This window comes from Ramlibacter sp. AN1133, from assembly GCF_037890035.1.
In the GTDB taxonomy this organism is placed as follows: Bacteria; Pseudomonadota; Gammaproteobacteria; order Burkholderiales; family Burkholderiaceae_C; genus Ramlibacter.
In genome coordinates this window covers 112,306-169,976 of sequence record NZ_JBBKTQ010000009.1, presented here as the reverse complement: position 1 = coordinate 169,976, position 57,671 = coordinate 112,306, and the positions used below count along the sequence as shown (strand labels likewise).

48 protein-coding genes (2 of these 48 only partly in view) are annotated in these 57,671 nt (G+C 67.2%); 21 read left to right on the top strand and 27 right to left on the bottom strand.

Going from position 1 to position 57,671, the window contains the following annotated elements; all coding sequences use genetic code 11:
- Both WG923_RS14815 and WG923_RS14810 read right to left on the bottom strand, forming a co-directional pair.
- Positions 1-939 carry the 5' portion of a hypothetical protein gene (locus WG923_RS14815; protein ID WP_340351758.1) on the bottom strand. Its footprint begins 27 nt before the window's first position, so the window shows 939 of its 966 coding nt (coding positions 1-939); it begins with the start codon at positions 937-939; the stop codon falls past the left edge of the window.
- Positions 940-943: 4 nt separating this feature from the next.
- A complete protein-coding gene (locus WG923_RS14810; protein ID WP_340351757.1) occupies positions 944-1,297 on the bottom strand; it encodes a nicotinamide mononucleotide transporter in 354 nt (117 codons plus the stop codon).
- Positions 1,298-1,466: 169 nt separating this feature from the next.
- On the opposite strand from WG923_RS14810, the gene WG923_RS14805 reads away from it, so the two are divergent.
- Positions 1,467-1,994, top strand: coding sequence for an HAD domain-containing protein (locus tag WG923_RS14805; protein ID WP_340351756.1), 528 nt, complete (start codon positions 1,467-1,469; stop codon positions 1,992-1,994).
- Between the two features lie 435 nt (positions 1,995-2,429).
- Here the strand turns inward: WG923_RS14805 and WG923_RS14800 are convergent, their stop codons facing one another.
- Genes WG923_RS14800 through WG923_RS14790 form a run of 3 tightly spaced genes read right to left on the bottom strand, consistent with a single transcriptional unit; the run spans position 2,430 to position 4,200 of the window.
- Positions 2,430-3,140 (bottom strand): hypothetical protein, encoded by a 711-nt coding sequence (locus WG923_RS14800; protein ID WP_340351755.1) that lies wholly within the window; start codon positions 3,138-3,140, stop codon positions 2,430-2,432.
- A 20-nt stretch (positions 3,141-3,160) separates the two neighbouring features.
- A complete protein-coding gene (locus WG923_RS14795) occupies positions 3,161-3,592 on the bottom strand; it encodes a polymer-forming cytoskeletal protein (RefSeq protein ID WP_340351754.1) in 432 nt (143 codons plus the stop codon).
- Complete coding sequence (locus WG923_RS14790; RefSeq protein WP_340351753.1) at positions 3,589-4,200, bottom strand: hypothetical protein; 612 nt, start codon at positions 4,198-4,200, stop codon at positions 3,589-3,591. Before WG923_RS14790 ends, WG923_RS14795 begins: the two co-directional genes overlap by 4 nt.
- Positions 4,201-4,303: 103 nt before the next feature.
- Here WG923_RS14790 and WG923_RS14785 point away from each other — a divergent pair, with 103 nt between their 5' ends.
- The 3 genes from WG923_RS14785 to WG923_RS14775 are packed head-to-tail and all read left to right on the top strand — an operon-like array spanning position 4,304 to position 5,948.
- Complete coding sequence (locus tag WG923_RS14785; RefSeq protein ID WP_340351752.1) at positions 4,304-4,714, top strand: hypothetical protein; 411 nt, start codon at positions 4,304-4,306, stop codon at positions 4,712-4,714.
- Positions 4,711-5,271: a YcbK family protein gene (locus WG923_RS14780; RefSeq protein WP_340351751.1), complete on the top strand. Its 561-nt coding sequence runs from the start codon at positions 4,711-4,713 to the stop codon at positions 5,269-5,271. The genes WG923_RS14785 and WG923_RS14780 overlap by 4 nt, the downstream gene beginning before the upstream one ends.
- An 8-nt stretch (positions 5,272-5,279) precedes the next feature.
- Complete coding sequence (locus tag WG923_RS14775; RefSeq protein WP_340351750.1) at positions 5,280-5,948, top strand: hypothetical protein; 669 nt, start codon at positions 5,280-5,282, stop codon at positions 5,946-5,948.
- 89 nt (positions 5,949-6,037) lie between these two features.
- On the opposite strand, the gene WG923_RS14770 is transcribed toward WG923_RS14775, so the two are convergent.
- From WG923_RS14770 to WG923_RS14755, 4 genes are read right to left on the bottom strand one after another with little or no spacing between them, the layout of a single operon-like run.
- The gene (locus WG923_RS14770) at positions 6,038-6,385 is read right to left on the bottom strand and encodes a hypothetical protein (RefSeq protein ID WP_340351749.1); all 348 of its coding nucleotides are present in this window, start codon (positions 6,383-6,385) and stop codon (positions 6,038-6,040) included.
- Between the two features lie 13 nt (positions 6,386-6,398).
- A complete protein-coding gene (locus WG923_RS14765; RefSeq protein ID WP_340351748.1) occupies positions 6,399-6,719 on the bottom strand; it encodes a hypothetical protein in 321 nt (106 codons plus the stop codon).
- Between the two features lie 39 nt (positions 6,720-6,758).
- The gene (locus WG923_RS14760) at positions 6,759-7,289 is read right to left on the bottom strand and encodes a hypothetical protein (RefSeq protein WP_340351747.1); all 531 of its coding nucleotides are present in this window, start codon (positions 7,287-7,289) and stop codon (positions 6,759-6,761) included.
- A gap of 22 nt (positions 7,290-7,311) precedes the next feature.
- Positions 7,312-7,935 (bottom strand): hypothetical protein, encoded by a 624-nt coding sequence (locus WG923_RS14755; RefSeq protein WP_340351746.1) that lies wholly within the window; start codon positions 7,933-7,935, stop codon positions 7,312-7,314.
- A 363-nt stretch (positions 7,936-8,298) separates the two neighbouring features.
- On the opposite strand from WG923_RS14755, the gene WG923_RS14750 reads away from it, so the two are divergent.
- Positions 8,299-9,636 (top strand): HAMP domain-containing sensor histidine kinase, encoded by a 1,338-nt coding sequence (locus WG923_RS14750; RefSeq protein WP_340351745.1) that lies wholly within the window; start codon positions 8,299-8,301, stop codon positions 9,634-9,636.
- 200 nt (positions 9,637-9,836) lie between these two features.
- Positions 9,837-10,907: a hypothetical protein gene (locus WG923_RS14745; protein ID WP_340351744.1), complete on the top strand. Its 1,071-nt coding sequence runs from the start codon at positions 9,837-9,839 to the stop codon at positions 10,905-10,907.
- A gap of 200 nt (positions 10,908-11,107) precedes the next feature.
- Here the strand turns inward: WG923_RS14745 and WG923_RS14740 are convergent, their stop codons facing one another.
- The 17 genes from WG923_RS14740 to WG923_RS14660 form a co-directional block, all read right to left on the bottom strand.
- Entirely contained in the window at positions 11,108-11,698 is a 591-nt protein-coding gene (locus tag WG923_RS14740; protein WP_340351743.1) for an alanine-zipper protein, read from the bottom strand.
- A 55-nt stretch (positions 11,699-11,753) separates the two neighbouring features.
- Complete coding sequence (locus tag WG923_RS14735) at positions 11,754-13,427, bottom strand: hypothetical protein (protein WP_340351742.1); 1,674 nt, start codon at positions 13,425-13,427, stop codon at positions 11,754-11,756.
- 159 nt (positions 13,428-13,586) lie between these two features.
- Positions 13,587-14,186, bottom strand: a complete 600-nt coding sequence (locus WG923_RS14730; protein WP_340351741.1) for a type 4 pilus major pilin — start codon at positions 14,184-14,186, stop codon at positions 13,587-13,589.
- Between the two features lie 47 nt (positions 14,187-14,233).
- The gene (locus tag WG923_RS14725) at positions 14,234-15,349 is read right to left on the bottom strand and encodes a hypothetical protein (protein WP_340351740.1); all 1,116 of its coding nucleotides are present in this window, start codon (positions 15,347-15,349) and stop codon (positions 14,234-14,236) included.
- Positions 15,349-17,250: an ATPase, T2SS/T4P/T4SS family gene (locus WG923_RS14720; protein WP_340351739.1), complete on the bottom strand. Its 1,902-nt coding sequence runs from the start codon at positions 17,248-17,250 to the stop codon at positions 15,349-15,351. Before WG923_RS14720 ends, WG923_RS14725 begins: the two co-directional genes overlap by 1 nt.
- Positions 17,251-17,274: 24 nt before the next feature.
- Positions 17,275-17,976 (bottom strand): hypothetical protein, encoded by a 702-nt coding sequence (locus WG923_RS14715; protein ID WP_340351737.1) that lies wholly within the window; start codon positions 17,974-17,976, stop codon positions 17,275-17,277.
- The gene (locus tag WG923_RS14710; RefSeq protein WP_340351736.1) at positions 17,963-19,405 is read right to left on the bottom strand and encodes a hypothetical protein; all 1,443 of its coding nucleotides are present in this window, start codon (positions 19,403-19,405) and stop codon (positions 17,963-17,965) included. Before WG923_RS14710 ends, WG923_RS14715 begins: the two co-directional genes overlap by 14 nt.
- Before the next feature lie 19 nt (positions 19,406-19,424).
- Positions 19,425-21,011 (bottom strand): hypothetical protein, encoded by a 1,587-nt coding sequence (locus WG923_RS14705; RefSeq protein WP_340351735.1) that lies wholly within the window; start codon positions 21,009-21,011, stop codon positions 19,425-19,427.
- A gap of 11 nt (positions 21,012-21,022) precedes the next feature.
- Positions 21,023-21,337, bottom strand: coding sequence for a toxin co-regulated pilus biosynthesis Q family protein (locus WG923_RS14700; protein WP_340351734.1), 315 nt, complete (start codon positions 21,335-21,337; stop codon positions 21,023-21,025).
- A gap of 125 nt (positions 21,338-21,462) precedes the next feature.
- Positions 21,463-21,768, bottom strand: a complete 306-nt coding sequence (gene icmT / locus WG923_RS14695) for an IcmT/TraK family protein (protein WP_340351733.1) — start codon at positions 21,766-21,768, stop codon at positions 21,463-21,465.
- A complete protein-coding gene (locus tag WG923_RS14690; RefSeq protein ID WP_340351732.1) occupies positions 21,758-22,996 on the bottom strand; it encodes a type IV pilus twitching motility protein PilT in 1,239 nt (412 codons plus the stop codon). Before WG923_RS14690 ends, icmT begins: the two co-directional genes overlap by 11 nt.
- 111 nt (positions 22,997-23,107) lie before the next feature.
- Positions 23,108-23,914 (bottom strand): type IV secretory system conjugative DNA transfer family protein, encoded by an 807-nt coding sequence (locus tag WG923_RS14685; protein WP_340351731.1) that lies wholly within the window; start codon positions 23,912-23,914, stop codon positions 23,108-23,110.
- Positions 23,904-24,341, bottom strand: a complete 438-nt coding sequence (locus WG923_RS14680) for a DotD/TraH family lipoprotein (protein ID WP_340351730.1) — start codon at positions 24,339-24,341, stop codon at positions 23,904-23,906. Before WG923_RS14680 ends, WG923_RS14685 begins: the two co-directional genes overlap by 11 nt.
- Positions 24,342-24,538: 197 nt before the next feature.
- A complete protein-coding gene (locus WG923_RS14675; RefSeq protein WP_340351729.1) occupies positions 24,539-24,700 on the bottom strand; it encodes a hypothetical protein in 162 nt (53 codons plus the stop codon).
- A gap of 367 nt (positions 24,701-25,067) precedes the next feature.
- Positions 25,068-25,547 (bottom strand): hypothetical protein, encoded by a 480-nt coding sequence (locus WG923_RS14670; protein ID WP_340351728.1) that lies wholly within the window; start codon positions 25,545-25,547, stop codon positions 25,068-25,070.
- 9 nt (positions 25,548-25,556) lie between these two features.
- Positions 25,557-26,681 (bottom strand): ParB/RepB/Spo0J family partition protein, encoded by a 1,125-nt coding sequence (locus WG923_RS14665; RefSeq protein ID WP_340351727.1) that lies wholly within the window; start codon positions 26,679-26,681, stop codon positions 25,557-25,559.
- Entirely contained in the window at positions 26,678-27,412 is a 735-nt protein-coding gene (locus tag WG923_RS14660; RefSeq protein WP_340351726.1) for a ParA family protein, read from the bottom strand. The genes WG923_RS14665 and WG923_RS14660 overlap by 4 nt, the downstream gene beginning before the upstream one ends.
- Positions 27,413-30,825: 3,413 nt before the next feature.
- Between WG923_RS14660 and WG923_RS14655 the strand changes: the two genes are divergently transcribed.
- On the top strand, positions 30,826-32,127 hold the full coding sequence (locus tag WG923_RS14655; protein ID WP_340351725.1) for a hypothetical protein: 1,302 nt from the start codon (positions 30,826-30,828) through the stop codon (positions 32,125-32,127).
- A 204-nt stretch (positions 32,128-32,331) separates the two neighbouring features.
- Entirely contained in the window at positions 32,332-33,045 is a 714-nt protein-coding gene (locus WG923_RS14650; protein ID WP_340351724.1) for a hypothetical protein, read from the top strand.
- A 191-nt stretch (positions 33,046-33,236) separates the two neighbouring features.
- Here the strand turns inward: WG923_RS14650 and WG923_RS14645 are convergent, their stop codons facing one another.
- Positions 33,237-33,563 carry a hypothetical protein gene (locus tag WG923_RS14645; protein ID WP_340351723.1) on the bottom strand — a complete coding sequence of 109 codons (327 nt, stop codon included), beginning with the start codon at positions 33,561-33,563 and terminating at the stop codon, positions 33,237-33,239.
- A 366-nt stretch (positions 33,564-33,929) separates the two neighbouring features.
- Between WG923_RS14645 and WG923_RS14640 the strand changes: the two genes are divergently transcribed.
- The 13 genes from WG923_RS14640 to WG923_RS14580 form a co-directional block, all read left to right on the top strand.
- A complete protein-coding gene (locus tag WG923_RS14640) occupies positions 33,930-35,432 on the top strand; it encodes a UvrD-helicase domain-containing protein (RefSeq protein WP_340351722.1) in 1,503 nt (500 codons plus the stop codon).
- A gap of 41 nt (positions 35,433-35,473) precedes the next feature.
- Positions 35,474-36,424 (top strand): hypothetical protein, encoded by a 951-nt coding sequence (locus WG923_RS14635; RefSeq protein ID WP_340351721.1) that lies wholly within the window; start codon positions 35,474-35,476, stop codon positions 36,422-36,424.
- Between the two features lie 540 nt (positions 36,425-36,964).
- A complete protein-coding gene (locus WG923_RS14630; RefSeq protein ID WP_340351720.1) occupies positions 36,965-38,773 on the top strand; it encodes a helix-turn-helix domain-containing protein in 1,809 nt (602 codons plus the stop codon).
- A gap of 356 nt (positions 38,774-39,129) precedes the next feature.
- Positions 39,130-39,483, top strand: a complete 354-nt coding sequence (locus tag WG923_RS14625) for a hypothetical protein (RefSeq protein WP_340351719.1) — start codon at positions 39,130-39,132, stop codon at positions 39,481-39,483.
- A 1,186-nt stretch (positions 39,484-40,669) separates the two neighbouring features.
- Positions 40,670-43,171 carry an AAA family ATPase gene (locus WG923_RS14620; RefSeq protein ID WP_340351718.1) on the top strand — a complete coding sequence of 834 codons (2,502 nt, stop codon included), beginning with the start codon at positions 40,670-40,672 and terminating at the stop codon, positions 43,169-43,171.
- Between the two features lie 23 nt (positions 43,172-43,194).
- The gene (locus tag WG923_RS14615; protein ID WP_340351717.1) at positions 43,195-43,650 is read left to right on the top strand and encodes a hypothetical protein; all 456 of its coding nucleotides are present in this window, start codon (positions 43,195-43,197) and stop codon (positions 43,648-43,650) included.
- A 13-nt stretch (positions 43,651-43,663) separates the two neighbouring features.
- Positions 43,664-44,101 (top strand): hypothetical protein, encoded by a 438-nt coding sequence (locus tag WG923_RS14610; protein WP_340351716.1) that lies wholly within the window; start codon positions 43,664-43,666, stop codon positions 44,099-44,101.
- 138 nt (positions 44,102-44,239) lie between these two features.
- On the top strand, positions 44,240-44,587 hold the full coding sequence (locus tag WG923_RS14605; RefSeq protein WP_340351715.1) for a hypothetical protein: 348 nt from the start codon (positions 44,240-44,242) through the stop codon (positions 44,585-44,587).
- Between the two features lie 14 nt (positions 44,588-44,601).
- The gene (locus WG923_RS14600) at positions 44,602-45,663 is read left to right on the top strand and encodes a hypothetical protein (RefSeq protein WP_340351714.1); all 1,062 of its coding nucleotides are present in this window, start codon (positions 44,602-44,604) and stop codon (positions 45,661-45,663) included.
- A 758-nt stretch (positions 45,664-46,421) separates the two neighbouring features.
- Entirely contained in the window at positions 46,422-46,967 is a 546-nt protein-coding gene (locus WG923_RS14595) for a hypothetical protein (RefSeq protein WP_340351713.1), read from the top strand.
- A gap of 35 nt (positions 46,968-47,002) precedes the next feature.
- A complete protein-coding gene (locus tag WG923_RS14590) occupies positions 47,003-47,722 on the top strand; it encodes a hypothetical protein (RefSeq protein WP_340351712.1) in 720 nt (239 codons plus the stop codon).
- Between the two features lie 2 nt (positions 47,723-47,724).
- Positions 47,725-48,273, top strand: a complete 549-nt coding sequence (locus tag WG923_RS14585; protein ID WP_340351711.1) for a hypothetical protein — start codon at positions 47,725-47,727, stop codon at positions 48,271-48,273.
- Positions 48,270-57,671, top strand: the 5' portion of a protein-coding gene (locus WG923_RS14580) for a GNAT family N-acetyltransferase (RefSeq protein WP_340351710.1). The gene runs 1,071 nt beyond the window's last position; only the first 9,402 of its 10,473 coding nucleotides appear in the window; it begins with the start codon at positions 48,270-48,272; the stop codon falls past the right edge of the window. Before WG923_RS14585 ends, WG923_RS14580 begins: the two co-directional genes overlap by 4 nt.

Here is a 57,671-nt window from a genome sequence, read left to right as displayed (position 1 = left end):
ATCGAGTGTGAGGATCAGGTCCTTCAACAGCCGCACCATCTCCACCCGCGCCTGCCGGGAGTTTCCATCCGTGGCGATGCACAGCGCAGGAATTTGCGTTTCCCCTTCGTCGCACATGTCCTGGGGACGCGCGTCCCCAGGCCGCAGGCGGCTGCCCAGGCGCTCCATCTCACGCATCACGGGATCCAGCAGCATGTAGGCGCGCTCGAGCGTCTCGAGATCCTCGAACTGCACCGTCCAGGTCACCCTTCGCTTCGTCGACGACTCCACCACGGTGCAGGTCAGCGGGAAATGCCAGGTGCGCGACCCCTCCCCCGTGAGGGCCAGGCGAAGCGCTGCCTGCACAGGGCCGTCATAGGCCATCCCGAATCTTGTGAGCTGCCGCCGGAAGTCGTCGTAGTCGAATGAGCCCGCTCCAGCGTCGCCCGGCAAGCTGCTGACGAACGCGATGTCCACCTCGTTCGCTACAGCCTCTGCGGTGCTGTCTGCGATCCCCACCACCCTGCCAGACAGGTCCAGGTCGGGTTCACCGCGACCGGCGTTTGCCACCATCCGCGCGCCTGCGGCGGCTTGCTGCAGCACGGCCCGCATCTCGCCGCGGAAGGCCCACGGCACCAGCAACATGCTGAAGCTCTCGTGGTGCAGCAGCCTGGCGTCCGGCAGCCGGATTCCGGTGGCATGCATGATCGAGGAAATCGTCTTGCGCAGCGCGGTGCGATCGGCGGCGCTGCCGCCCATGATGGCACCCATGGCGTAGCGCGTTGAATTGCGCAGCAGCGGCTGCGTGCACGTCTGGCAGCACAGCCCCTCCGCGTACGAGCCTTCGGCGCCGGCGCTCGCCCAGAATGTCTCGCAGCGCGCGGACTGCGGCACGCTGAGCTCGTGATGCGCAGCGGCTTCGCGCAGCTCCACGGCCAGCCGGACTGGGTCCCTCAGCATCGGGTCAGGCTCCAGTGGCGCCCCGTGCAACGGCGGGCAGCGCCGGCTGCGGTCGGGCCCGGGCCTCGCTACGCTCCAGAGCGTCCAGGCGCCCCCAGTGGCGCAGACCTGCGAAGCTCTTGAAGGCGAAGTAGGCATACAGGCAAGCCGAGACCAGGCGGCCGCTGCTGCCGAAGACGAATACGGCCACCACGTTGCCCACCAGCCAGAATCCGAAGCCCGCCTTGTTCCGGCGTGCGATGTATTCCTGGCCGATGATGGACATGAGGACGAAAAGCAGCTCGCCCACATCCACCCAGGTGACCTTCTGGTACCAGGCCAGCGCGTACTGCACCAGGTCTGCTGTGGGGAGGTTCATGGCCGGCCTTTTGCTGAGTTAGTAGAGTTTGCGGCACTATATAGGCGCAATCCGTTATGCCATTCTATGCGCGTCACTCCTCACCGCCAAGCAACCGCTCAGGATGCCTCGCCGCGCCTCACTGCGCCCGTTTGATCCAGCGATTGTCGTGTGCCATCATGGGGCGCAAATGAGATTCAAAGCCGTATTCGCCGACATCGATGGAGTGATGCATCGCCCGCCGAACTCCCGTGGTCCGGACAGCGTCGCCGCGATCGCCCTTGCGTCGGGCACGCAGTTGCGCGAGCAGGGGCTGTTCTGCTGGACCGAACACCTCGAACAGGCCTTGGCCGAAGCCGACGAGGCCACCGGCGACGCGATCGTCCTGGTGATCCACTCCTCCTGGCGCAAGCAGCCCTGGGTCAGCATGCAAATGCTGCGCGAAGCGCTCGGCCCTCTGGGGCACCGCCTCATGGCGATCACCTCACCGGATCTGGAGCGGGAGGCCTCCATAGTGGATCTGGCCGAACGCGCCGGCATCGACGACTTCATCGTGATCGACGACGCGTCCGCGGAGTTTTCGCCGCGGATCAAGAACCTGGTGGTGACGAATCCGCTGCGCGGTGTCAGCGATCCCGGGGTGCTCGCCGCAGTGCGCGACTGGGCCGGCGCAGGCCGCGCTCGCGTCGAGCGAGCACTCAAGGTACCCGTGGCTTAGGCGCCTCTTCTCGATCTCCGCGACCGCTTTGGCAATAGGCTCGCTGCCGATCGCCAGGATGCGCACCATCCCCAACCTGTTGCCCTTGCCGCCGTTGACGGCCGCCAGTATCGTGTCGCCGAGCAGGTCGACATACACCCACGCCTCGAAGTAGCGGTCCCTCGTCTCCCAACGGCGAATCCCTGGCAACATAGCGGTGACCTCCTATATGCCATTTCAGGCATATAGGCACTGTACGCGCATCCAGGAAAAATGGGAACATGCAGATTGTGCCTCTTTGTTGACTCTCTTTATGTCTCTTTCAGACTAAGCGACATCCTAGGTCGACTCTTGTGGAGACCCGACCGAACGGCACCGGAGGTCCGACCTCAGGGCTGCTTGCAGGTTCCGACTGGGGGTCAACTTGTTGGGGTCGACCGTCTGAGCATCGCCGCCCTATTCCTGGAAGAACAGGAGCATCTGCCTCTTGGTCGTGACGACTCGATTGTTTTCGGGGTCCACCTGCAGCAGCTTCTCCCCTGACGGGAACACCTGGCCGACGCGGACCGTTCCTCCATTGAGCAGCACCACGGCGCCCTTCTCGAGCGACTTCACGCCCGCCTTCTGCGCCGGTGCGCCTTCGATGCGCGCCTTCATGGCCAGCACCAGTTCCTCACCTGACACGGCCTCCGTCGGCGCTGGCCGCGTGACCTTCTGTTCGACGGAGGACGGAATCTCCGCCTGGCGCGCGGCCTCCGCCTGGGGCAACTGCGGCTTGGCCGCGATCGTCATCGCAGGAAGTGGCATGGCTGCCGGCGCCGCGGCGGCCGACTTCGTCGAAGTCCTGGCATCAGTCCGCGCCTGCCTGGCGGGCACGGGGGACAAATGCGCCGCCGGCGCTACTGAATGAGTCGCTGACGTCGCAGGGGTCGCCGCCGGGACGCTGGAGGCTACCGGTGGCTGCGGCACGGAAGCGAGCGAGTCATACGAGGCAGGCGAGTGCTGCTGCACCAGGAGCTCAAGCAACTGGATGCGGGTGTTCTTGCGGGCAAGCTCGCGCGCAATCGGCTCGGCGTCCTGCATGAACACGTTGAGCGCAACCAGCGCGCCACCCGCGGCGCCCGTGACCAACGACAGCAGCAGCAGCGCCGCGAGCTGCCAGGACATCCACCCATGAACACGCAGCCTCACTCCAGGCTCCGCATCGTGCCGGCGAACGTCTTGCTGTGGATCGCGAACTGGCGAGAGGTAAGCGTGGCGCGGCCCACTGCGGTGCTTGAGACCGCGATCATCAGCGCACCGCGCAGATCGGAAGGTTCGGAGCTGCCGACAGAGCGCACCGTGCCGCAGACGTAGATCATGGGTGCCTCGGCTTTGCCGCAGAACGAGCTGCCTTGTGCAAAAACGAGCGAGCCCTCGGCGCACCGGATCCGCCCCTTGACACTGCCGTAGATCAGCGCGCCTCCAGGCAGATCCAGATCTCCTGCCAGGGTGGCGCCGACGGGCAGCACGAAACACACATTGTGCTGCTGCAGGTCCACCCGTAACACGTCAGGCGCAAGGTGCGGCGCAGGGGCGGGAACCGAGGAAGCGGGAACACTGGCGAGGATTGCGCTCATGGAGCGGATCTCCGAAGGGCTGGGGGAAGCACCAGGGTGGCGCTGCTGAGGACGGCGATGCGGCGCGCGGGCTGCACCGACAGAAGCACGTCGCCGTTGGGCAACTTGCCGCCGGGCGGCACGGTGACCCGGCCCATCGCCGTCGCGACCACCAAGCCCTGATCCGAAACGTCGACGGCGCTCCACACCGGCAGACTGGGGCTTGCCAGGTCGCTGGAGAGGTGCCGGCTTGCCGTCAGCGCGCCCGCGGCGAAGGCCAGGCCGACCAGCAGCACGGCGGCAATAGCCAGCATGCCGCGGGCTTGCCGCCGATGGACCGCCAGCGACTCCAGCGCCTCCGTGGGCGAATCGGCCACCATCACCTGCGCGATAGCGGGATGCGTCCACGCGGGCAGCGCGGGCTCCTGCGCGAAGCCAGTGAGTTCCACGCAGTCCGTCCCGTGCAAGGCCTTGACCAGTTCCAGGGCGTCGACCACTACGCCGTCCATCTGCCGGAACGTGCCCAGACCCAAGTGCTCCGGCGCGGCCGGCCGGGCCGCGGCCGCCAAGTCACGCAGCTTGTGCGTCGAGTCAGGTGCGGCGTCGGACAGGGGGGGGCTGGCTTGCATTCTTTTATGCTCTGCGCGATGATACAGCTACAAACTGCCACCGGATAGCCTCGTTGCGCAACGGCTGACCGCGCGCAGCGCCGCCGCACCTCGTAGACCACCAGTGAACACCCTTCCGCACCTCACCGCGGCGCCGGCAGTCAAGAGCCCGGCGCACTACTACTTCTGCCCCACATACGCCCGTGGCGAGCCGCGGTTTTTGCTGCTCGTCGGCGCGAGCTGGACGCCGAGGCTGCGTCAGCACCACGGCATCAACGACACCCCCTTCTTCAGCCGGGAGGCCTACCCCGGGGAGCCGGAGCACTACGCGAACAGGCATCCCTGGGGTTGGGTGTTTACCGCGCCTGGGGTCCTGTCGTACGAGCGCGACAGCAAGCGTCTGTCCAGCCAGCAGCTGCAGCAGCTGGCGAGGCTCCTGGAGGAGCAGCTGGCCACCGTACCGTTCGCGCCCGAGGCGGTCCAGGGGCTCGCCACGGCAGCCCGTGAGGCGGTTCGGCCAGCCCTGGCGGCATGACCGACCGACGGCATGTCCTGGTGGCGGGCTTTGCCCTGCTGGCCTCCGGTGTGAGGCGCCCCTCCTGGGCCGCCGGCAGCGCCGGCCGGTTCGCAGACGACTTCTGGAAGCGGCCGCGCCGCATCATGCTGCAGCAGGCCAAGAGCGGCGAGCGCATCGAGTCGACCTACTGGTCCGACGGTGAGCTGCTGATGCCGGAGTACACGCAACTGAGCTACTTCATGCGCGACCGCGTCACCGGCACGGGGGTGTACGTCCACCCCGTGCTGCTGGACATCCTGTACGGGATCAACGGCTGGCTCGCCTACTACGGAGTGCGCTCCCCGGTGATCCTCACCAGCGCCTATCGAGATCCGCGGCGCAACCTCGCCATCGAGGGGTCCGTCCGAAACAGCTTGCACACCCACGGGGATGCAGCAGACATCGTGATCCCGGGCGTCAACGCCCTGCAGGTCGCCCGATTCGGCATGTGGTTGGGCGGAGGCGGCGTCGGCTGGTACCCCGGAAAGCAGTTCACCCACGTCGACCGGGGGCGACTGCGCTCCTGGCGAGGATGACCACACCCATGCGCACCTTCCTCCGAAACAGCTTCTGCGTCCTCTTCCTGCAGCCTGCGGGCTTCATCGACCTGCATCCCAGCACGCTGCGCGTGGAGACCGTGATCGCGCTGCTACTGAACGCCTGGATCTCCATTGCCCTTCCGGTCGAGACCGTGATCGCTTTCTACGTGCTGGGCATCTTCGCCCTATGCGTCGAGCCGGCGTTTATGGCCCGCACCTACGGACACGAAGGAACCTGGCGGGCCGCATTCGCATTTGCCTGGTGCACGGTGGCCGCGGCAGCACTGAGCTCCCTTGCAGACTCATTCCTGGTGAACGCGGCGCTGGTCGTCTACGTCTTCCTGGCCATCAGCATGCATCGCCTGCGCCGCAGGTCTCCATCCGTCGCGCAGCGCCCCACCCCCAATGAAGAATTGACATCAGGGGTGATGTGCCCGAGTGCGAGTCCGTTGCCGGCACACGAAGTCGCCTTCACCGCCCACGGCGAGGTCCTCGTGCTGGAAACTGGCCCGACCATCGGACTTTGGAGAGGGATGCCGATCCCCGACTACCTCGTGGTCGAAGGCAACCGGAAGTGGGTCTTCAGCTCCACTTTTGACTTCAGGCCCGACCACCGCCCGCAGGACAACCAGCTCGTGCTGAGGCCCGGCCTTCTTTACGAAATCGTGCAGTAGTTAGTGGCGAGCGTCCGGGCCATCCGCCCGCAAGGCGGGTCGCGCGGCGACCGAGTGATCGAGCACGCAACCCCGCGCGCCGCCGCAGCTCAGACCGGCTTCGGTAACAGCCCACGCAGTTGGTTCAACCGATCCGGATGGATCCCAGCGCAAGCGGGCTCCTTCAGCGCGGCATCGAGGAGCCGAAGCTGTGCCTCGCGCACCGGCTGCATCACGCTTCCCATTTCGTGCGCTCCGAAGGACTGCAACTGGCCAAGGACGGCGGTGTAGTTCGCGGCGGCGGGCAGCTCCTGCGCGAGCTCCAGCGCAATCAGCACGTCCGTCGCCCCCAGCACGATCGCGGGCGCCAGCGGCTGAGAAAGGTCGACCCCCAGGCTCATCAGGGCCTCGGAAACCACGCGGCGGTCGATCTCGACGTCAGCGAAGGCGCAGCTCATGGGATCCTCCATCTCAGGCCAATGCGCGCTCGCGCACGGGGGAACGCTCCTGCGCCGCTTCCTCGACATCCCCGCCCAGAAGCATGTCGCGAAGCACAGGGTCGATACCGGCCGGGGCAAGGCGCTGCGGGGCGTGGGCGGGATCGATCCTCAGCAACGCGCACACCTGCTCCGCCTCGCGGCCACCCACGGTGAGCACGGTCCCCGAACGGGCCACGGTGAGCGCGCCTGCACCAGCGGCCCAGAACGTGCCGCCTTCGGCGATCAGCCTGGCCGCGAGCGCCGATCGCTCGTCCATCATCAAGAACTTGACGCGAGTGGCAAGCGTCACCATGAAGTAAGTCTCCCGAACCGGAAGTGGCAGCAAACGCAATCAGTAGCCCAGCGCCTTCGCGTTGCGTTGCCGGTACTCCCGCGCGGTCTGCTCCATCCGGTTCGTGATGTCGTTGAGGTTGTTGGCGATGGCGTTGCTCTGCTGCGTCGACCACGCCGCCCGGTTGGCCATATCGCTGTACGTGGCGCGCGGGTCGTAGTTCGGATCCAGGCGGCGGCGCTCGGCCTCGTAAGCCGCGTCGCGTTGCGCCTGGTCGCGCGCCTGTCGCGCGGCCTCTTGCGCACGGCGCTGTTCCTCGGCCGCCTGGTCGATGGGGCGGCCCAATCGGCCTCCCAGCACCTCGCCGATCACGCCAGCGATCCGTGCTGTGGGCGAAAAGACACCGCCGCCGCCCGCGGCGTTGCCCAGGACGGAGCCGATGGTGCGACCGGCGCTTTCGTACTCCGAGCCCCACGCCCGCGCGGCATCGGGCGTGAGCCCCGCGGCCACTCCGATCGCCACGAGCGCGGCGGAACTGGCCAGGCTCTTGCGGATAGAGGTGCGAGCGGCTTGCAGCAAGTTCGAGGTCATGGCTGTTCTCCCGTGAACTGGTTCAGGCGAAAGCAGGCGAACTGGGAAGATGAGGCAGGCGGGTGTTGCGCGCTTCATGGCGCCGGCCCCAGGCGCGAAATCCCAGCGCGCCCTTCGTGCCCATCACCAGCTCGAGGTGATGAATCTGCTCCAGGTCCATCTTCTCGTGCCGATCGAGGTCGCACACCGTCAGGCCCACGGCGTCCACCAGGCTGTGGATTCCGGGCGGGAATTCGCCAGATCGCTCGTAGAAATCCTGCAGGGAGGCGTTGCTGAAGCGGCAAATGCGCCAGGTGGCGGACACCTTCTCCTCGGCGACTTGCGAAGCGGACTCCAGCAGCGGGGCCATGAGCCTGCGCGTAGCGTCCGTCTCCACACGGATCACCAGCGGACCGGCTGCTACCCTGGCGAGCCACGCAGCGACCTCCATGGCCAGCTGGTCGCGTCGGACAAAACGGGTGCGAGGCACGCACCGCAGTTTCAAGCCCGCGCGCTGCTCTCCCGTGAGCGCCGCGCATGCATCCACGACCTCCGCATAGAACCACGGACCCTTCGTCTGCATCAGCGCCACGCTGAGCAGTTCGCCGGCGGCGCCAGGCGCGGTCGTCGCCGCGGCGTAGAAGATGTGATTGGTCACGGAGTTCATGTGCTGGCGAATTTGCTTACCCAGTTTGCACCATTGTATAGATACCGATTCGATTATGAAAATGGGCGATAGGCGAATCCCAGCAGCCTGACGCATCCCTTACTCAAGACGGCATCCTCATTCGAAAGGATGAGGGCGTATGCACATCACAACGCCTCGCGCACCGACCTTGATCTATGTCTGATTCGTGACAAATCCGCCGGCGAGAATTTCAGGCTGCTCTCGAAGTACGCACTGCGCTCCGTGCCACCCAATCTCGCCTCCCACTTTCACGCCCTTCTGTCCATGGCAGAAGACGGAAAGAGTGCCGGTCGTTCGGGCACGCCCCGCGTCTTGGCTCTACGGCGGCTGTTGCAGTGGTTGGTGAACCTCTATCGGCACTTCGAGGCCTACCACACGTATGGGCGCCCCCGCCTCAAGCTGATCGGCGTGGTCGGCGGCCTGACCTACGTGTCCTTCTACTTCCTGCGGTTCGTACGGCCCAATCCCGACCCACTCGACGACTGGCCCACGCGCCTAGTGGCGATCGTGCTCATGGCAGGCCTGGCCCTCCAGGACTACTGGCCCGTGCGCCTGCGTAAGTACTTCCTGCCGTTCGCCTACTTCGCGATCTGCTACTCGCTGCCCTTCTTCTGCACGTTCCAAGCCCTCAAGCGTGGGGGCGGGCTGAGCATGGTGTCCAACCTGTTCATGATGGTCTGCTTCCTGACACTGCTGATGGACTGGCGCAACTTGATCGCCTCCATGCTGGTGGGAATTGGGAGCGCGTTCGTGCTGTTCCGGCTCGCATACCCTGAACTGCCGATTCCCTACAACGTCCTGGACCAGTCGCCCGCGATGGTGGTGATCGCCATCTTCGGCTACATCTTCAAGGTGTCCACCGAGCAGGTGGAGACGGAACGCAAGCTCGCGGCGCGTCAGGCGGAAAATGAGCGCAGGATCGCCGCGTTGCGGGACAGCATGGGCTTCCTGGCTCACGAGCTGAACACGCCGCTGGCCACGGTCCGGCTCAATGTCGCGGGCCTGCAAGCAAGCCTCAAGGGGGCGGAGGCCACCTCGGCTCCGAGCGGATTTGTCATGATGCGCGAGCGGCAACCGCGGGAGTTGGCGAACGTGCTGGAACGCACTGAGCGAGCGGCACTCTTCTGCCAAGCAGTCGTCTCCAGCATCGTCCAGACCGCGCGCGACACCTTCCCGAAGGCCTCCAGCGAGTCCGTCTCCGCAATCGGCATGCTGACCGCACTGCTGCGCGACTACCCCTTCGAGAATGGAGAGTTGCAGTGCGTCTCGGTCTCTCCCAGGGTGAACTTCGTGATCGCAGACGCCAGGCGCGACCTTCTGTTCCTCGTACTGCGCACCATCACCAAGAACGCACTTGCCAGCCTGCACGGGCAGCAGAACCCCCGACTGGAGATCGAAACGGGAGTTCGCCTGACCGAACTGGGCGAACGTGGCTGGATCCGTTTTTCCGACAACGGCCCAGGGATGGCCAAGGACCTGCTTGAGAAGGTTTCTCACGAACCCGTGAACAGCGAGGACGGCGGCTTCGGCATGGGCCTGCTGTTTTGCAGGCGGGTGTTGGAGAGCTTCGGCGCCAGCCTGGACGTCACCTCGGAGATCGATGTTGGTACCAAGGTGGTGCTCGAGTTCACCACAGAGCCCTCCAGTACCTTTGAGAGCTCGCCCACCCCGCTGCGGTGAGCAAGCGATCGCGCCGCCGACTCAATTCGAGTCGACCCAGCTTCCGCCGCCCATTGCGCTGATGCACTGCCGCAGATGGCACAGCGCCAGGTCTGTTTGACGCTGTTGACGGGGGGCATTAACTTGGGTTCAAGGTCATCGGACTTTCCGCGTTGAGCAAGAGGCAAACACGCGGCACATACACAACTTGGAGGGATAGCATGAAGAACCTGGTCCTCACTGCGGCGGCGATTGCGACGGCCCTGATCCTGAGCGCTTGCGGTGGTGGTGGCGGCGGCGGAGACGGATCCGCCACCAGTGGCACGACGGTGGGCGCCGGGACCACGGGCAGCACCACCGGCACCGCCGGCACCACGGGCGGCACGACCGGAGGCACGACCACCCCGGCAGCGACTGATCCCGGCATCGCTGTCGTCGCGTTGGCTGCGCCGAACTACACCGTGGCCGACTGCGCACGCTTCACCAACGATGCGGCCGCCGTTGCGGCGCTGGACCTGTCCAACACCACGATCAAGCAGATCAACGACTACCTGCAGGCAGTCGACGCCGACCACGCCTACAAGGTCTTCATCCGTCGCCCCTACGACTTCGCGAACTGGATCGCCAGCCTCGGCGGCAGCGTCAACTTCCTGAGCCTCGGCATTGCCACCCACGAGACCCTGCACATGACCGATTCCGTGCTGCGGCTGTGCGCGCCGGCGGGATACAAGACGCTGTTCCTGGGCAACATCGTGGACACGGGCCTGCAGGGCGGCGACACCGCCTCCACCAGGATCGTCGACACGATGATCGACACGGCGCTCAAGCCCGAGCCGCGCTTCGCGACGTATATCACCGGCGCGGCCGCCGGCAACGACTTCACCGTGCTGCTGGACGAATTCGCCGCCTACGCCGGCGCGGCGCGCACGACCACGCAAGCGCATGCGCTCGGCAAGCTCGCCCTGCCCTCAGGCAGCCTGGACTCCGACCTGGGAGGCACCGTGAATTTCATGGTGTTCCTGGAGACCTATCTGAAGGCGGCCCGCCTGAACAACGCAGCCACATACGACACGATCCGCACCAGCGCCGCCACCAAGGCAGCGATCCAGACGATCTGGACGGCCGCCGAGAAGGCTCTTGTGGACTCCTACCCGCTGGTGAAGGCCGGTAGCTTGACGGTCAACACTGCGTATTTCAGCGCTGCCTATTCCGGCGCGCTTCTGTCGGAGCTGGATGCGATCGGTATCTCGCACGCCACGACGGCCTCCTGGAGCGGAACCTATCTTCCCTAGGGGAGGGGTCGACGGGATAGGATTCCGAAGGGGGCCAGGTTGGCCCCCTTCTTCATTTGCCTGAACGGCGGATCTCCGGTGAGTAGACTGCACACCGCGCATTCCAAGCCCGCGAGGTTTCGACTGCCATTGCGAACCGGGCACTCCAAAACGAAAAACCCCGCCATGCGAGGCGGGGTCTTTCGGCGGAGTGCAGCGCCTTACCGATAGATCACATTCGAGTAGGTCACGGACCAATCGGTGGGACGACCGTAGTAGTCGAAGCTGCTTGGACACGCGACGTACGTTCCCGGGAACGAACTCGCAGTGATCGGAACGCACATGTTTCCGGGGTAGCCGGCCGCGACCCAGTACGACGACCAGGACATCCGCCAGGACAGGTATCCGTTGCCGTCCAGGTAAGCGTACATGCAACCCGGATCGCCGCAGGCGTACCTGGTCTGGCCCGCAAACGCTTGCGACCACGGCCTGTTCCAGCCCTGATTGGTGTAGGCGCTGTAGCCGTAGTTGTACGCGCTGTTCGCCGTGCTGTTGGCGGAGACCGCCGTGTTGTAGGCGGTATTTGCCGTGCTGTTGGCCGTGACGGCCGTGCTGTACGCCGAGTACGCCGTGTTCGCGACGTTGTTCACGTCCGTCTTCGTCGCGTAACCAGACAGGTCCACCGGAGTGATCCCCACAACGGCGCGAACACCGGAATCGGTCGACCCGGCAGGAGCCGGAATGGACTGCGCTGTTGCGGCGAACGACGCCACGAGAACCGCGACGGCAGCGATGTTGTGCATCAGTTTCATTTCAGGGACTCCCCCTTTGCGAGAAACGCAGGTTGCACCTAGATTCTATTGAGAACTACGCGTAGAAGCAAAAGACGTTGGCCAAGGCACGCGCGTTGGGGCTACCGGTCAGCAGACCGCCGCTACCGTTCCTCAGAAAGACCTGCCAAACGGCGCCGGTGTCGATCGCATAGGCCGCAAAGCCGCCGTCGCTAGACGCGTAAGCCTTGGGTACCAGCTGGATGACCGACGTGGCCGACATCCCTGCCGCCGGCGAACAGACAGGCTTTGAAACCTGGCCGCTGCCGCCCCAGCCGATGTCGGTCACCTCGTAGGACTGCACGAACACCAAGTTGGTGGTCACATCCCGCAATCGCATCCAGCGCGCGCCGCCGCCGGCCGGGTTAGTGCGACAAAGCAAAGCCTCGTTGGCGTTGGCGGTGTCGTACGCGACGTGACCCGACTGCGCGCAGGCCGCACCCGGAGTGGCCGCCTGGAAGAGATCGGAGACTGCCCGCCAGGCGCCGCCCGCGCAAAGCAGCTTTGCGCCGGTGCCGTCGTCCGCCATCGCTCCGTTGGGCCCACAGGCGCCTCCTAGCGCTGCGAACTCCATCAGCGTCCTCCAGGCGGAGCTCCTGCAGGTAACGAGCCCGTTAGGGTTGCCGCGCGCGATAGCGCCCTCGTCGGCGGCCGCACACGCAGCGCCGGCTGCGTAACTTCCCGTAGGGAGGATCCGGTCCGCCACTGCACGCCCTGACGTGCGGACTTCGCCGACCCCGCCGGCGACTCCGACATAGGCATAGTTCCCGTTGGCGCCAGTGAATGCCGCCGGAGCCGTCGAGGCAAGCACACTGCCGCTCACGACCACGTCGGGCGCCCTGGCGCCGCCGGTGTACCCGGCGGGAAGATCATTGGGGTCTGCACAGCCGAACCCCGCGCGTCCTGTTGCGGCGAGGATCCGAGCGCAACCACTCGCGAACGAGGCCGCCCCCGTTACGGTCAGGTTGTTCGATACCGTGAGGTCGTTGGCCACTGCGACTGCGCCAGCGAACGCAGACGTACCCGCGACAGAGAACGAGCCCTGGAAGTTGGGGTTGCGAGTGTCAGCCACTTGCAGGAAGCTGGCGTAGATCCCCGCATCCACCACCCCGGAGCCGCACACGATGCCTTCGACAGCTCCCAGTGGGTTGGCCACACTGAGCACCGGGCCGCGGATCGTGCCGCCACCGGTGCCGTAGGCAGCCAGACCGCCCGTGCCTCCGCTCTGCGAACTCATCATGGTCGCGGCTAGGTCGAACCTGATGTCTGCGCCGCCGAGCGTCACCGGAGTAGTGGTGCAGGCGACGGCCGTGACGGTGCAGCCCGCTCCCGGACAGCCGGTGCGGATGATGTTCACCTGAACGGATTGCCGCGTCGGCATCGAATTCGGAGCGACGGGAAACGCGGAGGTCAGGCGGCCCAGCGTGCGCAGTTCGGCCAGGGTGGGGGCCAGAAGCGTCGCAACTCCTGCGACCGGCGTGTTGTTCGAGTAGGCCGTGAAATTCATCATGACCAGGCTCTGGGCCGCAGTGGCCACGGTGGCCAGGTAAGCCGCGGAACCCTGCGCGAGCGTCTCTTCGCTGTCTCGCGCCATGCGCCCGTTGGCGTACACCGCGAGCAGCGCCACCAGACCCAGGTAGATGATCAGTTCGACGATCAGGTATCCGCGCTGCGCTTTGCGGCGGGCGGCTTCGAGGCGCTGGCTAAACATCGATGGCTCCTGGCGGTACGGAATCAGTGGGGGTGCTTGTTCTTCTGAACTGCGATGCCGGCCGCAAACGGCTGGACGAGAGCGATCACTCGGGAGGGGCCGGCACCACCGGCACCGGCCCCGCCAAAAGCCCCCCCCAGCCGGACGGGGCGCCCCCACTTAACGGAAGACGAAGACGTAGGTGTTGCCGTCGCCCGTGGTGCAGGCCGTGGACGCCGTGGCGCTGTTGAAGGTGCCGTTCACCGCCTTCACCACGGTGCCGTTGATCGAAATCTGCTCGGCGGCCTTGCCCAGCTGGGCGGCCAGGCTCGGGCAAGCCGCTTCGTTCACCGTGTTCATGGTCACGGCGAAGGAGTCGCCGGCCGTGGTGATGGTGTTGGATGCCACGGTGATCGTGGAGCCCGTCTGGCCGATGTCATGGCTCATCGTCGCGGCCGCGCCCGTACCGGTCACGGTGATCGAGCCCGCCAGCCCGCGCGAGAGGTTCGCGAAGCCCGCCGTGTTGATCGAACTGTACGGGGTCGCGCCGCCGCCGGCGTAGGAGTTGCGCACCTTGGTGGCCGTCTTGTTGATGTCCTGCGCGACGTCGGGCACCTTGCCGTCGATGATCAGCGCGCGCGCGAAGGGCATGCCGAAGATGGCCAGCAGGGCGATGATGCCCAGCACGACGATCAGTTCGACCATCGTGAAGCCCCTCTGCTTCTTGCCGTTGCGACGCAGCGTGGTGGTGGTGATGTTGTGCATGGTGTGTCCTTTCATGGTTGATGCACAGTGGAGGAATAGACTTTGGAGAGCGCGCCTGGGCGTCAGCGACTGGAGAAGTACATCTGCATGACGCCTTTCATTTCGTAGGGAATCGCGACCATCCAGCCGACCACCCCGGCAACGGAGATGACGGCTAGCATCAGCAGGGCCCAGCGGTACACGGTCAGGCGCTTGATGAGCCCGTCCAGGATGGTCTTTTCGACGTACTTGCCCGTTTCCTCGAAGCCTTCTGCGAATCCGCGTGCTTCCTGCGTGTCGCGCAGGTAGTAGTACATCGGCGGCGACAGCAGGTTCGTGTTGAACGACTCCGCGTCCGTGGCACCGAACTGGTCGATGCGGTCCACGATCTGCTGCACGCGCCAGCGCAGCCAGGCCGAGCGCGCGCTCTCCACAAAGACGGTGAGCGACTGGTGGAGCGTGAACATGGTGTTGCCGCGCCGGCGCGTCAGCGTCGCCATGGTCGCGAGGAACAGCGCGCCCTTGATGTCCCGCATCACCCGGTACAGCACGATCCGGTTGTCCAGCCATTCCCGCTTGGCACCGGTGATGTTGTTCATCGTCCACTGCACGTACGTCAGCAGCAAGCCGAGCGCGAAGAGGACGTAGATGCCCAGGCTCTTCACGCGTTCGGCGTGGTGCACGAGCGCCTTGCCCTTGCTACCCCACTCCTCCACCGGGATGAAGCCATAGATGTCCTGCAACTTCGCCGATGCGAAGATCGGGAACACCGTGAGCATCACGGCTGCGACCGACACGCCGAAGATGCCCGCGAAGAGCGTGCCCCAGACCGCGGACTTCACCTTGTCGCCCAGGCGAGCCACGCGGCCCACGTCGCGCAGTGCTGCGCGCAGCGCGTCGTCGCCCGCGTTCTGTGAGATCCGGATGATCGTCACCTCGTCGTCCGGCAACGTGCCCTGCCAGGCATCCGCGAGGTTGCCGCCGTTGCTGCCGAAGGTGGTCGCCCAGTGGTCGGCCAGGATGCCTCGGGCCTGCTTCGGGTAGCGCTGCGCGTCGCGCTCGAAGAGGGTCTGAATCTTCAGCTCGCCCTGGCTCGCCTCAAGGAGGTCCGCCATCCACTCGTAGTAGTCGGCGCGCGTCTTGCGAAACCGCGCCGCCGCGTTGCGGACCTTCAAGGGCAGCAGCTTGCCGCTGGACATCAGGCGAGCTCCTTCATCAGCTTGCGCTTGGCCTCGACGGTCTCGAAGGCCATGAAGCGAGGTTCGATCTCGCGGGGGTCGATGACGCCTTGCTGCGCCTTGAAGATGGCGCACTCCATGGCGTTCTTGCCAACGAGGTTGTCGTCGTCGAAGCGCCCCGTCGCCAGCGAGCGCCAGTAACGGGTGAGGGCCACGTTGTCGCCACGCAGGATGAACGACAGCATGTTGTCGTCCGGCTCGATCATCTCGCTCACCACCGTGCGCCCTGCGAACCCATTGAGCTCAGGCAGGTCCTCCTTGCGGCAGTGAGGGCATCCTTTGGGGTTGCGCAGGCGAAACCGGCCCGGATCCAGGTCGTACAGGCGATGGATGCGCTCGAAGTACATCTGGTGCGCGTCCAGCTCCGCCCCGTGCAGACCGTGCTCACGCGCGAAATCGTCGGGCGAAGTGGCGCAGTGTGGGCAGCTCACAGGCAGCAGGGCCTGGTACACCAGCACCTTCAGGATGTCCGGCGTGGCAAGCACCTCCCGGGGGATGCCGATCGCAGGCGACGCGAATCGGTCGATCACGCCCAGTGCGCCCTTGGCGTGGGTCGTTGTGTAGACCGTGTGGCCGGACTCGGCGACCTGACGGGCCAGCAGGCCCGTCGTCTGGTCGCGAATCTCGCCCAACAGCAGCACATCCAGCGCGGAGCGGAAGATCGCCCGCACCGCGGACACGAAGGCCGGATCGTCTCCGGTGGCCTGCAGATCCCGGGTCACCGTCTTCTGGTACATGAACAGGATCTCGAGCTCGACCGGGTCCTCGATCGAGATCATCTTGATGTCGTGCGGCAGCATCGACAGCAACTGCGCGAGCGACGTGGACTTGCCCGAGCCCACGACGCCGGAGAAGACCACCATGCCGCCTTCGGAGTGAATCACCCGCCGCAGGATGTCCATCTGGGAGCGGGGGTAGCCGGCGCTTTCCAGGGACCGGATACGCGCGGAGTCGCCTAGGCGCTGGATCCGCATGGTGACGACGGTGCCTTTGTCGTTGGCCATGCCGCTCCAGCGCAGACGCACGCGAGCGCCCTTCTCCATCTTCTTGCTCGGAGGCAGGTCCAGCTCGACGCGGGCCTGTTGCTCCGTGCGGGTCTGGAAGGTCGCGTCGCTGCCGCCCCTGGAGATCTGCCAGGCGATTCCCAGCATCTGCACCATCGTGTCCGTCGCGATCAGGTACCGCTCCGGCCGCACGTAGCGGCCGCCGATCTTGAACGCGATCTGGCTGCGCGGCGACTGCTGATCGACCGCAAAGTCCACGTCGTCGGCATTGTTCTCATAGGCCCACGAGATGATGGACATGAAGCTGGCAAGGAGTGCGCTCTTGGCGCTGTCGCGCGCGATGTCGCGCTCACTCTTCATGCCGTCGGCACTGATGTGGCCCTGCGAGAGAGACATCACCAGGTGCGAGGACAGCCAGTAGCCCTGCGGGCCGTTGCCCGCCAGAGCCCACCCGAGGTTCTTCAGCAGCGTGACCACCGACGTCAATTCGTCCGGCGTGGCCTTGTGCTTGTCGGCGAATAGGATGCATTCCTTGGCGTTGGCGAGGGTCTGAGCGACCGCGACGCGGGAATACAGGTGCTGGCCGAGCTTCACCTCGTCGTTCACCACCTTGAAGAACTGAATCTGCGCCAGGTCGTGGGTGGTCTCGATCTCCGCATCCGAGGCAAAGCGAATGCCTGCGAACGTCTTTCCCTGGGGAGCCTGCTTCGCTTCCGCCGGCTGCGCGGCATCGTTGGCCGGCGCACGCTGCTGGATGTTGGCCCCGATCGGCTTGCGCGACTCGGTGGCCACCACACGGCGGCCTCCCGCACCAGGTGCGGCGACATTCAGCTTGGGAAAGAACAGCTTGCGAAGCATGGACAGACCTTCAGAGGTTCTCGGTCAGTTGCGTGAGGCGACGGGCGCGGAAGGCGCACCGAATGCGCCGGTCGCCGGCGAGGCAATTCCTTGTGGCTGCGCCATCGGCATGGGGGCTGGCAGCGGCATACCGGGGGTGCCGGCAGGCAGAGGAGCACCGGGCATGCCGGGCGCTCCTGCGGACATGACGGGAGCAACTGGCTTCACGCCGGTCCAGCAAGCCGTCGGGCAGGCGGGGCCCTTGGCCTTGCCGGGCAGTTCCACCGGCCGGAGCACCACGCACCGGTTCTCGATCCTCACGATCTCGCACGTGGCGATACGGCTGCCAGGACGCACGTTCTCGAAGCTTTCGCTGCCCACCATCAGGTTCGCCCGCAGGGCAGAGCCGGTGCCCAAGATGGAGTCCACCTGCACCAGCACCGGAGGCGGCGGCAGCGGCTTCGACAGCTTGCCGGGCTCCACGGCCACGGGTGCGGCGCCCAGGCCGGCATCCTGCTTGGCCTTCTGCGCGGCCTTCAGCGCGAGCTGGTTCTCGACCTTGAGCAGTTCGCCCACGGTCGTGACGCTGCCCGTCATGGACTCGGAGGGCTTCGGCGACGGCAGCACCGCCGCCGCCGCAGGCGCCGTCAGAGGCTGCACCGCGGGGCTGGATGCCCCCGGCTGGGCGAGGACGCCCTGGACACAAGCGACGGCCAGGGCCGCCAGGATGACGCTAGCGCTTCGCATACATTTCCCCCTTGACGTCGGCCATCACGGCCGAGCCTTTGATTCCTGTGCCGAGACCTTCGGTGAAGCGAACCGACAGGGCTCGCCAGTCCGCCTCGATGTCGGCGTCGATGAGTGCGTCGATGGAGCGCAGCGGCGCACCGACCGCGAGGCTCGCCACGGTGATTCCTTCAGCGCGCGGGTCGCCAGGCAGGTTCGTTCCGTCCTGCTTCTTGGGCGCGGGGATCGTCACGACGGCGAAGCCGAACCCGAGATCGCCGGCAAAAGCCGGAACCAGGCGTTGCAAGCGGCTTGCGACCTCGACGCTGAAGAACTCGGGCTTGCGCAGCTCGCGGATCTTCAACGTCTGCACGGGCTCGTCCACGGTCCACGACACGGTCAGGCCGTTGAGAGGCGTGAACGCGAGCTTCCAGCCCGCCGGCAGGCTCTCCTGGCTCATCTCGCGGTTGGGCTTGCTCGTGGCCTGGCGCGTGTAGTTCGCGGTGCAGCCCCAGGCGCGCGTGGCTGCCGCGCCGGCCGTGACGGGCGCGGCGGCCGAGCAGTTGGCAGTGGTCAGCTTCCAGCCGTTCCAGTCAACCGCGAGCTTGTCCAGCGATGCTCGGACGGCCACGAGGCCTTTGCCGTTCGGAGCTGCAATACCCCGCTCCCAGGCAGCGATGGCATCGGCCCACGCTTGCTCGGGGTCGACGTCGGCTTGCTGGGCCTGCACCGCGGCGCGCGCTCGCTGCCATGCCTCGTACTTCGCATAGCCCTGCTTGGCAGCCAGGATGACCACCATGACCGCGGCGATGGCGAGCACCGGCTTGGGAATCGACGGCGCCGCCTTGGGCAGCGGCTGCAGCTGGTCGCTCTCGAGCGTCGAGGCGCGCAGCAGTTCGTCGGGTGCGAACGGCCGGGCGCCGTCGAGCCCGTGGTTCGGGATGTTTGTGTGGACGGCGGGCTTGTTGCCGGCAATTTCCTCCAGCAGCTCGCGAACGCGCTGCAGCGCGCCCGCGTCGTCCATGTCCTTGTGGAATTCGTCCACGGACGTGGGCTGTCCGTTGAGGACCACCGCAATCCAGTAGTCGCACTCGCCGGCGACGGAGTCTCGCGGCGGAAACTTCAGAGCGACGATTGCCGCCCCCATGAGCGCGCGCGCTGCGACGGCCGCGGCGGGAAACACCCGCAGCGTCGCGTCGACGTCAGCCGGGGTCTGGCCCCAGCCGGCTTGCTGGTTGCGGAAGATGAAGTGGCTCGCGCCGGCGGCACGCGCCTGCTTCACCGCGTCGTCGCGGCCGCCGCTGGTCGCGATGGACCGCCAGGTGACACCGAGCGCCAGCGCCTTGGAGCTGTGCTCGTTCTCGTAGATCAACTCGAGCCGCTGGCCCGCGCCTTTCTTGCGAGACGTTGCAGCCGAAGATGCCGCCTTACGAGCGCCGAAGAGCTTCATGGGGTCTGCGCCTTCCTGCTCAGACGCCTTCTTCGGCGATCGCGGTGACCAGCAGCAGCATGCGCGTCTTGGTCACTTTGGCTGCATTGGAGCCGCCCAGGATGATCGGCGCATCGGACCCGACGCGGCGGATCGTGTCCTGGCTGGTCGTGGCCTCCAGGCCGCCCACCAGCACCGTCTGGCCAGAACGCACCGGCAGTTCCTGGATGAACCCAGTGCCGTCGATTGTCTTTTGCTGCACCGTGACCGAGCTGCCCGAAGAACCCACAGTGAAGGGAACCAGCGGCTGCGCGCTGGTCAGGTCGAACGAGAGCGACAGGAAGATGGTGTTGTCCGTCTTCGCCGTCGGCACGAGCGTCACGAAGGTGCCGACGGTTTCTTCCTTCTGGGTCACCGTGGGCGCCACGGCGGTGGTCACCGCCGAGCCCGCCGGCGGCGTGGTCGCCTGCACCTGGTCGACATAGTTGAAGGTGCTGCGGATGGCCTGGGTGACCGGACGGCCCGAGGTGGTGAGGAACGGGAAGAATCGACGGTTGACGACCGTCCCCACCTCATTGAGGGCCTTCACGACCAGATTCGATCCGGCGAAGGGGCCCGTGGTGGGGCCCAGGCTGAACGACCCCGCCGTCTGTCCCGTGATCGTGGAAGGCGAAGCATTCGACAGAACGCGGCTCGCGGAGCCGTAAAGGATGTTCCAGTCCACGCCGAGTTCGGACTGATCCTTGTCGACCACCTCCAGCACCTCGAGGACCACGCGCACGCGGCGTGACATCAGCCGGTTCTGTTCCTCGACCACCTTGGCCACACGTGCGATGCTGGCCGTCGTGTCGACCACCACCAGGGTCTGGCTTTCTGCCGACAGCTGCGCCCTGCCTCCCACCGACAGCAGCGCATCCACCGTGGACATGAGGCCCTTGAGCATGTCCTGGTTGGCAGTGGTGAATGCGGTCTTCGAGGTGGACTCGAAGATCTGCCCCGAGGAGTTGCGCCCGAGACTCGCGCTGGTGTTGGCCACTTGCGGCGTGGTGGCGAGCTGGAACACGCGCGTCTCCACGCGGAAGAATTCGGCGCCGCCGTCCACCGGCCGCCAGGAGAGCGACCCCTGGCGCGCGATGTCGTCCAGCAGCACCCACAGTGGCGTGGAGCTCACCGGCAGCGTGACACGGACAGGGCCACCGACCACCGCGGGGGCACCGCCACCGGCGCCCGTCTTCGGCGCGAAGGACGCGGCCGGAAGAAGCGCGTCCGCCGTGGCGGTGATCAGCATGCCGCTCGCGTCGGACACCTGGCGCAGGGCCGTGTCCAGGTCCACCGCCCCTCGCTGGAACATCGCCGTCACCGGCACGTTGCGGCGAAGCTGCTCGGGCATCGAGACCTCACGCGCCACGGGCATGCTGTTGCCCGCGATGAAGGGCCGTTGCACGTCCTGAGAGGCCACGCGCCTGCGCTCGTTTTCCAGGGCAGCCGAACGCATGTCCTGATGGCCCGTGTCGATGCGCTCGCCCACGCTGCTTGCCGCATCGGCCACCCGCTTGGGGGCGTTGGCGCAGCCAGCCAGGGCCAGCGCCAGTGCGGCGGTGGCGATCGAGAGAAGGTGCTTTTTCACGGGGGAGTTCCTCACTGGGTCTTGTCGCAGAGCCCGGCCTTCGGGATCACGCGCACCACGCGGTTGGTGTAGAAGCACGGCTGAACCGGGCGGTCCGTGAGCTCCGTGGAGGCGAGCAGACGGCGAGCGGCTTCCTTGAAGTCCGCGCCGAACACCTCGGCACCGGCCGTGCCCTCCACCGGGAAGTCCTTGTCCAGCGTCCAGTGCGCCGGCTCGTGGCTCCACCCCGCCGCGCGCGCCCAGCGCGTGAGGACCTCACGCACACTGCGGTCGGAGCCGGCCACGTCGAAGGCGATCGCAGGAGCGGTGAGCGCAGGTGCGCTCACAGACGCAGGCGTCGCGGGCACCGGGACCGGCACGCGCTCGTCGACGAATTCAGCATGTGCTGATACACCGGCACAAACTGCTAGAGCGAGTAGAAGCAGACGCATCGACATGATCTCCAATGTTTCTAGAAGGGGTCCCTCAGCTCGACCAGGTCGAAGCTGTCCAGGTGCTGCATGCGCCGGCGGTACCAGACGGGGCGGGCGTACACGACTCCCCCACGCAGCTTTGAATGCAAGCGGCGCACGACCCACAGCACTTCGCGGCCTTTGGCTTTGAGGGTGCCGAGAGCCGCGCAAACGGCCAGGGCCAGCACGAACGTCCAGGTGCGCGCGTGCATGACCCAAAGCAGGATAGGCAGGGCCGAATAGGCGGGAATTGGCAGCCACAGCAGCTGCGTGCCGCGTACTGCGTTGGGCCAGTCAGCTGCCACAGGCGGCCTCCTCACTTTCGGCGTGCTGCAGGAATTCACGCGCCTCGATCGGGTTGAATCCGGCCACGCGGGCAAACGCTTCCGGGGAGATTTCGCCGGCACGAAGCGCGCTGAGCGCCTGGTGCGCGAAGTCCTGCTTGCGCCCGAGAATGCGCTGGCGGATGCGGCGAGCCCACTGCTGGAACGGCAGCTCCGACAGAGCATGCTTCAAGGCCTGGTCGAAGACGCACCAGGAGCGAAACGCCCTGCCCTTGCCGGAGACATCGCGCTCGATCTTCTGGGCGATCACCAGCCGCAGGTTGTCCAGGAGCTGGTTGGCAACAGCGGGCTGACGCTCGTACGGGAACTCACTCACTACGCGGGCGATGACCTCCGCGGGCGTCTCGCAGTGCAGCGTTGCGTAGGTGCAGTGGCCGGTGGCGGATGCCAGGAGCCCGGTTTCCATGCTCTCCCGGTCGCGCATTTCGCCCATGACGATCACGTCGGCCTTGCGCCGCAGCAGGTTGGGCGCCACCAGAGAGAAGGACTCCAGGTGGGAGTGCAACTGCACCTGGCTGACTTCGGGCATCCGCGCGCTCGGGCCGCCCGGGCCCATGGCCGATGCAGGCAGTCGGGGGTAGATGAACTCGACCGGGTCCTCGTAGGTGAGGATCTTCACGGGCTCGTCGCCAGCGAGGCGATGAGCGTTCGCTGCGGCCAGCAGCGTCGACTTGCCCGAACCCGTGATGCCCGCCACCAGCACGAGACCCTGGGAGGGGAACATCGTCTGCACGATCTCTTCGGGCAGCCCCAGCGATGCCAGCGCGGGCGGCGTGCCTGGGATGGTTCGCAGCGTGATGGAGATCCCGTTGGCGGAGGTCCCCACACGGCATTTGGTGATGTTCGCCCGGCAACGCAGTTCGTAGTCCGGGTCGTAGTCTTCCTTCTGCGGATCGAGGCGGGGCCGGATGCTCGTTTCGGGGTCCAGCGGAGTGCCGCCACCCAGGATGGCCATGCCGCTCTCGCCGCCAGGGTAGAAGCGGGTGGTGAGCTGACCCAGCTCCGAATCGTCCAGGCGGCGACTCGAGACACGGGTGTGGCGGCGGTTGATGTACGCCCAGATGTAGTCGTCGCTCTGGAGCGTGATGTCGCTCGCGCCCTCGTGGAACAGCCGGTCGATGCCTCGCTCGACCACCTCGATGAGGGGGCCGCTGCTCAGGTCGATGATGGTGGATGCTGTGCCGGTCATGCTGCGAAGGTCAGGTGGCGCTCGCCGTGGCAGCGACACCTGCCGTTACAGGATTCTGCCGCCTTTTTGCTCTGCATGTATGTATTTCTGCGAACTGATGTGGCGAAATGCTCAAGGAGCCAGCGGCTTCCACTTTTCCGCGTCTTCCACGAAGTCCACGGGCACGGTGATGCGGATCAGGGTGTTGCCCACCACCAGGGTGTTGGGGTCGTCCCGCCGCACGACGTCGGTGGCGCTGACGATCGCGGGGGCGCTCACCATGCCGCGCTGGTACAGCTCGAAGTACCGGCGCATGCCGTGATAGGCACGCTCCAGGCGCGCGAGGTTGTCTTCGAAGGCCGTCTTGGCTTGCTGCACGCCGGCCTGGTAGCTTGTGCTGAGAAGGCCGCGAAAGAAGGCCTCTTCGGCAGCGTTCTGCGGCCGCAGCTGCGTGTTCAGGCCCAAGGCCTCGTTCACCACCGAGCCACACTGGTCCGGTGGCAGGCCCACCATCAGCCAGTCGCGCCAGGTGGGAGGGACGTCAACGATACGGGCGGGCTCGTCGAGGTGGTAGACGCGGGAGGCCACTCGCATCACGGCGGCGTCCAGCGCGACGCTGTCCCGGGCCTCGGAGATCACGGGGGGCAGCACGCCGCGGCCCATCATCAGGTCGGAGAAGCGAAAGCGTTTGTCCAGCGCGGCACGTTGGACCTGCACCTCGCGTCGGATGTTGCAGGTCTTGTCCAGCAGGCCCTGGCGGGCACCGAGCGTGACGGCTGCTTCTCGCAGGGCACTCTCGCGCACTACGGAAAGCTTCTCGCCCTCGCCTGCCGGCTGCCGCACGGTGTTCATGATCCGGTCGACCGCCTCCTGCGCGCCGGCCGCGAGGCTGACCGCTGCAAGCGCCGCGGCCGCGAGCGCGCGGAGTTCAATTCGCACGGTAGCGCACCTCGATCGCCTTGTCGGTGAGCGCCAAGTCGGCGCGCTGGCCGAACTGCAGGCCCACGTCACGAAGCAGTTCCTCCAGCGTGGAGTCCTTCGAGTCCACGATGACGAACAACGGCAGGTGGGGTTGCGGGCCCAGCACCCGGAAGGTGAGGCCCCGGGCAGCTGCGACCTGCTTCAGGAGCACCTTGCCTTCGCCCGCGTAGTTCATCGAGAAGCGGGCTTCCTGCAGATTCAGCGGCTTGGCCTTGGATGAGGCCGACGACGTGGAGGCCGGCAGCACCTCCGCACGCTGCAAGGCACCGTCGAGGAGGACCTTGGATTCGTCGGCGGCGGCGGGCTCGGGCGGCAGCGGCGTCGATGCGCAGCCAGCAAGGACGGCGAGCGCCGCCAGCAGGGGAAGACCAGGTCGCATGTGCATGGTGGGCGAACTCATCGGAGACTGGAGCGAAGTGTATGCAGCGGATAATGCGCCGACAAGTCTTTTCTTCTGTATCAGTGCATTCCCACGGATTCTATTACGCGGGCTTTTGCGGCGACGCAACTATCGGCCCGCCACCGCGGGCGGGCCGTCGGCCCCCCCCGGAGGACCCGGACCTGGCAGCGCTACGGGCGCAATCACCTCAGCACCCAGACGATGCACGCGACAAGCAATTGCACTGCTTGCAGTGCGACGGCCCAGTTCTTCAGCGTCAGGGAGCTACGCTCCTCCCCAACTCGGGTGAGGAGAAGGGCGACGCAGGCACAGATGAAGCCGAAGGCTTCGAGGTTGTGAGTCATTCATGGCTCGTGGAGGCGCAGCAACATCACTGCCGCTCGTATAGCCATGAAGCTTTAGCCCTCGTCCGGCGCGCACCAACGGCTAGCGCGCAGCCAACGCACGACGCACACGCGGGATCCCGGGTGGTCACGCGGCATCGATGTGCACGGGCCAGCAGCAGCCTGAGTTCGTGCGTGCCGATGCGGGATAGTGGGGGGCGAATGGGAGGAGCGGGGCCGGCGTGCGGGCCAACTCAACACCCGCCTCGTGCAAGAACCCTTGGCGGGGACGTCGAGGCGGGGACGCTCGCTCTGTCACCCGCGAAGGGCCCCGATCCACCGGCCTGAGGGGCAGTCGCCGAATTTGCTGGCCGGCCCCGAACGTGCCCTAGTCGGAGGCTGGGTCTTTTGCCAGCAACTCGAAGATGCCTGCCTGTGAGGGGCGAAGCTCGAGCCGCAGCCCGGGGTACACCCGCTCGGCAGACGACAGCACGGACCGTACCGAAACGACCTCGGACCCCACGCCAGTGAGCATTTCGCCGGCCAGGGTGAGGATTCGGATACCGCTGACTTCACCGGCTCCCATCTCCCCTTGGCGCGGCGGCCGAACTTCCGCTTGAAGGACCGGTTCCCCAGCGGGCGTGAAGTAGCCGCCGTCCCAAGTACGCGCAAGCGCCACCTCCTCACGAGCCCGCACCTGCACAGCCGAAGCCTGCGGGTCTGCAAGGAAACCATCCACGCGCCTAGCCAATTCACGGGTTGCGGGAATCACCGGCAGCCGCATCAGGTAGTCGCGCACCTCCTGCAGCAACAGCAGAGCGCGGGCATGCACCAGGCGTTCAGAAGCGAGGGAGGCGGCCGTGTCCATGGCGTCGCATCAGCCCGCGCGCGAGAGCTGATCCAGGTCGACGCGCCCTGCGCAGATGGACTCGATCGTAGCCTTCAGCTGGGTCAGCTTGTCCGCGGGCAAGCCCCGGATGGAGAAGTCCAACTGGCCACGGCTGTCGAACACCTTCAACTTCCCGCGCGCGTCGCCCATCTTCACGTCGGTGGTGTTTCCTCGCTGCCGCTGCTTCGGACCCTCAAGCTTCGAGGCGACGATGTCGCGTACGTTCTTGTAGCTGAGGCCCTTGGCGATGATGTCGCGCACCAGCCCCTCCGCCAGGATCTCCACCTTTTCCGGATCCTTCTCGTACGCCTCGCTGATGAACAGCGCACTGATCTCGTAGGCGGTCGAGTAGGACGAGGTCGCCTCGTGCTCCGACATCATGAGCAGCAGGCGCTCGGGGATCTTGGTGATCCTCAGGTAGCCGTTCACCAACTGCCTCGATGGCTTCTGCCCATTGACCTTGACCTTCTCCGCGAGCTCGTCCTGGGTGGTCACGATCTTCTCGTCCACGAGTTTGCGCATGAGCATCGCCGTGTCCAGCCCCGTATGGTTCGTGCGCTGGTCGTGGAAGTCCACGGCCCGGTTGTAAAGCTCGAGTGCGTCCTTCGGCGGCTGCTCGATCTTCACTTCCAGGGACTCAGCTCCGATCACGCGGGCGGAGCGCAGCCGCGTACCGCCTTCGATCAGGCTCACGCGTCCCTCGGGCGTGACGTACCCGTTCACCGCGACCTTCTGTCCGTCCTGCTCCATCGACAGCGCGGTCTTGTCGACGGCCCCTGGCTTGTAGAAGTAACGCGGCGAGTACGGGTTGGGGTCGATGAGCGACAGCGGGACGCTGTACGTCTTGCCCACTTCCAGCGCATTGATCTCGAAGGCCGCAGACGTACTCGATACCAGCGTCAGGCGCGGGCTGCTGGCGCCCTGCCCTGCTGGCGCCTCGGCCGCGGGCACCCCGGCAAAGGCACTGGTCTGCTTGGCTACGACGGACGCTGCTACATCAAAGCGGCTATCCGCGTGCCGGCTTGCCTCTTGGTCCATGCTCTCGAATGCGTCGCCGTAGTCCATCAGCTCGGGTTTGCCCCGGGACTTGCTGGGGGTCTTTGCGGCGGTCATGCTGCGAGCCTTTCTTCCCGTTGCAACGGCATCTTCAGGATCGTGAGGACCTCGTCGACCAAGGCCTCGACCTCACGAATGCTGTCTGCGGAATTCGGCACGTTGTGCACCGATGACCCGTAGATCATGGATCGGGGATAGGCCTTGCGATCGCCGAGGGGCACCGATGCCAGCGGGAACTCCTTGTCCTTGGACTGGCTCTCGAGTGCCTTCTCCTCGTCCTTCAGGTGCAACCGCGCCGCCACCGGCAGCACACGCGCAGGGAAGTTCGGCGCCGGCGTGCGGCCGGCCTGCACCGCGTTCTCGTGCAGCGTATCCCAGACCTTGCGCACCAGCCTCTTCGCAGCTGGCAGCGCCGCCAGGTCCCCCATGTTCAGGCGCGTGGGGATGATGGCCAGGCTGCTCACAAGGAGCGCGCCCCACGTACTGGCCTGCTCCACCGAGGGAGCGCAGTCGACCACGATGATGTCGTACTTCGACGCCTGCACGCCGAGCTGCATGGCCACATCGGCGCCGTAGCCATGGCCCGACCAGAGGCTCGCGGGGAAGTTCTTGCCTCCGAGTCGCTGCAGCCACTTCGTGGCCGTCTCCTGGGCGTCGCAATCGGCCACACATACGTCGTAGCCGCGGCGACCGAGGGTGCCCGCCAACTGACACGCGGTGGTGGTCTTCCCGCTGCCGCCCTTTTCGTTGAAGACCGAGATCACAACGGCCGGTCGCTTCGCTGCCATAGATAAGCCCTTCTGTTCTGGTAACAATCGCGCCAAGGGTGCAATTGCCGGGTTTTAGCCTCGTGTGGATTCTATGGTTGCTCCTATGCCTGCGTCCAATCTGTCAAGGCCCACAGGCCCCTCGGAACGCCTTTCCGTTGTCACAAGCAAACAGATCAGCTGCGTTAAAGAACACCAGTGTTGACCGGGGGCGCAAACGTGTCAGGCGCCTGACATGCTCTTGGCTGCGTCGATCTTCACGCCATGGAAACCTGGAACAGGTGTTGCCCAAGCGCCGGATGGCGACCGGCAAGCAGGCGGCAGTCGCCACCACTGCGGCTCAAACGCTTCGCGCGCCCGGTGGCGCTCACGGTGAGACGACTCGCTCAACAATCACTTAGCGCTCGGCGTCGGAACGCGGCACTTGGTGTCAGGCGCCTGACATCGGAACCATCATCTGGAGCCGCAGACGGCCTAAAGGTGTCAGGCGCCTGACACGCGCAGTGGCGGCTGCGGCGCACGCCCCCCAGGGCCGGCGACTGCACTGCGTGCTTCGGAACCCACATTGAACGCGAGCTCCGCTTAGACCTCCCGGCACGAGTGGTGTCAGGCGCCTGACATCGGGAATCCATCTGGTGCGGGTGTCAGGCGCCTGACACCGCGATGTTGAGCGCCACCGGCGCACGTTTGGGCAGAGGCAAGCAACCAGCAGGTGTCAGGCGCCTGACATGGCGCCGGCCACAACGAGCGAGGTCGCGGTCAGCGCGTCCAACTAGCCCAGGGGCGTCCGATGCTCCGCGTGCGCGGGCCCCGTAGAGCAAGATCGGGGGCGGAAGCGATGCCGGTTGCGCCATCCGTCCAAATCAGAGGAGCTGCAACGGAGGTCGATTACGGCAGGCACCGCCAGCGACACGCCCTCTACGGGGTGCGAGCAGCGCGGAGCGGGTTCCGCCTCGGCGTGCAGGGCGAGATCCACCCCCCAGTCCTGCAGGCCTGACCCCGGTGGTGTCGGGCGCCTGACACCACCTCACCGGCTCCAACATGGATCCAAGCTCGAGGTGCAGACCGGTCCAACCCAGGGTGAATGGAGTCCGGAGGATGCGGCCCCGGGGGCCGCCTGCGCGGCGGCCCCACGTCCGCACCGCCCAGCTCTACCGCGGCTCGCGCAATGAAGGGCTGTACGCCCGGACAGTGGCGCGCACCCCGACACACTTCGCGCACGAGCTCCCCTGCCTGGCGAAGTCCCGGAGTGGCGCGCGCCAGACCATCTTCGCGCCGGCAAGTCAGCGCACCGGCGGCTCCCGGCCCGCGCCAAGCTACTGCCGGAATCGGAATCTGCACCGGCGTCAACCTCGGCCCCGTGTCGTTCGTACGCCCCGGAGGCGCCAGCGTCAACACTGCGGATCCTCGAGGCGCCCCCTCCCTCGTGCACCAGACGCGCACCCGGACTAGCCGCCGCCCCCCGCTCGGTACGCCGGCTCACATCCAGCACCTCTCCGGCGTCACGCACCAGATGATCGAGACAAGGCACGTGTGGGTGTCGCGCGGCCCCCCCCGCGCCGTGTCGTATGCAGCAAGCCCCGCACCTTCGGACGTGCGCGCCAGCGCCCGCAGGCGCACAGCGAACGGTGCCGCGGGCCAAGCTCCGACCTCCACGCCTGGCCCACGCAGACGCACGTGGCACATTCGCTGCCAGTGGCTTGTCATGCACGCTCATAGCAGGCTCCGGCGTTGCGGTCGTGCCGCATGTCATGCATACCGGCGGCCCCGCTCGACACGGGACACACATCCAGTTGGAACAGCGGCACTCCCCAGCCGGTGCGCCGAAGGTTGCGTCGACACACCCGAGTCGCGCCAAGCGTCTCCCGCGTCATACACGCGCCGGAGGTTACGCCTCAAGGAACAGGCGCTTTCCACCTGGCAGCGTGACGCGCGGCGGGCGCCAAGGGAGAACTCCCTGCGGCATACCGACCCGGTTGGCCGTGACACCTTCGGGCGCCACTCCGGGCCACGCGACATACATGGTGCCTCCGTGAGGGGCAAGGCCACCACGCAAGCGCGGAGCGATCGCGTCATGCCGCCACCGCGCATCGACACCCGCGTGTCATGCGCCCCTACGTCGGTCCGGGATTCACGACTCTCCGGGGATCCCCAAGTCGGGTGCCAAGTTGTCCAAGAGCATCCTCGCTGCCTTGGCCCGGCTGGGGGCCGCGGGTCCGCGCCAACTTCGGGAGCGTACGCCGCCCCGGTCACGGGAGGCGTCTTCTAAGGCACTCAGACCAGGCGCTGGTCTGCAGGCAGAAACGCGCCGCTACCCGGGTGACGGCCTGCCGGGAATGCGCCTTCCCCGCCCTCGATTCACACTCGATGCGCCTCTGCTGGGGCGGGGCAGAGGCCTCGCCTATACCAACACGTGATTGCCAGCGCACTGCCACCAGTATCCAAACACGAAGCTATTCATGCTTCGACCGAGCAGTTGGCCAGCAGCCGCGATCTTTGCCGCCACCCTCCGCAGGCACAGGCTGCTGAAGACCGATCCTCGATCCGCGGGGGTAGGGCGGTCCGATCCGCGGCCAAGCCGCCGAACAGCCTAGCCCCCCAAGCGCGCCAGGTCCTGGCAACGATCGCAGACCGCCTGGCACTTTGTTCCGCCGATCTGCGACCTGAGCTGACTGCAATTCACGGAGCGCAACCTGCGCTAGGAAACCGAATCCCCAATCGCGACAAACTCTTGCCTGCTGCTTTGGATAGTGTCCGGTACCGTTAACACTATCCGGCTCCCGAGGCACTCCTATCCAAACACCTGCGCCTCCTGGTATCCCGACACTCGCGGGTCCCCCCTCGTGGAGGGTGCCCCCGGCCGCCTCGCGCGCCAATGGGGAGGCCGAATGCGCCTCGCGATGACGGCACCACCCAGGTAGACCCGGAGCGACTCTTCGACGCACTGCGCCGCGCAATGCGCATCGAAACCGTGAGCCTTTGGATCTCCCGCGCCGCGGGCGGCGCCATCGAGCCGCACAGACATATCCAACACGTCGCACTCCGCCTGCCTCGCGGAGCAGCGCTCTATCCCGACATTTGCATCCGCCTTGGGGCCGGCGCAGAATATGCCTTGTAGCTATATAACGTCGCAAACAGCGGTATCCGAACACCTAAGCGCCACTATCCCGAACAGGTGTTTGGGCTCGTTCTGTATCCAACACTTATCCACGTAGGCGAAACCCAGCATGAACCAGCCCCTCGAAAGCCGCCTCACCGGAGCCGTCGACGAGGGGGCCCCGCCCCTCCAGGCCCCAGAGCATCGTCCTGCTGGAGCCGAGCTCCCGTGGGCAGCCGGACCCGCCGCGGCCGATCTTCCTGGGCCCGGCACCGCCGGAGCTCCTGCCTGGGAAAGGTCCACGCAGGGAGACGACCCCGGGCAAGCAGACGCCCAGATGCCGGCCGATCACCCGGCGCAGCACTCCTCGATGGCGACTCCCGAAGGAGATGACCGCGCGCGCGGGCTCCTCGCTGGCCAGCACCCAGGCCGCATCGCCCCGCAGGACCACCCGACCTCGCTCACTCGATGGGGGAGGACCGGCACGCCCGGAGCAAGCCTCGCCGTGGCGCACACTGCCGGCGCGGCCCTCGATGCCGGCAACCTCCCGGCGATCCCGCCCTCCACGCCGATCACCGCCTCCTCGCGCCAGAAGTACCTCGATCGGGTGAAGTTCCTAGAAGGCTACGCCGTCCGCCAGCGTTCCAGCACTCCGGAGGATCCGGCTTTCGTCACCATCCTGGATGCCGTCAACGACCTGCTTGCCCGCACCGACCTCTCCGCAGCCAGCAAGCTGTCGTACCGGAACGCGATGGTCTGGTACCTGCGGGAGCAAGGCGACCAGGCGCTGGAATTCCGCCAGGCCTACGCGCTGCTGCAGACCATGAGCTTCGCGAAGGATCCGGACCGGGCTTCCAATCGCAAGCGCTCGATCCCGGAGGCCGACTACGAGGCGCTCACCGAGCAGCTCAATGAGATGGCAGCGTCCTCCGACTGGGCAGTCCGCGCCCTGGTCTGGGCCAACGCAACTCTGGCTACGGGAGCCCGCCCGATCGAGTGGCTGGCCGCGACCTGGGACAGCAGCAAATCGGTGCTGACCATCCAAACCGCCAAGCAGCATCTCTCCCCGCCGGACTTCCGCCGCGGGGGCAGGGCGCCCCAGGAGGAGGGCGGCGAAGGCGCTGATCAAGAAGTGCCGGACATCGACGAAGAAGGTGCAATCGAACCACCCCTGCGCGTGGAGGGCCCCGAGCGGATGGTCCCGGTGGCACAGGGCCTGGATCGCCTGATGGTCGAGCAGCACCTGACGTTCTTCAACGCCGCGATCCCCCTGGGCGCAATCCCGGCCGAGCGCGAGGCGCACTTCACCCGCTACCACGACCAGTGCCGCCAGGCACTGCGCATCGCGTGCGACCGCCTCTGGAAGGGCTCGAAGTCGTACACCCTCTATACCTTCCGCGGTCAGTTCCAAGCCAATCAGCGCGCTCGGCACGGCATCGCGGCAACCCGCGAACTCATGGGACACAGCGGTCGGGTCAGCGGGCGCTCCTACGGCAAGGGCAACCAGGCCTTTCGCTCGATCAAGGGCGAACGCCTGCGCAGCTCCGATCGACAGCAGCACGATCGCGGGGAGAGCACCGGCGCCGACGCTTTCGACCGAGAGGCAGGCGAGGGCGCTGCATTCGACGTGGCACCATGACACTGACCGTGTCACTTTTCTAACGCACCAGTTCCGTGGAACATCGTGTTCCACGATTTCCCGATCCGCGCGCCGGCCCATCCGCAAGTATCTGATCCACAAGGAGAACTCTCGGCCACGTCGGATAACGGGCAAGGCGCAGAACGGGAATTTCGAGAGTTCGTGCCGCGCAAGTGCCACTCGCCGTAAGTGGCACTTTCTGCGATGATCCCTGAGCAGAGAAAAACACACGACACCCGCCGCCACCAACAACAACCACCGACCCCGATGCTCCTGCAGCCCGAAGGCCCGCTCGGCCCGCAGCCGACACCCGGCAGAACCATTGCCACCGGAACAAAGCCGCGTTCGGCCAGCCGGGTGCTTCCCCCGCACGTTCCGCGTGATGCGGCGCTCGGCCTGCAAGATTGCCACCAACTGCTGGTACGGGAATTCGGCGACAAGGCTCCGTCGCTCCGCACACTGAAACGCAAGGTGAAAGCGGGAGAGCTCAAACCATACGAGAAGCAGCCGGCGACGAAGCCGCCGAAGTACGTCTGGGGCAAGATCCGTGGGCACATGATGCCTCGAGCGGTTCCGCCGGAGCCGCTCGCCGCGCCAGGCGCCCCGGGCACGGTAAGCGGTGGTGTCGCCGCCGCTCCCGCGATTACTCAGGAGCAGCTCGCCGGCGCCCTTGCCGCGGCGCTGCCGCCGTTGCTGGAGCCGCTCCTCGATCGGCTCGGTCGCCTCGAGAGGGAAGTGTCCGGCCTTGCCGGCGTGCGCCAGACGCTCATGCTGAAGTACGACGCGGCCGCAGGCGCCGCCCTCAGCCGCGCCGATCTCCTGGACGCCCAGGTGAAGGAGATGCGCAAGCTTCTGGACGTGGACACCCAGTTGCGCCGGCTCGTCACGGAAGTCAGTCGCCTGGCGTCCAAGGCCTGAGGACCATATAGAGAGGCGCGAGACTTAGCCAGGTACCTGACTTAGTCCCGCAGGCCGGGGGCGGTCGCCACGCACCACTTGTTCCTGGTTGGGCCGCCTGCCGGGGCTGCACCGTCGTGCCGTTGTTCAAGGCCCGCAAGGTGTTCTTCCCCATCGAGCGCGTGACCGGGCCGCCGATGACCCTTGCCAGGTCAGTCGCAGAACACGTTGTCGCCGTACCGCTTGCAGGCCACCGGCTTGCCGGCGCTATCCCGAAGGTAGACCGTTTCACCCAGTACGGCCGGATTGCCACCGCTGCGGCCCCCCGGTGCGGCGGGCGTGTCCCCGGTGTTGTAGCTGCGGCTGCCGTCCGAGCCGAAGGTCAGGGGCCCCACCTGCCGGTAGATCGTGGTGCCGCTTCCCGGGGTGTTGGCCCACTGCATGTTGCCCGGCGTCACGGGCTTCCAGCCGATGTTCTGGCCGGCGGCCGCTGTGCACAGGATGAAGGCGGTCAAGGCCACCGAAAACTGCTTGTTCACTGGCGTCGTCCTTGAAGCAAGGGCCTCAGTATGGCAGAGCCGGCGGGGGCTCCCAGGCACTTGCCGCTGCCGAGGCCGTTTGCTTTCAAGGGGGACGGTCCGTAAGATGCGTTTGTATCCGTGTACCTTCGCGAACTGCTCATGCCAACCACGCCCCCGCGTCGACCTGCTGACGGCCCCCGGCTGCCGCAGCTGCTGTCGAAGCCGTTCTACGGGGGCGCGGGGGCCGCGCGCAGACCCGCGACGGCGAGCCCGGCCGTACGTCCGTTGCAGCCGCAGCCCGTAGCGACCTCGTCACCGGTGCCCGCAGTGGAGCCGGTCCGGCGCGGCGCGACGCCTGCGGCCATCGCCGCGGGATTCCCGCTCATGCGGGCCAAGCCCACCGTCACCTACACCGACGAGCAGCAGGCCATCATCGACTGCGACGCCCGCGTCGTTGTGGCTGACGCGAAGGCCGGCACCGGCAAGACCACCACGGGTATCGGTTTCGCGAAACGACGCCCGCACGCGAGCCTCCTCTACATGGCCTACAACAAGAGCCTGCAGCTGGAAGCCACGCAGCGCTTCGGGGAGAACACGGAGTGCCGCACGACGCACTCCCTGGCATTCCAGGCCGTCGGCAAGCATTACTCGCACCGGGTGAGCTTCAACTGGCGAGCGCTGAACGTGCGCAACGAGTTGAACCTGTCCAACATCCGGGCCGCGGCAATCGCACAGTCCGTGCTGATCGCCTTCTTCCAGAGCACCGCCAGCGAGATCACGCTGGAGCACGCGGGCGAGGCAGAACTGAAGTTCCACGCCAGCGAACACGAGATGGCCGCCGGCGTGCTCGACGCCAAGGTCTTGTGGCGCCGCATGCAGGACCGCAGCGACACCGTGACCATGTCGCCGGATGCCTACCTCAAGATGTGGGCCCTGACGAATCCGCGGCTGAACTACGACTTCATCATCTGTGACGAGTGGCAGGACGCGAACCCTGTCACAGCGCACATCGTGGAGCAGCAGCGCCACGCGAGGCTCCTGGTGCTGGGCGATCCGCACCAGTCGATCTACGCCTTCCGGGGCGCGATCAACGCGATGGAGCAATTCCCCGGGGCCACGCGGCTGCACCTGTCGAAGACCTGGCGCTTCGGACCGAAGGTGGCCCAGGTCGCCAACCTGGTGCTGTCGGAGCTGAAGAAGGAGCAGGTCCTCATCAAGGGAATGGGCGAGGACATCCCGTACCGCAGCGGCGCCCCCGTCACGCGATTGGCACGCACCAATGCGCAGCTGTTCAAGGAAGCGGTGCTGCTGGAAGGCCGGGGCGTGCACTGGGTGGGCGGGGTCGAGAAATACAAGTTCGACCGCATCCTGGATGCCTACTACCTCTTTGCCAACCAGCGCGAACGCATCAACGATCCGTTCCTGCGGTACTTCACGAGCTACGGCGACATGGTCGCCTATGCAACCGAGTCCAAGGATCCCGAGACCAAGATCCTGGCACAGGTGATCGACGAATACCGGCACGACACCCCACGGCTCGTTCAACTCGTGAAGACCAATGCCGTGAAGGATCAGCCCGATGCGCAGCTGACGCTCAGCACCGGGCACGGCGCCAAGGGCCTGGACTTCGACTACGTGCAGCTCGCCGACGACTTCGAGATCCTGCAGGAGTGCGAAACGATGCTGGTCGCCGACCCGTTCGCGCAACTGCCGCATCAGGAGTTGAACCTGCTGTACGTGGCGTTGACGCGGGCGAAGAAGGAGATCGCGCTGAACGCCGACACGAGGCAATGGCTGCAGAACCTGCCGCGCCATCGCCGCGATCGCGCCGAAGCGCTGGAGAGAGCCCGCGCGCGGCAGGAGCCTTTTCCAACACATGCCGCCTAACCCGACGGCACCCACCCACCAATTTCCAAGGAGCATCTCTCATGAAGACCATTGCGATCGTCCGTTCCACCGGCTCTGCTCAGGGCGACATGATCCTGCGCGGCGTGTACGGCCGCCACACGCCTGGCGCGAATGCGGAGGTCGTGGGGCGCTTCCAGATCGCTCCGGAGTTCAAGAACATCAGCTACCTCTTCGAGCTGCTGGACTCGGGCGAAACGGACATCAGGCCCGACTCGGTGCACACCATCGAGGTCGAGGATCACCTGGAGACGCTGGCCAAGGCGCAGCTGATGCGGGCGATGGCCGTCCGCTGGGAGAAGATGTACGCCAACGCCACTCCCTCGCAGATCGGCATGCAGGCGACGATGCTCAAGTCCGAAGGCGCCAAGGTCGCCACCGCGGTGAAGCGCCACCTGGCTGGCCTGGGCATGCGCGCCTACCTCGTGCCGGTGCTGTGCGAGATGAGCACCTACGAGCCGGGCCGCTTCATCGACTCGGAACGCACCCTGATGGCGACGCTTACCAACCCGGTCAACGTGACGGCCGTGGCGGATGCGCAGCCCATGGCCCTGGGCGATGCCCTGTCGCGCCCGGCACCCGCAGACCCGGAGGGCACCGCGGCTCCGGCCGCCGGCGAAATCCCCCTGGCCGCGGCGCCCGCGGGCGGGGAGGGTGGGGCGATGGTGGTGGCGGCCGCGCCGGCGCCGGCGTGGGCGACCGACGACTACGCCAACGGCGTGACGGCGCAGGTCGCCGGCAACGTGCTGGTGCTGGCGACCTCGCCCGAAGAAGCCCGCCAAGCGGTGATGCTCAACGCCAACATGGGCCAGCAGCGCGAGCTCACCGGCGTGTCGCTGGACCTGCAGCCCGTCGGGGTGATCGGTGTGCGCCCGCGCCCGGCGGATGCCGAGCAGGAATCCGGCGGCGACTTCGACGACTCGGGCTTCGACCCGGACTTCGAGGACGGCGACACGCTGCGCGACCGCAGCTGAAGAAATTTCGCCGCCAGCTATCGGTTCCGATAGTGGCGGCGTTGGATGGAGCCTCGGCAGGGGCTACACTCCGTCACCTTTTCAGTATGTACCTGTATATGTCCGCGAACCGACATCTCGTGCGCGCTGAAGGCGATGGAGTGGTCGCCGTCCCCGGTGACTGCTCCCCTGGATGTTTCGACAACACACTGCGCAGAGGAGAACGGGCAAAAAAAATGGCAGAGGCTGTGGAGAGCCTCCGCCAGGCACGCGACGCACATTGCACGTCGAAGAGCTGTCACCCGCCAAAGTGATCTGATCTCGCCGAGGACCCTTGCGGGTCTCAGGTGCGTTGCTAGGCGCACCACATCGAGCAGGATCCGACCGCTAAGCCGAATAAACAAATCGCAGGCGGATATTAGGACAGACTTCAACATGCGTCAAGCGTTATTAAGCGCCTGGCCGAAGTGAAAGCGATTCCACAGTCCTTGCCGGTGCCCATGCATCGCGATGAGGGCGTTTTCGAGCTACGAGCAGCTGTCCGCCGTCCAGGAGGCGCGCTTGCTCTATGGCAACCACACGGACGGCTTCTTCACTCACGCGCGCAAGCTCGCGGAGATCGGCTCGGACGGCCGGCCCAAGTGGGACCAGAAGTGCTACCCGCTCGAGCAGCTGGAGTCGGTGCTGCAGGCCTCGCGCGGGGCGAAGGACGTGTACCTGTCCCAGTCGACCTTCCTGTACCCCTCGCGGCAGGAGAAGGCGTTCCTGCGCATCCGCTGCGTCTACATCGACCTGGACATCTACAACGCGCACCTGCAGGACAGCGAAGGCACGATCCGCGACCTGCTGTTGGTGATCCAGAACGCAGGGATCCCGCTGCCGACCACGGTGACCCGAAGCGGACGCGGCCTGTACGTGCGATGGTTCCTGAAGGACGCGGTGCGCAGGTGGGAGCTGCCCCAGTGGAAGGCGCTTCAGGCGCGCCTGAGCCAACTGCTCGTGGATTTCGCTCCGGACGGCAACGCCAAGGATGTCAGCCGGGTGCTGCGTTTTCCCGGATGCGTGCACAGTGAAACAGGTGCCCTGGCAGAAACCCGTCAGCTCAATGCCGAGCCGGTCGCGCTGTCCGAGTTGACCGAAGCCGCGCTGAAGGCGGTGCCCAACATCCGCCTGGCGCGCAAGACGGCGGAGAAGGGGAAGAAGCCTCGCGCAGCCACCGGGGCCGGCGCCCTTTGCGAGGTGGACGTGCACGCATTGAAGGGTTTCATCGAGGCGAACAAGCCCCTCATGCCGAGGGAGCACTCCACCGCCTGGATGAATCTGCAGCGCGCGCACGACCTGGTCAAGGTGATCGACATGCGCGGGGGCGTGCCAGTAGGCCAGCGAACGGAGTTCACGCTGTGGCTGCTGAACCTGGTGCTGCAGGCCAGCGACCGCAAGAAGGTCGAGTTCGACAAGTTTATGGGCCAGCTGCTATTGGGCATGCCCCTCTCGCGCGACTTCGACCCGCAAGAGGAGGGCTCCATGCAGACGCTGGAGCGGCGCCAAAGGCAGTTCGAGGCCGGCGAGCGGCACAAATTTCACGGCCGCGAATACGACATCCGCTACAACCCGAGCAACGACTTCCTCATCGGCAAGCTGGGCATCACCGCGGAGGAGCAGCAGCACCTGACGGTGGTCATCGACGAAGACGAGAAGCGTCGCCGACGCGAGGCCAAGCATCCGCAACGCGTGGTTGCGCGCGACGGGCGTGAGCAGCGCCGGGTCCAGGCCGTCGAACTGCGAGCCCAGGGCCTGAGCATCCGGGCGATCGCCACCGCGCTGGGTGTCTCCCAAAGCACGATCCACAGGGATCTCGATACCCGCCAAGAGGGCGCGGAGTACGTCGAGACGCGTGGCCGTCGCGCCGGACGAGACCGTGAGAAGTGTCCTCACTATTTCACGCCCGTGGAGCTCGCCAGGCGCACCCGCCGGCACCACAGGCCGCATCTCGCACCCCTGCTTCCCGCCAAGACAGACGCCGCGCGCATCGCCGCAACCATGCAGCAGCTGAACGAGGACCAGGCGCGGCGCGCGGCGGGCCTTGCCGACGACGCGCTGGACCGCGAGCAGCGCAGCCGGCTCGAAGACAGCTCGATTTCGCTGCGCATCGCAGTGAGTCTCACCAGGATGGCCCAGGCAGCAGCGAAGAAGGAAGCGCAGACGGGCCCCCGGGGGGCCACGCCATCGAACTCCCCCGGCACGCCGTCCGCCTCCTGGGGCAGCGCGGCGCCGCCGATCCCGCCGCCCTCCCGTGTCGGTGCAGCGCCGCCGCCGAATCGGCTGCCGCAGCTGCTGCACCGCCGGCTTCCTGAAGGAGCCAGCCCATGAGCCGTGTCCGAGAACGCCTCGAAGAAATGCGCCGCACCGGGGCCGCAATCCCCGCCACACCGGCCGCTAGCGCCGGTGCTACCGCATCCCCGGTTCCGATGAGCCCAAGGGCGCGGCGGTATGCCGGCAGCGCCGACGACTTCCCTCCTGATGCTTCGCAGGCCCGGGGGGCACGCGAGCCGCAGGCTGCCAGTGCTGCTCTTGATTCACAAGCGCAGGCGTCCGCGGCATCCCCCGTGGGACGCCCGGCGCCGGCGACTGCCCTGGCACCCTCCCGCTACGCGCGGTACGGCGCCAAACCGGCCGCGCCGGCGGCCGCACAGAATGCTGCTGCGGAGTCGCCAGCATTCGCCCAGATGTCCCAGCCAGCCGCGCCGGCGCCGCAGCAAGGCCAGGAGACGCCCTACCACCTCGACCTCGCCCGGCACTGCCTGGAGATGTGGGCCAAGACGCCACAGCGTCCTTGCGATCGTGAGCTGATCGAAACCATGGCCGCCTGGTACGAGAACAACCAGCGATGGGCCCTGGCTGGGCTGACCGCGATGGTGCGCCAACGACTCGACGAGGCCTCGGCGCAACTGGCACGCTCATGCGAGCAGGGGGACGCGGCCAACCTGACCAGGGTGAGCGCCAAGCCGGAGGCCGACGGGGATGCGCCACCGGCGCGCTCGACGCGTGCCGATCGCTTCGCGCGCCCCCGCGGCGGCTAACGAGCGGTTGCGGATCCAAACCGGCAGGCCGAAGCAGGCCAGCGGAATCCTTGCACTAATCACTGCACTCAGTGCGGGCAGAACTGGGTCTCGGGGCCCGCGCGCGAGCGGCTTCACGCGAGTAAGTCGCTGTCGCGTAACGACAATTTGCCGCATCGCCAAATCTCTGCAGTTTTCATTGCGCTGTTGCGCCAGAAAATGCGGTCCGAAGGCCTCTATTTGGCCCACGGTGCGCGCCTAAAGCCGCGCCGGCAAAGGACTATTCCGCCTCACGCGAAATCTCTGCACTAATCTCTGCATTCGCCCGGGAATCACTGCACCCAAGCGCACCGCTGTCGCCCAAACGCGCCCGCGCGGAGCGCCCCGGAGCGAAGCAAGTGCCTGTCACGCAACGGAAAAGGTCATCACGCCACCCGGGCAGGAGCCGCCGCGCACAATGCAGAGCTCACTGCAGCAACCCGGCGCGCCAAGCTCCCGCACGCTGTCCCGTCGTACGGCGACTGCCCACTTCGCAGCCTCTGTATCCGTATATCGCTACAAATGCATGAAGCGCACCAAGGAAACAGAATCTTATGACGCATGCTCATGTAACGGCTTTTTCTGTACATAAGCGGGGTGCGGGGGGACGGGGGATGTTTTAAGGATTTCGGGCTCCGAGGAAGCCGAATTCAAGGACTCATCGATCCAGGGAATTGCGGGCCTCCGCCGGATACTGGGGGCAGCCGGTGGTGACTCTTAGGGTTCTTTCTTAACGCAGAAGGGGGGGAGGCGTGGTGTGGGCAACTCGCAGAGTTGTCCATGCCTTCAAGCCTGGGGGGAAGCCTTTCCCCCCCACAGCGCCCCGCCCGCGCAACGCGCTTCAAACGCCGACCGCATGGCGTTTGCAATGGTATTGCGGCGCAGCGCACAATCAGACCGTTCAACCATCTTGCACGGCCGGCTCATGAGCGCTCAACTCCCCACCCCACAGCTTTCGCGGGCTCAGCGTTGGGGCGCGCGCACGAGCGTTGGCGCCCCGCAACCTCGTGCTGCTGCGACCGGCGAGCAGCAGGCGGCTCCCGTACCGTCGACGGTTCCCGTGGCGGGCGGCGGGCGTTCGAGGTTCGTCGTCCATTCCGCGCCGGCCCCCCAGCCCGCGCGGGAGGCGCCGCAACCGCCTTCCGAGCCCCTGGAGACCTTCGTTGGCGTGCTGGAGCGCCTGTCCATCTACAGCGATTGGGCCGTCGGGACCGCACGCAATGAGGATCGTGAGGCGGTCAAGGTCACCGGCGCGCCCCTGGTCGACCTGGTGGAGGGAGCGGAATACGAGTTTCGCGGCCGCCCCAGCTTTCACCGCCAGCACGGTGAGGGCTTCGCTGTGGAAGCGGTAGTGCCGCACATCCGACCGGACCGCAAGTCGATCGTCAAGTTCATGACGAAGAACTGGAAGTCTCTGTCCGAGCAGAAGGCCAACAAGTTCGTCGACCAGGTGATCGCCGGCGCGGCAGGCGATGAGGAAGAAGCGAAGGCGCTCGAAGCGCTGCGGCAGCAGCTCCTCGCAGCACCCTGGAGCCTGGATCTGTCTACCGTGGCCAAGCGCGCGGAATTCAAGACCGACGAGACAGCCTCGGCAGCGCTCGCGTTCCTCCACCGGGACCTGGCCACACGCCTGACCGGCATGCCAGGCATCCGGGACAACGTCTTGAAGGCTCTGGCCAGCCACCTGCTCGCCAGGGAAGCGAAGGAAGCACTGTCCAACGCCGACAACCCGCTCGCGCCGAGCTCGAACCTGGATCCGCGGCTGCTGGAGAAGTGCTGGGCCCGCCTGATCAAGGATCCGTACGAGCCGATGCCGTTCGTTGCCGGTTACGGGTTCGGCACGGCCGACGCGATCGGAGCTGCGTCGAACATCCCGCGGGACGCCCCGGAGCGCCTGCGCGCCCTGGTGCTTTTCGCGCTGGACCAGGAATGCACGCGCAGCGGCCACACATATCTGACGCGCAACCAGTTCATCCGCGCGATCGAGCGGGTGGATGCGCAGGTGCCTGCGCAGCGCGCCATCGAGCACGGCCTCGAGGCGGATCTGATCGAGATGGATGAGGGCTTCGGCGAGAGGCGGTTCTACACCCCCGACTTGCTTGACGCCGAGCGCAGCTTGGCCGCACGGGTGGCGGAGATGTGCGCGCCCGTGGCTCCGATGACCAAGGCGCCTCGCGACAAGGTGATCGCCAAGATCAAGGAAGTCACGGCGCGCGTGGCGCCCGGCACCACCCTGGACGACTCCCAGCTCGCTGCGCTGGTGGGGATCCTCACTTCCAAGAAACGCCTGCACACCCTCACGGCCGGGCCCGGCTGCGGAAAGACGGCGCTGATGGAGATCCTCACCTGCGTGCTCAAGAGCCGCGACTTCGTCTTCTGCGGCCCCACCGGGAAATCGGCCAAGGTGCTGAACAACCGGTTGTCCAAGCACGGGCGTTCGGCCGCCACCGTGCACTCGACGCTCGCCGGCGGATCGCGCAAGGACTTCACCTTCAACGAGGACAACCCCCTGCCGGGCAACATCCTCGTGCTCGACGAATCCGGCATGGCCGACAACGACCTCGCCGATGGCGTGCTGGCCGCGGCCAAGGAGATGCACGTGATCCTGCTTGGCGACCACGACCAGTTGCCCTCCGTCTCGCCTGGCCAGTTCCTCAAGGACATCCTGGCCATCGACGGGCCGGACCACCATCGCCTGACGACCACGCACCGCAACGGCGGCGGTATCCTGGACATCATCAATCAGGTGCGCGACGGCGAGATCGACTGCGCCGATCGGCCCGACGTGCAGTTCTCCCACCACCTGGGAGAAGCGGCCGCGGAGTTCCCGCGGGTGGCGCAGCAGTACGTGAACGCAGTGGACCGCCACGGCTTCGACAACGTGATCCTGCTGATCCCCAAGCGCCAGGGCAACCCAGACACCCCCGGGTGGAACACCACCTACGCAAACGCGCGGCTGCGCGAGATGTGCAACCCCAACGCGGAGAAGGTGCCGGGCACGGGTCGCCTGCACGTGGGCGACCGGATCATCATCCGCGCCAACATGAAGGTGCCGCTGGCCGGCACCGGCGGTCGCCAGGAAGGGCGGGGCCGCGAGGACGACGACGAATGCGACGCCAACGAGGTGCGCGTGGTCAACGGCGACACCGGCAGCATCGTGGCCTGGCAGCCCTACCGCCAAAAGCAGGGGCAACCGCGCCGCGCCGGTGCGCAGTACATCACCCTGCGTCTGGACGACGGCCGCACCGTTGATTTCCCCGGCACGGTCACCGAGGTTTTGCAGCACTCCTACGCGCTGTCCGTGCACTCCGGGCAGGGCAGCGAGTACGCCCACGTGATCATGGTTGCGCCGCAGGCATCCCGCGGCTTCGTGAATCGGCCCATGCTCTTCACCGGGCTCTCGCGCGCGCGGCACATGCTGGAAGTGCACGGCGAAGATCGCGACCTCATGAACATTGCCGCCACGCCGGCCCCGGCGCGCAACTCGGCGCTTCCGCAGCGTGTGCGGCGGCTGCTCGGCCAGCCCGAGGAGGCCACCCAGGGCCAGTCCACCGCCCTCGACGAAGACCCGGGCGACTTCGACGACGCGTACTCCGGGGTGCCGTGCACGCCAGTGCCTCCCTCCCAGATGTCCGCCCGCGCGCGCCGCTATAGCCAGGGCGATTTCTGATCGTCCACTCTCAAGGAAACAGCATGCTGATCATCCGCCACATCGGCAACAGCACCGGCTCGAGCATCCCGGGCTGGCCCGAGGTTGGTACCGTCGCCGGACTCATGGATGCGCTCAAGCGCTGGCCGCTGGAGCCCCGTCTGGACATGCGCGAGGACGACCAGCAGGAACAAGCGCCGTATCGCGGCCGCGCATGGGGGCACTGCATCAAGCGCTTCGACCAGCGCAAGGGGCGCAACGTCTACGAGGCGACCAAGCCGATCTATCCCGACAGCCCTGACGCGGTGAGCTACCTGGGGAACTTCCTCGGCTACTCGTTCGCCTTCTCGCTCGACACCGACGAGCCCACGCTGATCGCGCAGCTGGACGCCGCGATCGCCGAAAACATGGCGCGGCCGGATTACCAGGCCGCGGTGCAGGAGATCCGCGAGCGCGAGCAGGCCGAACAACGCCGCTGGGCATCCCGCCAGCGCGCATGAAGGAGATGGGACGATGACCGTCGCTAATTCCACCCCTGACACCGGCGAACGCCTGAAGCAGGAGCTCGCTGCGCGCAAGGCCGCGGCCATCCTGCGTGAGAGCGGGCTTGCCCTGGCTGCCTCGCAGGTCGAACGCGTTGCCAACGACCTGGCGGTCGGGCCCGCGGACTGGGCTCGGCGCGGATTCTTCCGCGACACCTTCATGGTGACCGTGGTGCGCGACAGCCCGGCGGAGTTCCAGTCGCTGGGGGACATCGATCAGGCAATCTCCACCGGCGACTTCACCGGCTCCTATGAGCTCGTGTGCACCGAGGCGCTGACGCATGACCAGGCGCGCGCCGCTTGCGAGGCCGTTGGATCGGACCCCTCCTTCTTTCGCGAGCTGGCCGAGAACGAGGCGCAGAGCCTGATCGGCAATGCCTACGCGGTGCATGGGCCGCGCCCCTCCTGACATGCCGTGCTTCCTCAATGCCTACGACGACGGCCGACCCGATCGCGGTGTCATTCGTGGTGGACAGGTGCTTGCCCACCGCGTGAGCTGCCGCGAAGTCTGGCCGAGCGGGTCGACACCGCGCGGAAGGATGCGCGGGTGACCGGGGCAGGGGAGCTGCCGGCCGCGGTTCTGCCGCTTCGGGAGGAATTGCGCGCAGCGGCCTGGTGGCAAGACGAGCAGCGGCGGCGCGAGATCGACCACGGCCTGCGCGAGCCTGGCTCCATGGTCCTCTGGGTCTTCCAGGGGGTGCAGGCCCGACTGATTGAGATGCGGGCGCTCCAGGCGCGGGGCCACGACGGCATGCCAGGTTTCGCTGAGCGGATGACGGTACTGCAGGACCTGGTGGCTCGCGCCCCGTGGCGCGTCGATCCGGACCTGGGACTCGTGCCTCGAACCGAGGCGGCGGCACGGCAGCTACAGACACCACGGACGTGGCAACCCTGAGAGTGAGGAGGAACATGGAACTGTTTACCAAGGCGCCGCTGATCGGGCGCAACCACGGGCTCGGCGTCTGGGCCGAGGGCGACCAGGCCACCGGCGAGGCCGATCGCATGACGTTCTCGCACGGGGTGGCGAGCTTCGGCTACCTGCTGCAGCCCAACGAGCGTCTCACCGGTGCGCAGTGGATGCATCGCATCCGCAGCATCTACAGCGCGGAGGAGCCCCGCACGCGCGCCGTGCTGGAGGCGATCAGCCGCGTGATGATGGTCCCACGCTTTCGTGACGACCGCATCCTCTACAGCCCCTCGGGGGAGCCGGCGTTTCGCGGACGGCTGTCCCAGTGCCAGACACATGCCAACGCCTTGAGCACCGCGGACCGACGTTGGGCCGAGGCGCCCATCCGCCTGGCGGCCGAGGCGCCTGCCGCGGACGTGCACGCTGCCGATGTCGCCGTGGCCAACCTGCGCCTGGTGGGCGCACGCATGGTCCCCGCGGGCGCAGGAGCGGCCGATCTCGAGGGCGCAAGCGTCTACGAGCTGCATCCCTTCCTGCGGGAGCTCGGGCCTGTCACCCAACTGGCTGTGTTCACTTCCGAGGACGTGTGGCACCAGCAGATGTCGGAGTTGGCCGTGTCGGCGGCGCTGGAGGCCGGCGGACATGGGGACTCGAGCGTGGCCCGCGCATCGTCGGCCGCCGGCGAACGCGATCCGGACGTGGCGCTGCGCCTGGCGGCTACCCAGGCGCGCTTCGGCGGCTACGCATCGGTGCTGACGTTCGCCATCGGCCACCATTCCCGTTCGGGCACGAGCAGCCTGCCCGAAGACGCGGACCTGACGGTGGACTCGGTCCAGGCCTCGCTCCGCAACTTCCTCGAATCGCTGCAGGACAACGCCAGCTGGAGCCCTGACGTCGCGGTCTTCTTGGGCCGCCCAGCGCCCCTGGTGAACCCCTCCGGTGCCGTGCAGCCCTTCGAGCGCATGTTCCACCCGGGCCTGATCGGCTGGCAGCTGCCTAAGCACCTGGTGGAGCACCTGGTAGACACGCTGCAGCCGCGAAGCGTCGAGCGAGAACGGGGTTGAGCAGGAATGCAAGAAAGTCGCATCTCCGGATGCCGCTGCGCAAGCACCGCGATTGGAGCCCGCCCAGGGCAGGCGCAATCGCAGGGCCGCTGGAGCCAGGAATCGATCGGCCGCGCGGCCAACTTAGATACGCGCGCCTCCGATCGCGCCCTCTCGCGGGCGCTGACTACTGCCCTCACGCTGTGCCTGCTACAGCGATGGCGCCACGAAATGTTCGACGCGCCTGCAAGCGCGCGCCGTGATGCACCCGCGGAGGTCGCCGATGCTGGCCCGGGGCGGGTCGCAGCCGAGGAGCTTGGCGAGCACACGCTGCGCTTGCTTCGCATCGAGCAGAGGGATACCGGATGGTGCGGCGCGCAGCAGGTCCACTCGGCTCTGGAGCGCGCCTTCATGGACGCCGGCGAATGCGCCCTGCAGCGGTGTGGTTCTCCGGACGCAGACCTGGTGATCCGCGCGCTGGAACACACACGGGCCCAGGTTAGGGCGCCTCTGGGGCCGGACTAGGGCCCTGCGCAACAGCGCCCAGGTGCCGGAGGAGACTTCGTCGCGCTCATTTGAGTTCGCGCATCGACGCGGCTATGCTAGCCGTTATTACAGTTCGCGCCGGTATACGCCTTCAAAGTGTCAAAAGCCAGGACATCCACCTCCGCAAGCCGGGCTACGAAGGCGCTTCCGGCGCGGACCGAGCTTACTGCGCTTCCCGGCAAGGGCCGATCGCCAATCGAGCCCACCGCCGCGGGCAACCGGGAGCGCCCCTGATGGATCCGCGCGATCTGCGGCCAGGCGACACGGTGTTGACGCGGCACATCCAGAGCCGTGGCGACCGGCTGCCGGTGATCACCGAGACGACGCTGGAACTCGAGCAGGTGCTGCCGCGGGACCAGATGGTGATTGGCAAGCCGCTGCGGCGCTTCGTCTACATCCAGGGCAACCCCGCCGGCGGCCAGCAGGTGCCGGCCCGGGGCAGCGAGGCCGCCCATTTCGGGGATCTCGTGACGGTGCAGGCCCGGGGCCGCCAAGATCCCCAGCCCGTGGATCGTCTCCCCGACGTTCCGACGGCACGCGTGCAGATTTCACTCACGCTGGACTGCTACCTCGCCGGCAACTCCCCGGAACGCGCGCGAGCAGCGCTCAAGGAAGTCGCGCAGGCAGCGCCCGCCCGCGGGCTGCTGGCTTTCGGCTTTCCGGATGCGCGCGTGGTTTCCTGCAGCGTCGAGATCGACGGCACGCCGGCGATGAATTATCCGGATTCGCCTTCCTACACAGAGGACAGCGACCGCGATCGCGGAGAACGCCAGCGCTGACGACCCTTCCGAACACACACCAGACGGAGCCTCCCATGCTGAACCAGTCCACCCCGGCCCACCCTGAGCCCGCCGAGCTCTCCACGGAGGAACGTCAGGCCCTGATGGAGGCGCTGTACCAGCGCTTCATCAACAGCGGCTCTCCCGGCGCGCTGAAGCCGGCCCTGCTCGCCAAGGCGGCCGTGATGTCCGACGAGGAGTTGCTGCAACGCATGCTGCAGTACGAAGCCGACGGGGATACCGAGATCGCCGCGGTGCTCGCGCGTTTCGGCCTGTCGGAACTCCCGATCGACCTGCGCCTGGACGTCGAGGGCGCGGCCCGCCTCGTGGATCCGCACCTGCTCAGGGTGCAGGTGTCCGTGTCGGAGTTGCGCCGCTTCGAGTTGGACCACTTCAGCGTCCGCGACATGGTGAACTTCGGCTCCCTGCGCATCGAGCTGCCCCAGAGCGTCTCCGCCTTGGGCTACGTGGCGCAGGACGCGGGCTGGCCGGTGCCGATGCGCACCTACGCCGTGCTCACCAACGGCATCCAGATGGAGCCGCTCATCGCCTTCGAGATCGAGTGCGGCCGCCCTGGGGCATTGGACGTGGCCTACCGCACGCCGCAGATGCGCCTGGCGGCCTTGCGCACGCAGGTCGCGCAGGGGGTGGGGTCCGCCGACACCCTGTCGATGACCACGAAGACCGACGCCCGCTACTGGCTTCCCATCGAGGCCGCAGCGCATGGCGAAGTCGAGCGTCCGCGGGAGGCCTGAGCATGACGAAATCGCAGAACACGTTCCTGGTGAACGCGCGACCCCTCGTGCGGGTGCGTGAGCTCCGGTTGGACGATCGCTCCGTGCGCGGAGTGCACCTGGTCGGCGTGAACGTCACGGTTGCGGAAAAGTCCCGCGCCGAAGCGGCCCTTGATGTCTTCCATTCGACCGTGCCGGTCAAGGTGCTGGACGACTTCGAGTTCAGCGTGGTGGATCCTGCAAGCGGCCGGGTACTGCCGCGCGATCACGACCACGAGTCGTATTCGCTTTCGGAGGAAGGCGAATACCTCGAGCAGGCTGAGACCAGGCCCCTGAAGGTCGGCAGGCTGCTGGTGCGCGCGGTGGGTGGGACCGGGGAGAACTTCGACGTCGGAAGCGTCACGGTAGCGGGCACCAATCGATCCGATCTGGAGCACAAGGCCGTCGACCTGCTGTGGGACGACCGCCTGCGTTCGACCGGCTATTCGCCCCGCTGCGAGGCCGTAGGCGCGGAATCCGACGACGACGAAGTGGACGAGGAGCAGCCCGCGGCTGCGCGGGAGCGGCAATGAAAGCTGCGGCCTCCGCCATGGACTCGGCCGACCTGCGCGCCTGGCTCGGGAAATCCCGCGCGCGCGACGAGGCGAGGGCCCCGGTAGTCGGAGTGCGGGTAGCTGTCGGCACCGGCGCCGGCCTGGGCTTTGTCACTGTGGCCAGCGCCAACGCGGCAGCCCAGGACCTCCCGGATGCAGCCCTGGAGCCGGCCTACCTGCGGATCGAACGGCCTTTCGTGGAAACCCCCGATGAGGCGCTTGTCGACCTCGGCTTGCTCATGGCCGCGATCGGCGTCGAGCAAGTACGCCAGGCCGTGGTCCTTGCGGCGGCGGACATCCAGGCAACCGGCTCCTTCGAGGCGTTCCGGGACGCGTACGAGTCGGTTGCCGAGATGGCGAGGCGCGCCAGCGAATCGGAGCTGGGCGAGCTGCAGGTGCCCTTGCAGGCCCTGATGGCCAATCCCCAGGTGACTGCGGAGCTCTCGCGCGCCGGGTTCGATGGCGCCATCTTCGGCGCCGCAGGAGCACAGCACTGGGTGGTGTTCAGCGAGCGCCAGGTTCGCCCGGCGATCTCCGCCGGCTGGCCGCACCGACCGACCTGGGCCACGCCCGACGCGCCGGCGCCGGCCACGGGCGCCGAGGCCTACGAGCAGGAGCGGCTCACCGCTGTGCGGGCGGCCGTGCGCAGCCTGACCGGCCTTACGCCGAAGGACGAGGCGCTAGGCAGGATGGTGGTGGGCACCTCCTCCACAATCCAGGCGCGGCTGCGTGGGCTCTCCACCGGGCGCTCAGCCGCCGTCCTTGCCAATGCAGCCGGGGTAAGCCCGATGCTCAAGGAGCTGATGCGCCTGCGGGTACAGGCACACCACCAGGCGATGGCCGAGATCGGTGACCATGAGCGCGGCGTGGTGCTGCGCAGACCGAATGCCTCGCGTTGGGTGCTCGTGCTGCCGGATGCCAGCAAGCCCGGGAACTGGCGCGTGCAGCACTTCAACCTCGATGGCCTGGACAGCCACGTGTCGGTGGCCTCGCGCGAGCAGGCTTACCAGACTGCCCTGCATGCCGGCTTCACCCTCCGCGACGACGGCGCTTTGGATCGCATCCAGGACACCACGCGCTTCCAGCGCGGGCTCCTGCAAGCCGACCTGCAGGGCCAGCGCAACCGCGGCGAGATCTCGCTGTTGGAGTTCCGCCAGCAGCTCGCCGACTTCGACCGGCTCGAGGTGGCGCTGGCCAGCATCGGCAGCCGCCTGGAGCAGGCCGCCTGCGATCTGCGCACGGGTTCGGTGTTCCTGCTGGCCGATCGCATCGCCGCCGGCCACGAGCACGCGGTGATCCTGCACGAGCTCACCCACAAGCATGGCCGCAATGTACTGGGCGTCGCCGGATGGAAGCGGCTGGTGGGCGGCTTGCGCGCCTGGAAAGACGCACCGCGCGCGAGCTCCGAGCACCTGGTCTTCTTGGCGGCCGACGCGCGTGCGCGCGCTGCCACCGGCGCTGATCAGGCGCTGTACGAGGAAGAACTCTTCGCCTACGGCGTCGAGGAAGCGATCCTGCGCGGCTTCCGGCCCAAGGCGATGGCCCAGGAGGGCAGCGTCGAGCAGTGGTTGTCGGACGTGGAGTCCACGATGCGCGGCGTATTGATGCAGCTCACGCGCGCGCCGCAAGAGCCGCTGCAGCCGCAGCAGCTCGTCGACTTGGCCTACGCGATGGCGCAGCTGGAGAATCCCGAGCGCGCCGACCTGATCACCCAGCGCATGGGCGAGGGCTTCTCCAGGCTCGTGAAGGAAGCCGAGATGGCTGCCGCCCAGGTGGGCGCTGCCAGCCGGCCGCGCACCGCACCCAAGCCGGTACGGATGTCCAACAAGGCCGTTGGCGAAGCATTCCGCTGCCTGGTGAACGAACTCAAGGACGACCTGCAGGGCGTCCTCATGAATTGGCAGGACGCGGAGCTCAGCGAGTCCGAGGAGGACATCGTGGTGTACCCCGGGCGCGATCGCGAGTTCAGTCGCGGGGGCGTCGGTGGACGTCACAAGGTGGGCAAGCGCGAGTTCCTCGAATGGCTGCAAAGCGACGGGCCCTTCGACACGGAGCGATTCGGCAAGGAAATCCTCACCGATCGGGAGTGGCGCGGGCAGATCCACCGTCTGCGCCGAAGCGCCTTTTCGGGCAGCGTTCGCAACGCCCTCGTTCCCCTGAAGGAGCTCGCGAAGCTGACCGATGAGGAGTTCCGCGCCCGCTACGTGGTGCACTTCGATTTGGGGCCCGACCCGGAGGGGCGCGTCGCCTCGATGATGGCCGGACCGGTGCACGGCGAGGCCGAACCGGACACCGACCGGCGCTCCCCGGAGGGCTCACGCGCCCGCGGCTGGGCGACCCTGTACGGCTACGACCGCGCCGGTGCGCGGGCCTACATCTTCCCCGCCGAGGACCGTGATCCGCAGGGGTGGATCGACGATGCCGTGCCGGTGGCGACCGTCGTGCTCTCCCGCGACGGCCAGACGGTGCTCGAGGCGCTGCAGGACCAAGCCGCGCGGGAAGCAAACGCTTCCGAGTCGCCCCCGGCGCGCCCGCCGGCGCCGGATAGGCGCAGTTCCCTGGCCCCGGTCTCGGCCGCCACGCACCGCCGCCTCGCGCAGTTCGGCGAGCCGGTGGCCCACCTGCTCGACGCCCAACGCCGGCTGGGAGACGGCGAGCGCCTGTTCGTCTTCCACGAACAGGACGAGGAGCCCTTCGAGGTGCGGGACGTGCAGGACCTGCGGGTCTACACGCCCGACCAGATGCTGGCCCTGCCGCCCGCGCCTGGCGACCGCCAGACCGAGTCGGCAGCGTTCAAGGCATGGTTTGGCGACTGGCAGGACCGCTATGCCCACAGCAGCCGGTACCCGGCGGAAAAGACGCCGGTGTCGCAAGCGGTGGACGGCAACGGCAGCCCCCGACCGATGTACCACGCCACCAATGGCGACTTCGGCGTCTTCGAGACCGCGCGCGCCACCGTCAACAGCACCACCTTCGGTCCGGTGGAGACCGAGCGGCATGCGATCTTCGTCGCCCCTGACGTGGGCTTCGCCGAAGAGCACCTCAGGGGCGTGGACGGTGCCAACGTGATGCCGGTCTACCTGGACGTCAAAGCGCCGGCGGACTTGCGCGATGGAGTGCCTGGGGAGGTGATCTCGGAGATCGTGGCACGAACGAGCCTGCGCCACTCCGACTTCTGGCACCTCAGGCCAACGGACACCTGGCAGCTCTTTGACGGCGACTTCGGCCGCCAAGTTGTCTCCGCGCTCAAGGATGCGGGCTACGACGGCGCGATCCTCACCGAGGTGAACAAGGCCGGAACAGCCGAATTCGAGGTCTGGGCAGCCTTCGAGCCGCAGCAGGTGAAGTCGGCCATCGGCAACGACGGCGAGTTCTCCGCGAGCCGGGACATCACCCATTCCCTCGCGCGCCAGGTGACCGAAAGCCCCGCCTTTCGCGGCTGGTTCGGCGACAGCGTGGCCACCGAGGACGGCAAGCCCGGCAGCAAGCCGCTGGTGGCCTTCCACGGCACGACCGCGGACTTCCAGGCGTTCCGCCCGCATGAGCGCCGCGGCGAACAGCTCGGCTTCGGCGTGCACTTCACAAGCGACCCCGCGTTCGCCAGCCGCTACGCCGGTGACGCGAAGATCGCCCGCCGCGGCAGCTCGCCGCAGGTCCTGCCCGTGTACCTGGCCATTTCGAAGCCGCTTGTTGCTGACGCGGTGGTGGAGGAGGGTACGCCCGAATTCGCGCTGGCCGAAAAGCTAGCCGGATCGAAGCTGATCACGGTGGTTGACGACCGGGGGCGGCGCACTGCCTACCTGCAAAACGCCATCGACGCCACCTCCGGCGCGCGCGCGGCGCGGCTGATCCAGGAGGCGGGATACGACGGCGTGCGCTACCAGTCCCGCATCCTCGAGCCCGGCGCCCACGGCAGCCGCTCCGTGGCCGACGCGCAGTCCTGGGTGGTGTTCCGGCCGGAGCAGATCAAGAGCGCAATCGGGAACAGCGGCGCATTCGACGCGCTGCGCTCTGAAATCCTCAGCAGCGTCCCCCGCCAGGACGGCATCGTGCTTCACCTGGCGCGCGACGCGGACGGCGAGGGGTACTACCTCCAGGCCCGCGACACTGCCGCCACGAATGCGCTGGGCGCACCACTGGCCATCGCGCACCTTCACGTGCCGGACGAAGCAGTATCCGGGCGGGGCTGGGCCATCGGCGACATCTACGTGCAGAAGGACTATCAGCGCCAGGGAATCGCAACGCGCATGGTGGAGGAGATGTGTCAGCACCTGGGCTCCCAGCCCACCGGTGCCGCGTCCGTGTTCACCGAGGCCGGCGCCGCCTTCTTCGCATCGCTGTCCGGCGGCCGGCAGGCGGCACAGCACGGACGCGCGCTGGAGGAAACCGGCTTCTGGGGTCGAGCCGGCGCTGGCAGCATCGTCATGGCTCGCGAGAGCGGGCGCATCCTCCTGGCGCTGCGGTCCGAGCAGGTGCTGGAGCCCGGCACCTGGGGCACCTGGGGTGGTGCGATCGACGAGACCGAGCACCCCGCGGCGGCCGCTTTGCGTGAGCTGCGCGAAGAGGCAGGCGTCGATCAGGAGGCGGTGCTGCTGCCGCTGCTGGTGTTCCAGCACGGCGAGTTCCGTTACCACAACCACCTGGCGCTGGTCGACCGCGAGTTCGAGCCGGTGCTGAACGAAGAGACGGCGGACTTCCGCTGGACCCGCCCTGACGAGATTCCGCTGCCGATGCACCCCGGCTTGCAGGCACTGCTGGCGGATTTGGCGAGCAGCGAGACGATCAGGCGGCTCTCGGAGCAGTTCGGGACGAGTGCGGCTGCGGCGCCACAGGTCCGTGCTCCGGACCGCTGGCTGGACCTCGATGCCGCTGCCGCCGAGGGCACTCGGTGGGACGCCGTCCGGGCGGAACTGCAACGCAAGCACGACGTGACCCTGGACATCCGCTTCATGCACACCCTGGGCGTGCTGCATTGCGAGTGGATCCAGGCCAGGAATCCAGGGCGGGGAAGCGGTACCGACGCGATGCGCGAGCTGGTGGCGCGCGCCGACGAGGCCGGCATGCCGATGACCCTGCGCGTGTCCGCCGGGAACACCGAGCAGATGCTGGAGTCGCTCTACGCCGAGTTCGGGTTCGTGCCGCAGGGGGACCTGCGCATGCGGCGCGAGCCCGGCGCGCCTGTCAGGCGGCCGCTCTGGAAGGGAGCGGCCTTCAAGCAATGGTTCGGCCGCAGCGTCATCCTGCGCAAGGGCACGATGGAGCCGATGGTGGCGCATCACGGCACGCGCTCCGACTTCGCGGTGTCCCGCCCCTCCGTCACCGGCGCCGAGGGGCCCGGCATCTACATGTCCGATGGGGCGTCCGAATACGGGGCGAAGTCCATGCGGCTGTTCGTGCGCATGGAAAACCCCTTCTGGTTCTACCCCTCCGACGAGTCGATCGACGCCGAGATCAACGGCGAGCTGATCGAGCAGGTCCTTGGCGCCGACGAGGCGGCGCGGATCATCCAGCGCATGGCGGTGCAGGGCCGGCAGGCCTACGGGACCGAGGTGCGGGATGCGCTGCGCGCGCGCGGCCACGACGGCATCGTGATGGTGTATCCCTTCGGGGAGCCCGCGCTCGAAGGCGCGAGCGGCGCGGCGGTACTGATCGCCTTCGATCCAGAGCAGGTCAAGAGCGCGGACGCGAACGACGGTCGCTTCAGCCGCGAGACGGCCGACATCCGTTTCAGCATCCCGGCTGCCAAACTTCCGGTGGTCTACCACGGCACAAGCGAGCGCTTCGACCAATTCGCTTCCAGCGACCGGGGCATCTGGTTCGCGGAGAACCCGCGCGAGGCTCGCGATTACGCCCAGTGGCATCACGACGAGGCGAAGGCCGGTCCGCCCCGCGTGATCGCGGCGCAGCTGACCATCTCCAACCCCTACGAGCCTACCGAGGCCGAGGTTCATGAGTGGCGCGCCGCCACCGAGGCCGACATCGGCTTCGAGCAGCTCGAGCGCGAGCTGGTGGCGCGCGCAACCGCGCTCGGGCACGACAGCATCCGGATGCCCCATGGGTACTGGGTTGCCTTCGAACCCAGCCAAGTCCTGGTGCAGCCTTCGCCTGAAGGTCGCTATCGTGCGCCGCGCACCCAGACGCCGCCGGCGCGGCTTGCCCCCGCCGTGCAGGCCGCCTCGGACAACCCCGCCTTTCGCGACTGGTTCGAAGACAGCGTGGTGGTCGACGCGCAAGGGTGGCCGCTGCCGGTGTTCCATGGCACCACGCGCAGCTTCGCGCGCTTCAGCACCGCCAAGCTGGGAGAGAAGACCGGCGCGCTGGATGCGAAGACGGGTTTCTTCTTCGCCGAGAACCCCGACGCCGCCAGCCAATTCACCTGGGAGGCGGGGGAGCCCTACGGCGGCAACCTCATGCCAGTGTTCCTGCGGCTGCGCAATCCCTACGTGATCCGGGACGTGGTTCTGGATGGATCGGTGGGAACCAAGGTCGGCATGCTGATGCGACGGGCCCAGGCCTTGGGCCATGACGGCGTGGTGTTCGAGCGCAGCGACATGCTGGGTCACCAGGGCCGCTGCTTCGCTGTGTTCGAACCCGGGCAAATCAAGTCCGTGACCGCCAACCGCGGCCGCTGGAGCCTGCGCAACAGCGACATCCGGCTGTCCATGCCGGCCGCAGCGGTTGCGAGCGCGCCGGCGCGCGCCCCCGGCGTGTTCTCCCGCTCGCTCACCGACCTGATTCAGGCCAACGGCCCCCACCGCGCAACGCCCGCGCACTGGAGCGGCTTCATCCGCGGCCTACAGGGCGTGGGCCGCCCCGAGGTGGAGTGGAGTGGGGTGCTGGCCTGGCTGGAGGGCCAAGGCGGCATGCTCTCGCGCAGCGAGGTGGCCGATTACCTGCGCACCCATGGCGTGAACGTCACCGAGGTGCACAAGGGCGGTCAGCATGCGCGCGACGCGCTGGACAGCCTCGTGGTGCGCGCGCACGCACTGGGGTTCCGGTTCGACCGCGAGCGCTTCCTGGAAGGCGGCGAGATCCAGGGCCGCGAAATCGGCTTCAGGCGCGCGGACCCATCGGACGGCGACGACCTCTACTACGAGTGGGACGGTCGGGAACTCGTGGCCACTACGGCCGATGCGGAACCGCAGATCTTCCGTGCGGGCGAGATCGTGCGCATCGCCGAATCGATCGGCCAGCTCGCGCGCGACGAGGCGAACCGCGCCGACGAGATGGGCACGCAATACAGCGAGTGGACGCTGCCGGGCGGGCAGGGCTATCGCGAGGTGCTGCTGACGCTGCGGAAGCAGCCGCGGAAGACCCACCGCGTTTTCGCCACGGGCGGGCCTGTGGAAGACCTGCCGGATGTCGCCGACTTCGACACGCACGAGGAAGCAGACGCCGAGTTGACCCGGCGTCGGGCCGCGCAACCCCGCTTGCACCACGTCAAGATGGAGTTCGAGAAGCTCGCCAGCGAAGGCGGCCCCTACCGCTCGCCGCACTGGGACGAGTCCAACGTGCTCGCCCACGTGCGCCTGACGGACCGCCTCGATCCGGAGGGCCGTCGCGTCCTCTTTGTCGAGGAGCTGCAAAGCGACTGGGCGGAGGACGGCCGCCGCAAGGGCTTTCTCCTCAGCGGGGCGCAACGCGCGCAACTGCGCCCGGGCTCGCCCGAGGCCATCGCAGCGCTGGCTACTGGCGCCGCGGGCGACATGCGCGTGCAGGTCGACGACGGCTTCGGACGGCCGCTGACCATGACCCTCACGCCCGCGGCCCGCGAAGCGAAGGCCCTGGTGCCGCCCGGCCCCTATGTGCACAGCACCGAGGCGTGGCTTGCGCTCGCGCTCAAGCGCGTCTTCACCATGGCCGCCAGCGAGGGCTACGACGCGGTCGCGTTCGTGACGGGCCAGCAGAGCGTGGACCGCTACGGCCTGGGCGAACAGCATGGCCTGCGGGAGTTCTACGACACGGTGGTCCCACGCGCCGTCAACAGGCTCCTGGCCAGGCTCTGCACCGACCGGATCGCCCAGGTTGCCGTGAACGTCGGTGGCGACGAGGGGACCCTCGCGCTGCAGCCCGGCTTCCTGGTGACGCCGGAGATGCGCGAGCAGCTCGCGCCGCGCGTGGAGCCGACCCCCATCGAGCGCTGGATCGCAGGGACCCGCGTCGCGGCGGCTGACGGCCGCCCCGAGCGGGTATACCGCGGCGAGCACGGCGCCACAAGAGACGGGCAACTGCAGACCCTGCTGGGCACCTTCACCTTCAGCAGCGCGCAGGTTGCCAGCACGTACGCGATGCAGCCTAACGACGCCGGCGGGCGGGCGGAGGCGCCGCGGGTAGTTCCCGCGTATCTGGCGATCCGCAATCCGGTGTTCGAAAACCGCGACGACCCGTTCGTGGAGATGGCGGAGATCGAGCGGAAGTTCGGCACCGAGTTCACGCGGGACCTCGTTGTGCGCGCCGGGCTGCGCGGAGTCACCAACACGGGCAACTGGGAGGAGAACTTCGCTCCGAAGTACGCCCACGACATCGCACGTTTCCTTCGCGAGGAGCCACAGGCGCTGTCGAAGGTCTACATGGACGCGTACGTCTTGCTGGACGACCCGGAGTTCATCGACGCCGCGCGCGAGGCGGGTTACGACGGAGCGATCCACCTGGGCAACGGCGAGAGCGCCCTGGAGCTGGAGTACCGGGTGTTCGACCGTGAGCAGGTGCGCTATGCGCTAGCCGAGGGCGTACTGCACTCGGTCCCTGCCGCGCCCGGTGCGCCACGCCCAGGCTGGTGGCGCGCGCCGCGGGACGACTCCTTCCGGGACTGGTTCGCTGGCAGCCGGGTGCGCAGCCCGGTGTTCCACGCCACCTCGGCGGACTTCAACACCTTCGACACGACGCGAGGTGACCTCGGGACTCACTTCGGCACGCTGCAGCAGGCCTTGCGGGTGGTCGAACGCGGCGAGCGTGACGGCCGCGCCGGACGCAGGATCATCCCCGCCTGGCTGAAGCTTGCCAACCCACTGCGGCTGGTCGACGAAGGCAGCTTCCATGCCGACGGCATCGCAGAGCAGCTGGAGCGCAAGGGCTTGCTGGCCGTCGGGGAAGGCACGCGCATCCGCCGCGAGTGCGATGCCGACTGGCGCGCGCGCAAGATCTACGATCCGCAGCTGCGCCAGGTGATCCAGGACGCCGGCTTCGACGGCGTGGTCTACGCCAACCGGCATGAGGGTGCCGGCGACTCCTACATCGCTTTCGAGCCGCAGCAGATCCGCACGGCCCTGGACGCCCATGGCCAGGCCTCGCAAAGCCTGCGGCACTCGATGCCCACACGCTCGGCGCCTCGCCGTGCAGTGCGGCCGCCCGAGGTTCTGGCCGCAAACGAGTATCCC

Coding starts and splice junctions, on each gene's coding strand:
- WG923_RS14810 (WP_340351757.1), bottom strand. CDS start 1,297: ATGAACCTCCCCACAGCAGACCTGGTGCAGTACGCGCTGGCCTGGTAC.
- WG923_RS14805 (WP_340351756.1), top strand. CDS start 1,467: ATGAGATTCAAAGCCGTATTCGCCGACATCGATGGAGTGATGCATCGC.
- WG923_RS14800 (WP_340351755.1), bottom strand. CDS start 3,140: ATGTCCTGGCAGCTCGCGGCGCTGCTGCTGCTGTCGTTGGTCACGGGC.
- WG923_RS14795 (WP_340351754.1), bottom strand. CDS start 3,592: ATGAGCGCAATCCTCGCCAGTGTTCCCGCTTCCTCGGTTCCCGCCCCT.
- WG923_RS14790 (WP_340351753.1), bottom strand. CDS start 4,200: ATGCAAGCCAGCCCCCCCCTGTCCGACGCCGCACCTGACTCGACGCAC.
- WG923_RS14780 (WP_340351751.1), top strand. CDS start 4,711: ATGACCGACCGACGGCATGTCCTGGTGGCGGGCTTTGCCCTGCTGGCC.
- WG923_RS14775 (WP_340351750.1), top strand. CDS start 5,280: ATGCGCACCTTCCTCCGAAACAGCTTCTGCGTCCTCTTCCTGCAGCCT.
- WG923_RS14770 (WP_340351749.1), bottom strand. CDS start 6,385: ATGAGCTGCGCCTTCGCTGACGTCGAGATCGACCGCCGCGTGGTTTCC.
- WG923_RS14765 (WP_340351748.1), bottom strand. CDS start 6,719: ATGGTGACGCTTGCCACTCGCGTCAAGTTCTTGATGATGGACGAGCGA.
- WG923_RS14760 (WP_340351747.1), bottom strand. CDS start 7,289: ATGACCTCGAACTTGCTGCAAGCCGCTCGCACCTCTATCCGCAAGAGC.
- WG923_RS14755 (WP_340351746.1), bottom strand. CDS start 7,935: ATGAACTCCGTGACCAATCACATCTTCTACGCCGCGGCGACGACCGCG.
- WG923_RS14745 (WP_340351744.1), top strand. CDS start 9,837: ATGAAGAACCTGGTCCTCACTGCGGCGGCGATTGCGACGGCCCTGATC.
- WG923_RS14740 (WP_340351743.1), bottom strand. CDS start 11,698: ATGAAACTGATGCACAACATCGCTGCCGTCGCGGTTCTCGTGGCGTCG.
- WG923_RS14735 (WP_340351742.1), bottom strand. CDS start 13,427: ATGTTTAGCCAGCGCCTCGAAGCCGCCCGCCGCAAAGCGCAGCGCGGA.
- WG923_RS14730 (WP_340351741.1), bottom strand. CDS start 14,186: ATGAAAGGACACACCATGCACAACATCACCACCACCACGCTGCGTCGC.
- WG923_RS14725 (WP_340351740.1), bottom strand. CDS start 15,349: ATGTCCAGCGGCAAGCTGCTGCCCTTGAAGGTCCGCAACGCGGCGGCG.
- WG923_RS14720 (WP_340351739.1), bottom strand. CDS start 17,250: ATGCTTCGCAAGCTGTTCTTTCCCAAGCTGAATGTCGCCGCACCTGGT.
- WG923_RS14715 (WP_340351737.1), bottom strand. CDS start 17,976: ATGCGAAGCGCTAGCGTCATCCTGGCGGCCCTGGCCGTCGCTTGTGTC.
- WG923_RS14710 (WP_340351736.1), bottom strand. CDS start 19,405: ATGAAGCTCTTCGGCGCTCGTAAGGCGGCATCTTCGGCTGCAACGTCT.
- WG923_RS14690 (WP_340351732.1), bottom strand. CDS start 22,996: ATGACCGGCACAGCATCCACCATCATCGACCTGAGCAGCGGCCCCCTC.
- WG923_RS14680 (WP_340351730.1), bottom strand. CDS start 24,341: ATGCACATGCGACCTGGTCTTCCCCTGCTGGCGGCGCTCGCCGTCCTT.
- WG923_RS14675 (WP_340351729.1), bottom strand. CDS start 24,700: ATGACTCACAACCTCGAAGCCTTCGGCTTCATCTGTGCCTGCGTCGCC.
- WG923_RS14670 (WP_340351728.1), bottom strand. CDS start 25,547: ATGGACACGGCCGCCTCCCTCGCTTCTGAACGCCTGGTGCATGCCCGC.
- WG923_RS14665 (WP_340351727.1), bottom strand. CDS start 26,681: ATGACCGCCGCAAAGACCCCCAGCAAGTCCCGGGGCAAACCCGAGCTG.
- WG923_RS14660 (WP_340351726.1), bottom strand. CDS start 27,412: ATGGCAGCGAAGCGACCGGCCGTTGTGATCTCGGTCTTCAACGAAAAG.
- WG923_RS14655 (WP_340351725.1), top strand. CDS start 30,826: ATGCCGGCCGATCACCCGGCGCAGCACTCCTCGATGGCGACTCCCGAA.
- WG923_RS14650 (WP_340351724.1), top strand. CDS start 32,332: ATGATCCCTGAGCAGAGAAAAACACACGACACCCGCCGCCACCAACAA.
- WG923_RS14640 (WP_340351722.1), top strand. CDS start 33,930: ATGCGGGCCAAGCCCACCGTCACCTACACCGACGAGCAGCAGGCCATC.
- WG923_RS14635 (WP_340351721.1), top strand. CDS start 35,474: ATGAAGACCATTGCGATCGTCCGTTCCACCGGCTCTGCTCAGGGCGAC.
- WG923_RS14625 (WP_340351719.1), top strand. CDS start 39,130: ATGTCCCAGCCAGCCGCGCCGGCGCCGCAGCAAGGCCAGGAGACGCCC.
- WG923_RS14615 (WP_340351717.1), top strand. CDS start 43,195: ATGCTGATCATCCGCCACATCGGCAACAGCACCGGCTCGAGCATCCCG.
- WG923_RS14610 (WP_340351716.1), top strand. CDS start 43,664: ATGACCGTCGCTAATTCCACCCCTGACACCGGCGAACGCCTGAAGCAG.
- WG923_RS14600 (WP_340351714.1), top strand. CDS start 44,602: ATGGAACTGTTTACCAAGGCGCCGCTGATCGGGCGCAACCACGGGCTC.
- WG923_RS14595 (WP_340351713.1), top strand. CDS start 46,422: ATGGATCCGCGCGATCTGCGGCCAGGCGACACGGTGTTGACGCGGCAC.
- WG923_RS14590 (WP_340351712.1), top strand. CDS start 47,003: ATGCTGAACCAGTCCACCCCGGCCCACCCTGAGCCCGCCGAGCTCTCC.
- WG923_RS14585 (WP_340351711.1), top strand. CDS start 47,725: ATGACGAAATCGCAGAACACGTTCCTGGTGAACGCGCGACCCCTCGTG.